The organism is Bacillus infantis NRRL B-14911 (assembly GCF_000473245.1).
Classification (GTDB): domain Bacteria; phylum Bacillota; class Bacilli; order Bacillales; family Cytobacillaceae; genus Bacillus_AB; species Bacillus_AB infantis.
Window position 1 is genome coordinate 4,833,943 of record NC_022524.1, and the last position, 50,771, is coordinate 4,884,713.

Here is a 50,771-nt window from a genome sequence, read left to right on the forward strand (position 1 = left end):
TATAAAGTATCTTTAAGTAAACGTTGACTCTTTTTGTTCCTCTATTCGTTGTTGTGTTCCTAATGAGGGCTGATGGTTTCCGCTCCAGACACTTCGCTTTCCGCGGGGCGGAGTTGAGGGGGCTGGACTCTTATATCTTGTCCAGCAATTTTCAAGTATAATGAACCATATCTGATCATGCATACAATACTTCTTAAAGAGAATTCTATCCATATGACGAAAAAACAAAAAAACGGGGTTAAATAATGAGTAAAAGTTTTGCGGATTATCATTTAAGCGAAGAAATACAAAGGGCACTGGGTGTGTTAAAATACGAATCTCCAACAGAGGTACAAAGCAAGGTCATTCCATTGGCGATGGAAAAGCAGGATCTTGTGGTGAAGGCTCAAACCGGAAGCGGGAAGACCGCCTCCTTCGGTATTCCTGTCTGCGATATGGTTGAATGGGAAGAAAAAAGCCCGCAGGCTTTGATCCTTACCCCAACAAGGGAGCTCGCCGTTCAGGTTCGTGAAGATATTACGAATATCGGCCGTTTCAAACGCATCAAAGCAGTGGCCGTCTACGGAAAAGAACCTTTTACAAAGCAAAAGGAAGAATTGAAGCAGAAAACGCATGTGGTCGTTGGGACGCCAGGACGGGTTATGGACCATATCGACCGGGAAACGCTCGTCCTGGATCGAATACAGTATCTGATCATCGATGAAGCGGATGAGATGCTTAATAGAGGGTTCATCGATGAAGTGGAAGCCATCATTAAAGAGCTTCCTTCAGACCGGGTGACCATGGTTTTTTCTGCTACCCTGCCTAAAGATGTTGAAGCTCTTTGCCACGAATATATGAAAGACCCTGTTCACGTTGAGATTGAATCAACCGGGGTAACCGCTGAGACGATCGAACATCTCCTAATGGAAGTAAAGCAGGAAGATAAGATTTCGCTCCTTAAAGACATCACAGTTACAGAAAATCCTGACAGCTGCCTCATTTTCTGCCGGACTAAAGAACATGTTGATACAGTGTACACTGAACTGGATGGTGCTGGATATTCCAGTGAGAGGCTCCATGGCGGACTGGAGCAGGAAGACCGGTTTGCGGTTATGGAAGGCTTTAAAATGGGGAACTACCGCTATCTTGTGGCCACCGATGTAGCTGCCAGAGGGATTGATATTGATAATGTGAGCCTTGTCATTAACTATGATGTCCCAATGGAAAAAGAAAGCTATGTGCACCGGACCGGAAGAACCGGCCGCGCCGGAAACAAAGGCAAAGCCATTACGTTTGCCACACCTTTTGAAGAAAAATTCCTTAAAGCGATTGAAAGATACATCGGCTTTGAGATTCCTGTCATAGAAGCACCAAGCCAGCAGGATGTTGCTGCCGGAAAAGCTGCCTTCGAAGAAAAAATCAGCGGCAGGCGGGTCGTCAGAAATAATAAAACAGCCCGAATCAACCAGGATATCATGAAGCTCCACTTTACCGGCGGTAAAAAGAAGAAAATCCGTGCCGTTGATTTTGTCGGAACCATCGCCAAAATCCCTGGAGTCACAGCAGACGATATCGGCATCATCACCATCCATGATCAGATGTCATATGTTGATATTCTGAATGGGAAAGGATCGCTGGTTCTGCAGGCTATGGAGAATGCCACGGTTAAGGGGAAGAAATTGAAGGTCAGTAAGGCGATTAAGTAAGAGCCACGGGGACAGACCCCTTGGCTCTTTTTTTCCCCTACTTATAATCATTAATCGGCCCCTGATCCATCAAAACCTCTACCATATTCGAAGCTCCCATTACTAGTCTGGGTCTATACTCAGAGTTGGGTGCACTATAAAGCTCTAATGGGCTTATAATCACTCCATCGTCGGTATTATGGAGTATTCCGGGCACACAGGTATAGATCGTGTCATTATTATTCGCATTCTTGGAGGAAATGGTAACAGAAGTTCCGCTATGGTTATCAATACTCATGGATACCTTGTATCTGTAGAATGACCCTGTTCCATTTGACTGAGCTGAATATACAACAGGCACCACTGCCAGAATATCATTGGTCAGCCTCAATTTAATGACTTCTTTCTTTGTGGATCCGCTGAATCTTCCCACATCCCCCATATGCTCTACTGCTCCATTGCCAAACCTCTTGAGTGGCGGTGTCCCCTGGGCCCCGAACATGGCTACATCTATCTGCCTGCCATTCTTTGTATAAACCAGAGCATAGATATCATAGTCCGTCCCTGTCTTCCAGGAGACTGTCGCCGTAATTTCAGGTGTTTTCTCAATTAACACCGGCTTCTGGCCTTTATCGAGATTTATTTTCCCTTTTGCTTTTTCAAGGCTTATCGGCGGCAGAGTATTTAAGCTGCTTTTCTTTTCAGGGACTGATTGTGTTTTAGCAGGTTCTTTTAAAGCTTGTTTTTCAACAGCTTGAGGTGCAGGAGGCTGTTTTTGCTCCTCAGCTTCAACCTCAACACCGTAAAGTTTACATAAACCTTCAAGGCCTGAATCGAATCCCCGCCACACTGATTTTGCCTTTGTCTGGCCGTTTCTTACATACAATTCCAGTACTACTATTCCGTTTTCATTTTTAAAAACAGATGGGACAAATTGAATCAATTCCCCGCCCGCACTGATCTCCGCCTTTAAATTCCTCACATTGGAAAAGCCGGTATGATTATCCTCGGTTAGCGTGATGGCTATTTTAGCAATCCCTGCAGGCAGTTTACTCATATCAAACTCAAGTTTATGTACCTTTGTCTGACCCACATTCACAGACGGAATAAGAGCAGCGGCTCCAGACAGACTTTTCGGCTGATTATAAAAAATGATCCCGCTGTCTCCCTGTACCTTGCCTGAATCAGTCAGCAGGAAAGCGGTTAAGGAAATATCTATCATATTGGACATTTCGTAGTTGACAGTAACAGTTCCTTTTGGAGAACTTAAAACTGCATTTGCTCCCATCTGAAGCAATGAATTCATATAAACCAACCCTTCTCATAAATGCATTGATGATGTTTTTGCAAGTCGAAATCAAGCAGCCTTGTGGACTAGTAATCTGGTAATTACAGCAATAGGTAATTATTTTTTCTTTTTCAGCTCTAGAAGTGTAGGTGCTATATTCAGCAAAATAGAAATAATCGTCAAAACCCACAACGCCTTCTCCATAGTAGGTACAACATCCATTAAAGCCGGCCAATCTTCACTGTTTACCCAATTAGATACAGCGCTGTATTGTGCACAGAGTGTCAAAGCAGTAAGTGATAATCCCATTGCCATCGCAAATTTGTAATCTTTGCCTGTCATATACATATAAAGATTTATAAAGGTTGCTGCTATGGCAGCAGCTCCTAGTATAAACCACATAATTATACCTCCATCCTATTTTTAGAAGAACATGTATTATTATTTTTCTGTTAATTTCTTCCTATGAGTTGAAAAAGCTCTTCATCTATTCTAGCAAATAATTTTTTTTATTTCAGAAAATTCCTGTCATGCTAACCAAGAAACTGCTGCAACAAAAAGGGACACCAATCCATTTGCGGATTGTGTCCCCATAAACTTTATTATTTAACGTATTCTTTCCAAGTTTCGAAACAGGCAGTCGTAAAACCTGCCTTTCCCCCATCATTCTTCAACCAGGCAGACTTTATACAATTCATCCTTCTCGGTTTTGGTGAGTGCAGCCGTTTCTACTTGTTCTTTCAAATAATCTGCGAACTTATCAAGGGTTTTGCGTATTTCCGGGCCGCAGCCTGAGCCTATTTCTTCAAGCGCCTTAAAAATCGCCTGCATGACTGAAAAATCATCTTTCGCGTAGTAGCTGATCTGCCTGAAGGAAGTATTCAAAAGATCTTCAAATGGCCGATGCGGAATGATAACCTTCATTCTTCCTTCATCATCAGAGATGGCTTTAACCTCCCCGTTTAAATGGCTGGCTGCAGACAGGCAGACACTTAAATAATTGATGCACTGGATGGCTGTATTGGGATCATTAATTCCCGGTGATACCGCCCTCAAGGCCACCTCAGCAATTTTTTGCAGGCCAAATTCCACATCACTATAAGTGGTCCGCTCTATCCCTACGATAACAGCATCCTCAAGGCCTTCCGGTATTTCTTCCTGATTGTGGACACAAAGCAGATCATGTTTTTCCGTAACAAAATGGCCGATTGGCTTGAGAACCTCAATGATGCTTCCCTGTTCAGCGGCATGCTCCATCAGCATGCCTTCATCAATATACTGAATATAGCCAAACCGTCTGGCCTTTACAGCCTTTGCTTCAATGACAACCGACGGCCGGACCTGCAGCAGGGATACACGGTCATCCTGCTCATACCTTTCTTTTTCCTTCTTAATCACATCCAATGCATCGTCAGCAAGCCTCTCAATCAGCTTGCCGACCTGAATGGATGTGGCGACATGGTAGATGAAATAGGCAAAAAATGCGAGGCATATGAACGCAATGATTATGCCAATAGAAGCCGATGCCACCGTATTACCAAAGGATTCTCTTATAAACAGCAGTGTAAATATACAATAAACAAATCCGCCAATAAAGACTCCCAGCACCCTCATCGTCACCGGATCCTGAATAAAGTTCTCCAGCGTCCTCGGCGAAAATTGGGAAGAATATGTAGTTAACACAACCATGGTGGTAGAAAAGGTAATGGTCGTCATGGTCAATAACGAACCGGCAATGGTCCCAAGAATCGTTTTACCCAAATCCAGCCCCACAAGAAAGATCTCTGGATAAAATTCGTTCAAATAATAATCAACATATACCACACCGATCGCAAGAATCAATGCGACGAGCGTATACACAGCCGGAATGAACCATGTACCTTCTTTAATTTTAAATAAGAACTGCTTAAACAATCCCCTTCCCCTTTCTTTACGCTTTTTAATTGTTTTTGCCCTAAAATTGTTTTTGTGAAACAAAGAGAGCCAAGGGGTCAGGTCCCTTGGCTCTTCTTTTCAAATAAAAGGTGCCTGACCCTTCAGTATGTTAACACTTTACCGTACTGGGGGTCAGGCACCGACTTAGGCACTATTTCATATTATCCAACTCTCGTATGAGGCTCCAACTTCATCTTCCCCTTACGTTCCTTACGCTTCTTGCCCTCACCAGGCGGCTTAATGGTCAGTGCAATCACAAGTGAGACGATACACAATGCTGCGATAACCGTAAACGTTGCCTGGAACCCACCAAGTACAGCGGCTACCAGAGAGCCCGCTAAAGCCCCGATTCCAAATCCCTGGTAGATTACGCCATAGTTCTTGCTTTGGTTCTTCAGTCCAAAGAAGTCTGCCACGATGGCTGGGAATACAGTGATGTTTCCGCCAAAGCAGAAGGCAATGGCTGCTACACAGGCGAAGAAGATCGGGAAGTTCAATGGAACAAAGCTTAAGACTGTGACTGCAATGGCAGTGACCAGCAGCGTTCCGCAAATAACTTCCATCCGGCCGACTTTATCTGACAGTGCACCCAGAACGATTCGGCCTGTTGTATTAAAGATGGCTACCAATGCGACTGCGTTTGCCGCTGTAGCTGCATCCAGCCCGGCTAAGCTGACTCCGATGTCCTTGACAATCCCGACCAGGTATAACCCGCTCATACATGCTGTGAAGAAGATCACAAACAGCAGATATGCCTGCTTCGTTTTCAGCATTTCTTTGACTGTATAATCCTTTTGCTTTGATGCCGCTTTCATAGAGCTGTCTGCTGTTTCTTTTGCTTCTTTTAGTAAAAACGAGCCGCCAACGACCATTACCAGGACGATTGCTCCCCATACGAGGAAGGCTGTTGAGACACCGAATGATGAGATAAAACTGGCGTTCACATATTTAAAAATCAGGCTGCCTGTCCCAAATGCACCAACGGAAATCCCTGAGATCAAGCCTTTTTTCTCTGGGAACCATTTGATCAAATTGCTTAGTGTTGTAATATAAGCCGTACCATCTGCGAAGCCAACGATCACTCCGGCAACGGCGTACAGCATCCATAATGAGGATACCTGTGAGCTGAGGATTAACCCAGCACCAAGCAATATCCCGGCCGCGGCCACCAAACGGCGAAGGCCCCATCTATCCTGCAGCTTCCCTGAGAACAGGGTCGCAAATGCTAAAGCAAAGCTTGTAATGGAAAAAGTAATGCTGGTTGCGCTTAATTCCCAGCCGAATTTATCGACTAGAGGCTGATTGAAAAGGCTCCACGTATAAATGGTGCCCAAACCCATCTGGACGATAATGGTGCCAATGATGATAAGAAGTCGATTTGCCTTTCGTTCGTTCATGTCGAATCTCCTCTTTCTAAGCGGTTTCATAATCTCAAGCAATTGTGTTTATACTTGAATTCTACCGCTGAAAATAGGAATTAAATCGCTTTCAGAACGAAATGCCTGATATTCGGAATGAGTGGTATTTACAAATGCATAATCTGCCGGAACGCTTTCGACTTGCTTCTGCTGACCGGTATTTCCGCCTTCACACCCTTCAGTTTCAATACATATGTATTATTGAACCATGGCACAATCTCATGGATCTTGGACAGATTCACACTATAGGAACGGTGGCATCTAAAAAAGAGATCCTGAGGCAGGCTGTCATGAAATTCGCTAATTGACACAGGCATCGTGTACTCTTCCGACTCTGTGTAAACCAGGGTGATTTTTTCACTAGCCTCAGCGTAATAAATATCATTTACCTCCGTCACGATGATATTTTCATTTTTCCTCAGATTAATCCGGCGATTGCGGTCCTGGGGAATCTCTTCCTGCGTCTGCTTTCCCTTCTGAAAGGCTGCTTCCAGCTTGGAAAGCATAGCGGCAATCCTTTTTTCCTCATAAGGCTTTAAAATATAATCAAAAGCCTCCAGTTCAAAGGCCTGTGCCGCATGCTCCTTATAAGCTGTTGTGAAAATGATATACGGCTTCTTAGCAAACTTGCTGATGCTTCCTGCCAGCAGCATCCCATCCAATGAGGGGATATTGATGTCCAGGAAGATGGCATCGACTTCTTCCTCCTGAAGGAACTTCAGCACATCCAGCCCGTCCTCAAACGAAGCCACAATCTCGATTTTGCTATGCGTCTCTATTAAATATTCCAGCTCTTCCTTCGCCGGAATTTCATCTTCTACTATGATCGCTCTCATGATGGCTCCTTACCTATGTCAAAATAAACTTCCGTGCCCGGATTCAGCCTGTGAATCACCAGATCAGTCCCGTAAATCAGCTTCACCCGCTGATGCACATTGAAAAGGCCAATCTGCTTGGAGGAAACCTCCCCTTTGTGCAGGCGATCAATCACTTCCTGGTCGATTCCTTTTCCTGTATCCCTGACACTCACTCTAATTTTATCTTGGAATTCTTTAATGGAAATCGTCACGCTGCCAGGCCCTTTTTGTTTTAATATGCCATGGACCACGGCATTTTCCACTAAAGGCTGGATCAGCAGGCTTGGCAGTTTTAAATGAAGATCGTCTATATCATAAACAACCTGAAGACGTTCACCAAACCTTGCTTTTTCTATTTTAATATAATTTCTCACCTGCTCAAGCGCCGTTTGAACTTCAATCAGTTCTTCGCCAACTTCCAAATTATAGCGCATATACCCAGATAGACTGATGATCAGTTCCCTTGCTTTTTCCGGGTCACGCCTTGTCGTTGAGGCAATCGCATTAAGGGCATTGAACAAGAAGTGAGGATTGATTTTTGACTGCAAGGCCCTTATCTCAGCTTTATTGGCTTCTTCCTTAATCTGCTCCACTCTCGAAACTTCCATCAAAGTAGAGATGATCTGCGCCAGTCCAATCGCCATCGTCTGCAGTGTATTTGTGATGGTATAGGCTCTCCGGTAATAAATTTTCAATGTCCCTGTTATAATGCCCTGCTCTGATAGAGGAATAATCAGCAGGCAGTGGATCTGCGGTGTATGATGATCGGCAATATTGTTCCTGATGGTAATCTGCCCATTGCGGATCGTTTCTTTCGTCAGATCACTGATGATTTCCTGTCCAATCTTATACTTCTCTTCCCCATATCCGACATAGGCAAGAACATCCTTTGTATCCGTAATCGCAACGGCATCTGCCTTGATATCATCTTTAATGATCCTGCAAATCGTCCGAAGCGATTCTCCGTTAATCGAGCGGAAATATGGCAGAGTCTTATTAGCGATATTAAGGGCCAGCTGGGACTGCTGGGCGGCAATCCGCTCTTTCTCCCCTTCCACACTCGCAATCATCAGGATGATCAGTCCAATGCTGACCTGTCCCAAAATCATCGGAATCCCTATCTTCGATACAATCGCGACACCCAATTCAAAGGAATCAGCCATTGCTAAAATAAGAATCATCGTCAGGGTCTCGCAGAACATCCCGGCGATAATCCCATAAATCCATCGCCTGCTTTTTTTCATATAAACATGGATATAGCCAGCAGTGAACCCTGCCAGAATACTGGTGATCAGGCACGGAACAGAGGTCACCCCGCCAATATCGATCAAATAGCGGTGCATCCCGGAAACAATCCCTGTTACTATGCCAACCCATGGGCCAAACAGGATTCCCCCGGAAACTATCGCAATCGTCCGGATATTAATGATCGAACCTTCCACTTCAATTCCCGAATAGGTCCCAAAAAGGGCAAACACACAGAAAATCCCCGTCAGCAGCGACAGCTCTACCGGGGAATGATGGTCCCTCTGCAAAATCTCTTTAAACTTCGGCACCCTCGCCATGAAAAATAAAGTAATCAGCAAAAGTGCAGCCCGCTCGATTAACCGAATGAGCATTTCTAACTCAGATGAAGCGTACATAATGGTGTGGCCTCCTTGGTGCAAAAGTACTTATAAATAAATTCATGATATAGATGAGGTATTTTGTATGCTTATCATTATTGGCTGGAAAGTTGAGGATAATGCTATTTTAGGGTAATAAAAAACACAAAGCTATAATTTGGCTTTGTGAGGTGCCTGACTCCCGGCACGTTAATACTTTACCTAGCTGGCTTCCTTTTAATTGATGGATCCTACATAAGAAAAATAAGCGGGGATTTTACGGCTAAATACAGAATGGAATTCATTTTTGGTAAATAAGAGGAGATTTTCCGGTTATGCAAAGCAAATTATTACAATTTCATATTTTTCGAGTTAATAAGCGGAATTTCTCCGTCTATTTGCGCTGATTTTTATCAATTTTATTAATTAAGCGGAATTCTTCCGTCTATTAATCAGTCAGTCTTCTTAATCTTATCCCCTACAGGATAACCTTTTCTATTTTTATCCCAGCCTCTCCTCATCAGGAGAGGCATTTTGTTAAATCTCAACTACTTATGATAAGGCTCCCCCCGATTGATCCGAAAGCTCCGATAAACCTGCTCCAGCAAAACCAGCTTCATCAGCTGATGCGGAAATGTCATCTTCGAAAATGACAGCTTCTCATCTGACCGCTGCAAAACCTCCTGGCTCAAGCCAAGTGATCCTCCAATAACAAAGGCAATTTTGCTTTTTCCGTATGTAGCCAATTTATCGATCGTATCAGCAAGCTCCTCAGATGATTTCATCTTCCCTTCAATAGCCAGGGCGATGACATGGGCATCGGGATGAATTTTGGCGAGGATTCTTTCGCCTTCTTTTTGCTTGACCTGAATCATTTCAATGTCGCTCAGTTCTTCGGGGGCTTTTTCGTCAGGGACTTCGATGATATCCATTTTGGCGTAGGCGGACAGGCGCTTGAGGTATTCGTCGATGCCCTGTTTCAGGTACTTTTCTTTTAGCTTTCCAACGGTGATGATTGAGATATTCACTATTCACAACCCTTTACAATTTAATTACAAACAGCTTACAAACAAGATATCCACAAAAGTTATCCACATATCCACATTTTATATCCACATCTTGTATGGAATCACTTGTTCGCCACCATATATACTGCCTTATTTCGACAATATTCACAGGTTGTTGATAACTGGCTGTCTTCAATTTTATTCATCACAGGGAACGTTTCATACTCGTCCACCACGGTATCAATGGCTATATCAATGTGTTCTTCGCAGCTGTAAATCATTTTGGCACTCCTATCAGTTTTTCTTTTTATTATAAGAATTGTGGATAAATTTCATTCTTCTATTTGTCGAAATACTTATCCACATCCCATCGTAACACCAAAAGAAAAAACAGGAAAGCCTCTTGGCCTTCCTGTTAGTTTCTTCTCTTTAGATAGTTTCGCCTGACAGCTTCAGGGTTGTTTCCTGTGCCTTTCCGCCGCGGTAAAATTTCACTTTCATCTGATCTCCGACCTGCTTGTTATTATACAGATGCTTCCTGAGATCGATGACATCATTGATCTGCTCGCCGTCCATTTCGACGATAACATCAAATTCCTGCAATCCTGCCTGGTCGGCCGGTGAGTTAGGAGACACACGGATGACTGCAACACCGTTTGTCACATCCTCAGGCAGCTTCAGGGCTTCCTGCTGATAGTAGGCAGGTATTTCATTAACAGAGCGCAGCTCAACACCCATATACGGCCTTTTCACTTCCCCGAACTGTTCCAGGTCGCTGATGACCGGCTGGGCCGAGTTGATCGGGATCGATAAGCCGATTCCTTCAACCGTATCCTGGGCAATCTTCATCGAGTTGATGCCGATCACCTGACCATTGATATTGATGAGGGCACCGCCGCTGTTCCCCGGATTGATGGCAGCATCAGTCTGCAGGACTTCTGCCTGCCAGTCTACTGTCCCGTCCTGGTTGATGTCAACCGGAATGGCACGCTCAAGGCCTGAAACGATTCCCTGGGTAACAGAACCTGAGAAGGTTGGTCCAAGCGGATTTCCGATGGCAATGACCGGTTCGCCGATTTTCAAAGCATCTGAATCGCCGAATTCAGCAACTTTATCGATTTTTTCCCCTTCGACCTCCAATACGGCAAGGTCGGTCCAAATATCGCTGCCGCGCAGCTTGGCCGGGATTTTCGTTCCATCTGCAAGTGTCACTTCAATCCTTGAAGCTCCCTCTACCACGTGATGGTTCGTCACGACATAGGCTTTGCCGCCTTCTTTTTTATAAATGACGCCTGAGCCGGTTCCAGCTGTCTGGCCGTCCCCTTCTTCTGCGCCTGACCACATGCTCGCATTCTGGATGTTATCGATGCCGACAACCGCATCGCCGGCTTTATCGACTGCTTTCGTTATATCTGATTCGACATTGAGCGAAACATTGCGGGTGGTGACATTATTATTGCTTCCGCCTGTATTAGCCTGTCCTGCATCCTCGTTCGCTGAGTATGGGAGCACATCATAGTCAATCAGCTTAGGGACAGCGACAATGACCAGTATGGCGCCAAGGATGATGCCGATCAGGCTGGCCAAGAAATAGCCGCCCTTATTTCCTTTTTGCTTTTTATAGCGGTTCTGATAATCCTGATCATAATAACCCAAGTTTGACCAATCCTTTCTCACAAAGCTGCTAAGAATTATTCTTCCTTCTATCCAATATTATACTCGCCGGGCCGGGATTTTCTAAGAAAAACAAACTGCCTGAAGGAATCTTACGATTTTGTTCATAATTTTATCAGATGCTGATCAAAAGTGAGGCTGTGGTGATATCCAAGACTTTAAAAAAAGCACAAAAAAAGAATGGCATCATGCTCGTACCATTCTTTTTTCCTATTTATTCCGCCGGTAAACCTTAAACCGCTGTCAGCGGAGTCGGAGCCTTCGGGTCAGTGTCATACAGGCTGAACTGTTCCCCGACAAGGATTCCGCGCGATTCCAGCGTCTGGCTGACAGACATGCGCGCCAGATCTTTTATATTGTTATCCTGGCTTAAGTGGGCCAGGTAAATGCTCTTTGTATTGTCGCCGGCCACCTCGCTCATCGCAAGCGCCGCATCTTCATTGGACACGTGCCCAAAGTCGCCGAGAATCCTTCGTTTGATATTCCATGGATAGCGCCCCATCCGGAGCATCTGGACATCATGATTGCTTTCGAATACAAACGCGTCGGCATTCTTGATGATTCCCTTCATCCGGTCGCTCACATAACCTGTGTCCGTGATGAGGGCAAGCTTCTTGCCTTCATGATGGAAAATATAGAACATCGGCTCAGCCGCATCATGGGATACACCGAAAGATTCAATATCAAGCGAGCCGAAGCTTTTCACGGTTTCCATATCAAAGGTAAATTTCTGGTCGAGCGGCACTTCCCCGATCAGGCCGTTCATCGCCTGCCACGTCTTTTCATTCGCGTAGACGGGAAGGCCGTATTTGCGGGCAACGATGCCAACGCCTTTGATATGATCGCTGTGCTCATGGGTGACCAATATTCCGGACAGATTGCCGAGGCTGCGGTCGATCTGCTTGATCAGCGCCTCCATCTGCTTGCCGCTCAGGCCTGCATCCACGATAAAGGACTGTCCGTCCGCTTCAACATAAATCGCATTTCCCGTACTCCCACTGGCGAGAACACTAAAATGCAAAGACATATTATCACTCCACTATTTCAGTTTTTTCTTCCGAATCTTCTCCCAGGTCTTTCTTCTCGCTGTCGAGACTGAGGACCTGGCCTTTAAAGGCATTGACGAACAAGTTCTCCTTGCCGTCCACGACAACTCTCCAGGCAGGGCTCAGCACCCAGGTGGAAGAGTCATCCTGGATATTGGAATAATATCCTTGTTCCACGTCAGTAATCTTGCTGCCTTCTTTTAAACTTTGATTCCTATAAAGGTTTTCAATCGCCTCTGTCGGATCAATCAGCTTCTTTTTATCGCCCTTCAGATACTGTACTTTTTCAAACAGCGTCTGTCTGTAGGTAACAATTTCCTGGTCGGCATTCAAGTAAAAGGTGAGCTCCCCATTTACATTCTTGTAGAGGAATTTTCCTTCGAACTTCTGATAATAGGTAATCTTATTGCTGTCATCGCTTTTTTCCCAGAAACCGTATTTATCGCCTTCATAGATGTTTTGCCTGACGAACTTATCAAGTTCCGCCTGATTGAAGTCCTTGCCGACCTTAAATGGCTTATTTAATGTCGAGTTCAGGGCATTTTCCTCAAGGGTGGAGATATCCTGGTCCTTCAGGATCGTTTTCTTCAGCTCTTCCAGGTTCTCTTCTGCAAAATTCTTCGAAACCGCGGTCAGGTTGCCGTCCCGCACTTCACCTTTTGGTATGTCAGCTTCAAACTTGATATTGGCACTCTTGAAGCTGTTCTCCAGCTTGTCCTGCGGAAGCGCCTGGCTGCCGTTCATGCGAAGCTGGGAGTATTCATAGACCAGGTAGATATCCAGGATGAGGAAGGTCAGGATAAAGATCGTTTTAATTCTGCTCCAATCCATAATCGTTCCCTCCCGGTTCAAATGTGCTGATCTGCTGCCACTTGCCTTCGTATTTATAAAACCAGGAAGGCTCAAGCTGGATCAGCTCCGTTTTTGATTTCTTATCAAGCTGATAGCCGAGCGTGATATCCTCAAGCTTTCCGGCTTCAAAATCCTCTTTCTTCTGCAGATAGTCGAGGATCTCCGGGCCGGATCTCAGCGTAACATCAGCAGAACTTATCAGGTTTGCCAGTTTGAAATTGTTCCGGAAATAGGCAAGGATTTCACTGCCGCCCCAGCGGAGCTGGATCTCCGACAGATTCAGATCCTCGCTGAACACCGGGTAATTATTGCGGTAGATCCGGAAAAACACCTGGTGTTTATTCTCATCCATCCGGACATAGCGGTAATTATCAGTCCAGCCGCCATGGGCATTCACATAATTGATGCTTTTCTTCAGCAGATTGTCAGGGCTGAGGCTTTCATTATCCTCAGGAGTAGGATTCTTGAATTCAACCTTATTCTGGTCGATCCTCAGCAGGCTGGATTCATTTGTGAATTCCTCCCCGGTCCCAAGATAGCTTTTCTGGACAGAATCCAGATCGTCGAATAATGCTTCCTTAAATCTTTCAGATTCATACTCTTCCGATAAAAAGCTGTATCTCGGCATCTCCACTTTGTTTTCCGGTATGAAAATCAATTTCTTCCCGGTATCAAAAGGAGCATAGCGGGCAAAAGCAGGATTGGTTGAAGCACTCGCCAGCCGGTAGAACCTGGTGTTAAAATTTTGGATATTCGAAAGCCCAACACCCGTTTTGTACACCCTTCCTCTTTCCGTGTCGACAAAGTAGACGATTCCGCTTTTTTGTCCAGTTTGCATGTCTATGACCATCTTATTGAAGTAAATATTCTCCAGCCGTCTGTCCTTAATCTGCAGGATCTCTTTATAAAGATTCATCGGCGTGATTCCCGGGTATATGATTTCAGCATGGCCTGCTTCCTGCACAAAGAGGTCTATATTCCCGACTTCGTCTGTTATATCCGAAAAATCATCAAAGTTCCATTTTTTAATTTCAGTAAGAAGCTTTTCTGTTTCCTCGGCGGAAAGGGTGCCAAGATGCTGGCTGTCTTCATAATGGAACAGGGCCATATTCGGCTCGATGAGGTCCCCGACATCTTTCTTTGCCTCCAGCTCGACTTCCTGAACGGTATTTTCCTCGCCAAGCTGTTCGGAAGTAGGCTGATAGGTCCAGAGGCTCCATGTCAGCAGAATGCTCCCTGACACAAGAACTGCCAATATTATTGATTTAATATCTTCATAGGTCATTCCCAATCATCCTCATCAGAACGAACGAAAGGAAGCGTAAAGGAAATGGTCGTGCCTTTTCCTTCTGTACTTTCTGCCCATATCTTGCCGTCATGGGCTTCCACAACCTCTTTGGCAATGGCAAGCCCGAGGCCGGTGCCGCCAAGCTTTCTCGTTCTAGCTTTATCCACTCTGTAAAACCGTTCGAATACTTTATCCAGATTGTCCTTCGGAATCCCGACGCCCTGGTCGGAAATCCTGATAAGCAGCTGCTCCTCCTGCTCGACGATGTTAAAAGAGACCTGTCCGCCTTCAGGTGAGTATTTCAGCGCATTCGAAATGATATTATCAACAACCTGTGTAAGCTTGTCCTCATCAATTTCCACAAATGCCGCATGCTCCGGCAGATTGCGCTGGAAGGTCACATTCTGCTCTTTTGAAAAATCGAACCGGTCGATGATCCGGTTAAAGAAGTCGACAAAATTGACCCATTCCTTCTTCATGCGGTAATCCTTGCTGTCCAGCTTTGAAAGCTGAAGAAGGTCATTGACCATCCGGATCATCCGCTCTGTTTCTGTCCTTGTCACATTAAGGAATTGGGGGGCAATATCTTCATCATGCATAGCCCCTTCCGCCAGCGCTTCAAGATAGCTCCTCATCGTCGTCAGCGGTGTCCGCAATTCATGGGATACATTCGCCACAAACTCCCGGCGCTCCAAATCAATTTTTTCCTGTTCCGTAATATCATGCAATACAGTAATAAGTCCATTAACAAAGCCTGTCTCTTTTTGAATAACAGAAAAATTGGCGCGGAGCACATATGGAGTTGTCTCTGTACTATAATCCAGGATGACGGACTCCCTTTCAGCAAGCAGCTCTTCAAACGTATAATCTTCCTCAAGGCCGAGCAGATTCACAATCGGGCTCGACAGCACTGTTTCACGTGGAACATTCAGCATTTTTGCAGCCGGTTCATTGATCAGGATAACCCGTCCCCGCCTGTCGGTCGCAATTACGCCGTCGGTCATATAGGAAAGGACTGAAGACAGCTTGCGGCGCTCCCCTTCTGTAGTAGCCTGGGCTTCCTGCAGCTTCTTCGTCAGACTGTTGAATGTGATGGCCAGCTGCCCGATCTCATCATAGCCATACACTTTAACTTTGCGGGAGAAATTCCCTTTTGCCATTGCCAATGCCTGCCGCCTCATATCAGACAGCGGCCGCGTGATCGTCTGTGCGAGCAGGATGCCGAGCAAGGCAGTGATTGCAAGAGCAATGATGATGCCTGATGCAAAAATGCTGTTGATCTGGTTCTTCTGTTCAAAGACATTTTCGATATCTGCCTTTACATATACCACACCGACGACTTCTTCATTGGCCGATTTTACCGGCGAAGCAAGGACCCAGACCCTGCGGTTCCCAAGGCTCTGATCTGTATACTCATCACTTTTGGGGGCCCGTGTGGCCAGGGCTGAAGTCGTGAGTGCATCTACAGCCTTCTGATTTACATACCCATCTTTATTGGAACCAAGGACTTTCTGTGTTTCACCGTCAATGACCCGGAGCTCAATAATATCCTTGGAAGTATAGTCACGCAGAATACGCTGGACCTCTTCTTCCTTTGTCGGCAGGTCCTCGCCGGCAGGCCGTTCCTTGGTAATGATTTCTTCCAAATAGACTGATAGCAGGTCGACTCTTTCCTCGATCGCTGTCTGGAAATTGCTTCGCAGCGTCTTCTCAAGCTGGCCGACAAAATACACTCCGATGATCTGCATAGCAATGATAATCAGCAGCACATAAATTAAAACAAACTTCAGATGAATCGAACGGAAAAAACCGACTTTTTTCATGATGGCTCTTTACTCCTGTTCCGGATTCCTCAAATAATAGCCTACTCCCCTTCTTGTTACAATCCAGGTCGGGTGGCTCGGGTTGTCTTCAATCTTTTCGCGCAGGCGCCTTACCGTAACGTCGACGGTACGGACATCCCCATAATAATCATAGCCCCATACGGTCTGAAGCAGATGCTCACGTGTCATGACCTGTCCAATATGCTTGGCCAGGTAGTGCAGCAGTTCAAACTCCCGATGTGTCAGCTCGATTGTCTCACCGCGTTTGGAAACCACATAGGCATCCGGGTGGATGACAAGGGAACCGATCGCAATCTCATTCGTTTCTTCCTCTTCCCCGGCTTTTGCAGCAATCTGCTGGTGCCTTCTCAAGTTCGCCTTCACACGGGCGATAAGCTCCCGGTTCGAAAACGGCTTTGTCACATAATCGTCAGCGCCAAGCTCAAGGCCGAGCACCTTATCAATTTCTGAATCCTTGGCCGTCAGCATGATAATCGGCATTTCATACTTCTTCCGCACCTCGCGGCATACCTCCATGCCATCGCGCTGCGGCAGCATGATATCAAGCAGGATCAGATCAGGCTTGACCTCCTCCACCTTCTCGAGCGCCTCATTGCCGTCATAAGCGCAATGCACCTCATAGCCTTCCTTTTTCAAATTGAACTGCAGTATATCCGCAATCGGCTTTTCATCGTCTACAACCAATATCTTCTTATCCATACCCATTCTCCTTTAAGAAGCAGATTATCTATCATATATCTATTATTTTTCATTGCTCATCAAAACATAAGTTCTCTATTTTACTTTACCATGTTATGCGCCGGAATTCATCTAATAGCGATGAACGGGTTGTTCCTAGGTTATGCAATTTTTGGAAGATGCCGATCCGTTCCCTTTCAAGTGCCTGCCCCTGCTGCCTCCCTGCCTATAGAAAAAGTCTCTAGCATCCACACTAGAGACTTCCTCCTATCGGTTCACATACTTCAATGGATCCTGCAAGCTTCCGTTCTTATACACTTCAAAATGAAGGTGCACGCCGGTAGAATCGCCAGTTGAGCCCATCATGCCGATCTTTGTTCCTTTAGGGACATTCTGCCCAATCTTCACATCGATTGAATCGAGGTGGGCATATAGCGTCCTGTATCCATTCTGGTGGTCGATGATGACTTTTTTTCCATAGCCGTCACCAGTCATTCCGGCTGACACGACTTTACCGTTGTCTGCTGCGCTGATTGTCCGGCTGCTCGGCCGTGCGATATCGATTCCTTTATGCATTTTGCCCCATCGGTAGCCAAGCTTGCTGGAAATATACCCGCCGTCCGCTGGCCAGGCAAAGCTGCCGTCGCCGCGGGATGGAATGACCTTCGTACCCTTGATGACAATCTCTTTCACAGGCTCTTCAAGCACTTTTTCAGAAATAGTCGCGTTTCGGACAGGCACGCCATTTTGTTCAGTGATCTTGTAGGTCACCCCTTTAACGCCGTCCTTGCCTTCCTGCTTCACCTTCGTATCGCCCTTGAACATCGAGCTGTCTTCAATGACCTCTTTTTCAAATGCGATTTTTTCCTTCTTATATATCTCTTTCTCAATAACCGCGTGGATCATCGGCTCCAGGACTGTCACGTTGACTTCCTGGCCCACCTTAACGATGCTGTCTTCCTTCATCCCGGGATTGAGAGCAAGAAGCTTATTAAGATCCAAATCATGCTTAGCGGCAATCTTGCCGAGCACATCGCCTTCCTGGACTGTATATTTCTTTTCTTCCAATGTTCCTTTATTTAAAAGCTTTAATGCCTCTTCCTCTGACAGGATCAGCTTTGGATCAGCCTTCATTTCCTCTGCCTTCACTTCTTCAGACATGGCGGCCCTTGTCAGCCGCTCTTCATTTTTCTCAAGCGGCGGAAGGGTTTCTTTGCTCTCTTCAGCTTGTTTATACGCTTCTAATCCATCCAGCTCTTTCTCGCTGGCATATTGAAGTTTGAATTTCTCAAGAACAGCTTCTGCTTCTTCCATCGTTTCCAGATAAACGGCTGTCTCTCCATCAATTACAATTCCTGCTGCCTCTGTGCTGACGCCGACTTCCGCCACTTCCTCCAGCACCTGGCTTTCTTCTGTCTTGATATTTGTATTGAACACCTGCTCAGGGATGTAACTGATATCAGCCCCTGCAGACAATTCATAGTCATAAGATTCCTGGGCTTTCTCCACCTGCTGAGCGACTTTGGATTGAATACTCTCCTTATCAAGGACCGTACCGGCGTAGTTCCCGTCAATATATACATAATAGACCGTTGTCAGCTGCTCACTGTCTGCAGCGGCAGGATGTGTGCCTCCTGCGGCCAAAACCGCTGCTGCTGTCAATGCAATTGCCGACTTCCTGCCTTTGTTCACTTTGGCTTTCATAGCACCTGATAATGCTGTTAACCTATTTCCCCAGTTCTTCATTGTAAAATGGATCCCCCTAGACTTCGGAAACAAACAAATCTATATTCATAGTTCTATGTATCTACCATTGTTCGTTTTGTACTATTTTGACGCCACTATAATGTACCATAAAACAAGCTGGGGCCTGAACTTGTCTCAGCATTGTAATAAAATTGTATAAAATCTTACATTTTATTACAAAAACATCTTTTTTTCGCAGATAGGCATAAATCCCTATACTTCCAAGCTTTCTGCCCGCTATTTGTCTTATCTCTGCCATAAAAGGGTGTGGGGTATATTACAAAACCGTAACAAAAAAGAAGAGAGAGCATACAAGGTATACTCTCTCTTCACGGGATGGCTCAGGACGGAATCGAACCGCCGACACAAGGATTTTCAGTCCTTTGCTCTACCGACTGAGCTACTGAGCCATAATAATATTTAATTCTAAAATATGTATTGCTTAAGTCCTTTGCTCGGAAGGTTCTCGCGAACTTCCTCGCAGATTGCCGCAGAAGCTTTTCAGGGAAGGTAGCAATCTGCTCTACCGACTGAGCTACTGAGCCATATTAAGTTATTCTTCCAAACCACTTTAAAAAGAATCTATATAAATGGCGGTCCCGACGGGAATCGAACCCGCGATCTCCTGCGTGACAGGCAGGCATGTTAACCGCTACACCACGGGACCACTCTTAAAAAGAAATTATCTATGCTCGTTGTTTGCGTTGTCCTGTCTCTTCCTCTAAAAGCTTAACCAGGGAAGCTGATGCGTCGAGACAACTCGCTGATTTTTCACAGAAGCTTCGCTCGTCGCTACACCACGGGACCACTCTTAAAAAGGAAACTACTCTCTCAAATGAAACCACTAGATTATGTATATGGCAGTCAGCAAGGAAGCCGTCCTTGCCAGCTACTTGCCGACCAGCCAAATGCCGATGACCCCTACGGGATTCGAACCCGTGTTACCGCCGTGAAAGGGCGGTGTCTTAACCGCTTGACCAAGGGGCCATTGGAGTAAAATGGTGAGCCATGAAGGACTCGAACCTTCGACCCTCTGATTAAAAGTCAGATGCTCTACCGACTGAGCTAATGGCTCTCAATATGTTGTCTCTTGTGACGACGCTTTTTATAATATCATAGATTCTAAAACTATTGCAACTTATTTTTTAAAAAATATTTTGCAAGCTAGAATGCCGCCTCTATCTGTATACCATTCTCAGCTGAAAGCAAACATATGCCTCTCCTTTTTGCACTGGAGAGGCATATATTTTTAGATATTTTCCTGCTTCAGGCCATCAATAATGTTCTGCTTTTTCACCTTTTGAATCGAGTAAAGCATGGCGGCGCTCACGATGATGAAAATCGCAGCGATGGCGATCAGAACACTTATCCATGGTACGGCGAATGAGTATTGGAATGTATTCTGCAATGACCAATACATGAGCAGCATAACACCGAGTGAGATCGGAAGCCCGTACAGCAGGGCCTTGAGTCCATAAAAGATGCTTTCATAGTTGATCATTTTATTAAAGCCCTTCGGTGTCATCCCGATTGATCTCAGCATGGCAAACTCCCTGCCCCTGAGCGCAATGCTCGTTGAAATGGTGTTAAAGATATTCGCAATTGAAATGGCGGAAATCAGCGTGATGAAGCCGTAGGTGAAAACTGACATGAACGTTACCATCTGTTCATCCCGTTCACGGTTTTGATAGACATTCTGGATCATAAGATTTTCTGACTCGATCTGATCAAGCTGATCCTGCATTTCTTCAGGCTTTGAGCTGTCCAGGAACAAGGAATAAGAAGTCTCTGCACTATTCTGCTTCAGCTGTTCGAACTGCTTCTGAGGCATCAGGAGATGAACTTCATAATTGCCTAGCGGCAGGATGCCCATCGGCGCCTCTACAGCAGCAAAGCCGATTTCAAGGGATTGAAATGGACTGTTCTCCTCTGGGAGATACAGATCCAGCTTATCTCCAGGCTTTCCGTTGATTCCGCCAGTTTCAATCTTTTTCCCCGTCTGTACGTCTTCGTACACAAATTTATTAAGGATGATTACTTTATCCTGGAGCTCATTCACATCGGCTCCGATCTTATTAGCATATGTTTTAAAGCTCTTCTCATCTATTCCATGCAGCACGAGAGAATAAGGATATTTCCCACCCTGGAGCATATCTTCATAATATTCCTGCGCCTTCACTTCATCCGGCAGCTCTGACTCATTGATCCATGTTGAAAAATAGGCCTCCTCCATTAAGGAAGCATCACTCACATAATTTAGATTCATATAAGGTTCAAGGGCTGCCTGATCTTCAGAACTGTATATCTGTACATCATAGTTATAGTTCACCTGTGTCATCGTAATCGACTGCTTCAGGTTTGCAGTAAAATAGGAAACTGCCAGGAAAAGAACAATCGTGATAACCAGCGAGAACACTGTCACTTGATATCTTCTTTTATTCCGTTTCAGATTCTTCAAACCAATTTCTGCTTCAAGGCCGAAGATTTTCCTGACCAATCTGGACGTTTTTACCGCTTTGCCGGTCAGCTTCACATCCTGGCTCTGCCTGATGGCGTCGATGGCAGAGACCTTTGAAGCCTTCCTCGCCGGCATATAGGTGGAGATGAAAATCGTCAGAATCGAGATCAGGCAAGAAAGCAGGATGGACATGGGTGTCACGGTTAAGGTCAGTCCATCGTCTATCCCCAGGGTATCGCCAAAGGTCCGATTCATTACCAGAAAGGTTGCAAAGATGCCGCCGATTCCTGCCAGCAGTCCAAGCGGGATGGATATCACCCCGATTACCGCCCCTTCAAAGAAGACAGAATTCCGTTTTTGTGTTTTGGTCGCACCGACACTGGATAACATTCCGAGATGGCGGGCCCTCTCGGAGACGCTGATGGCAAATGAATTATAGATCAGGGATACCGAACCGATGATAATAATTAATATGATAATGGCTGCAAGAGAATAAAGCGTGATAGCCAGATTATCACTATCGGTCACCCCATAATAACGAAGCAGTTCGCTATTGAAGCTGACTTTAGTAATTCCATTTTTTTCGGCCTGCTCTTTGGCATGCTCGTAGAGCGACCGGTTCACCTTTTTCACCGTTACACCGATATCAGCTGCTCCGCCCTTAAAGGGATCCTGCTCCATATAGCTAACGATTGTGTAGCCGGGTGCGGAGTATGGCTCCCATTCCGGACGCTCCATCGTACCGACAATTGTAAAGATGCCTTCCTCTTTTTTGCTTAATGTTTCAATTACTTCTGTTTCATCGTACTGCAGATAATCCCCCTGGCCAAAAGAGCGGTCATCATTTGGGATATGCCGGTCCCCAATTTCAAGAGTGATTTCATCGCCTATTTGGTAATTCTGCTTTTCCACGATTTCTTTTGGAAAAAGGACTTCGTTCTCCTTTTTTGGAAGGCGCCCTTCACTCAATTCAACAGGGAAGTGCTCCATTCCCTCTGAATCGAATTCCTTGATAAAAAGATAAGGCCTATTTTTATTGGAGGGATTTTCAAGCGATGAATATCCCCTGTCCCTTGTGAAAAACAGCTTTTCCGTCTGCTCGTCCTTTCGTATCGCTTCCATCTGGCTTTCTGACACATCACGGTAGATGACATGCCAATCCCCGGAATTCTGGATAGCTTCCTGCTTCATCATCCCGAGGAAGGAGACAAACAGGGTGGAAACCGCCGAAACCATGGCGACTGAGATGATGACGCCGATAATCGTGACAAGTGTCCTTCTCCTGTTCTTTTTCAAATGCCGCAATGTCAGCTTGTTTATGATATTCATGGCCGGATGACCTCATTTTTCGCAACCTTACCGTCTTCAATGGAAATGACCCGGTCAGCCTGCATCGCGATCCGCTCATCATGGGTGATAACAATCAGTGTCTGCTTATAAGTTTTATTGAACATTTTTAAAAGCTCCATGATTTCACCGCTGTTTCGGCTGTCCAGGTTCCCGGTCGGCTCGTCAGCAAGCATGATGGCCGGACGGCTGATAAGGGCACGGCCGATGGACACGCGCTGCTGCTGCCCGCCGGACAGCTGGTTTGGAAGATGGGACAGGCGATTCTGCAGTCCAAGGATCCCGACAATTTCTTCAAGCTGCCCCCGGTCGACCTTCTGGCCGTCAAGCAGCATTGGGAGCGTGATATTTTCCTCAACACTCAAGATCGGGATCAGATTGTAAAATTGGTAAATCAGTCCGATCTGCCTTCTCCTGAAGATGGCGAGCTGTGTTTCATTCAGTTTGTAAATATCAGTGTTATCGACCAGCACACGGCCTCCTGTAGGGCGGTCCACCCCGCCGAGCATATGAAGGAGGGTCGATTTCCCGGATCCCGATGGGCCGATGATCGCGACAAATTCTCCTTTATTGACACTAAAAGATACGTCATCCAATGCCTTTACAGCAGTATCTCCGCTTCCGTACACTTTAGACAGATTCTCAATTTTCAAGATTTCCATGCTAGAGCCTCCAATGATTTGATAGGTTCAGTATATCTGGCGAAAATGACTCTAGCGTGACTCTAAAGTGACAGTTTAGTCATCTGCTAAATGACCTGGTGGTAAAACTTCAGCGTAAATCTTGTTCCGACACCCTTTTTACTGGCCACTTCAATATCTCCGCCCTGCCTTTTCATGATCCCGTATGCCATGGCCAGCCCAATGCCAACGCTGTCTTCCGAGGCATTCTTGCCCCGGTAAAAGCGCTTGAAAATGTAGGGAAGATCTTCTTTTAGGATGCCCTTGCCATTATCCTCGATAATAATTTCGGTGAGGAGCGGATTTTGGCTGCAGCTGATGCTGATACGCCCTTTTTCACTGGAATGTTCGATGCTGTTTTTAATGATATTGATCAATGCTTCCTTCGTCCAATTATGATCGCCGGTGAAGAAGACGCCCTCTGCCCCTCTGACCTGAAGCTCCTGTTCTTTGAGCTCGATGGGAATCAGAAGCGGCTCAACAGCCTCCTTGATCAGCTGCGGGACATTCACTCTTTCTGTTTTAAAAAGGGCAGTGCCAGCGTCAATTTTTGAAAGCTTCAAAAGGGAGGAAACCAGCCATTCGATTCTTTCCAGCTGCACCTGAATGCGGCGGGTAAACTCTTTTCGCTTATCATCCGCAAGCGACATATCACTCAGCAGGTCTGACATGACCATCATCGAGGTAAGCGGGGTCTTCAATTGATGTGATATATCTGAAATCGCATCTGTCAGCTTCGTTTTATCTTCCTGCAGGAGGGCGCCCTGCTCTGAGAGCCTGATGGTCACCTTATAGATCTCCGATTTCAGAATGCTGAGTTCGCCCTCATGATTATCCCGGACATCGAGCATATAATCTCCGCTGCTGATCCTCCTTAGATAGCGTGAAAGCTTTTCAATCTCACGGTAGCGCCAGGAAGTGAAAATTAAAAAGGCAGCTAAAAGGAGGATAGAGGCCGTCCCTGCTGCCAGGGCTGCCTGCCAGGATAAAAGGGAGGATAGCAGCACACATAGAACTGCAAGGCCGATGCTTGTGAACAAAAAGGTCCTGAATTCTTTGTTCCGCAGCATCTCAGTCGCCTGCCTTATAGCCGAGACCGCGGACGGTCTTGATGATGGAAGGCTTTTGCGGATCGTCCTCGAGCTTTTCCCTTAGCCGCTTTATGTAGACGGTCAGTGTATTATCGTTCACAAAATCGCCGGCAACGTCCCAGATTTTATCGAGCAGCTGGCTCCTCGTCAGCACCTGCCCTTTATGGTTCGCAAAGATCAGGAGGAGGCGGTACTCCAGGGCCGTCAGCTGGATCTCTTCTCCATGCTTATAGACCTTCCCTTCGCCGGTATGAACCGTGATTGCCTGGAAGGTGACAGTCTGCCTGTCCTGCTTATCATAGCGGCGCAGCACCGACCTGATGCGCGACAGCAGCTCGCGGACCCGGAATGGCTTCGTGATATAATCATCAGCCCCCATATCCAGTCCCATCACGACATTCACTTCTTCATCCATTGCCGTGAGAAAAATGACAGGCAGATCGCTCTGCTTTTTCACAAGTGAGCACAAATCATACCCGCTTCCATCCGGCAGCCCCAGATCAAACAGGCAAAGATCAATCTCATCCAGCTTCGTCCTGATCAATTCCCGCGCCCCCGCGGCATCATGGCATACGAATGTACCATATTTCTCATTCTGCAAAGAATACTCCAGCCCCGCCGCTATCGTCCGATCATCCTCAACAACCAGAATGTTCATACTATCCCCCCTGACAAAATCTTCTTATGTATGCTAATCATAGGGGAAAATAGATTGGTTCGTCAAAATGTGGGTAGAGTGATAGCGTCCATATGTGGTCTGTTCGTTTCCGTTCCAGGCACTTCGCTTTCCGCGGGGCGACGCTGAGCCTCCTCACCGCTCCGCGTCTGCGGGTTCTCAGCATTGCCGCTGCAATCCCGCAGGATGTTGAATCCTCTTCCCCGAAATCACATCGCACGAAGAAAATGCGCATGCATTTTATGAGGAGTCTACGTGCCTTCCACTCCAATAAACAGAGGCTCCTGAAATTTTTAATTACTCTTAACAAAAAAGATCTGAATGTCCCCATCCTAAACCTTTCCATGAAAAAAAGCCCCCATAAAGAGGGCTTCAACTATTAATTCTGGCGCCAAGGGCTCATGACAACATTTGTCTGTGAGCGGTCCGGACCGACAGAGAAGATGGACAATGGAATGCCTGTCAGCTGGGCAACTCTTTCGAGGTAGTGGCGGGCATTGGCCGGAAGCTCATCCAGCGACTTGCAGCCAGTGATGTCCTCAGTCCAGCCTGGGAGCTCTTCATACACAGGCTCACATTCAGCAAGCACCTTCAGGCTCGCCGGGAATTCTTCGATCACTTCGCCTTTATAGCGGTAAGCAACACAGATTTTCAGCGTTTCGATGCCTGTCAGAACATCAATAGAGTTCAGGGACAGATCAGTGATGCCGCTGACCCTGCGGGCGTGGCGGACAACAACACTGTCAAACCAGCCGACACGCCGTGCACGGCCCGTAGTTGTACCATACTCGCGGCCAACCTCGCGGATCCTATTGCCGATCTCATTATCAAGCTCAGTCGGGAACGGTCCGTCACCGACACGTGTTGTGTAGGCTTTGGATACGCCGACAACATGCTTGATTTTCGTGGGGCCGACTCCTGAACCGATCGTTACGCCGCCCGCAACCGGGTTGGAAGAAGTAACAAACGGGTATGTCCCCTGGTCGATATCGAGCATAACGCCCTGTGCTCCTTCAAACAGAACACGGCGGCCTTCATCAAGGGCATCGTTCAGCACAACAGACGTGTCGCACACATACTGCTTGATCTGCTGGCCATACTCATAATACTCTTCAAGAATATCCTCAAGCTTGAAGCCTTCTGTTTCATAGAAGCGCTCCAGCAGGCGGTTCTTTTCTTCAAGATTGCGCTGCAGCTTCTCTTCAAACACTTCACGGTCAAGAAGGTCGGCGATGCGGATGCCGTTCCGGGCAGCTTTATCCATGTACGCAGGCCCGATGCCCTTCTTTGTGGTGCCGATCTTGTTGGCGCCTTTTCTTTCCTCTTCCACTTCATCCAGCTTCAGGTGGTAAGGGAGAATCACATGCGCGCGGTTTGAGATGCGCAGATTGTCGGTTGTGATATTTCTTTCATGCAGATACGCAAGCTCCTTGAGCAGGGCTTTCGGATCTACAACCATGCCGTTTCCAATGACACAGTTTTTCTCTTTATAAAAAATTCCGGATGGAATCAAATGAAGCTTGTATGTCTCCCCGCCAAACTTGATGGTATGGCCGGCATTATTTCCTCCCTGGTAGCGGGCAATCACTTCAGCATTTTCTGAAAGGAAGTCTGTAATCTTTCCTTTTCCTTCATCTCCCCATTGAGTTCCAACTACAACGACTGATGACATTTATAAAGCACCTCCAAAGAGTGTAAATATGTATCCGTTCTTCAAACAACTCTAATTTTACCAAGGGAAAGCGATAAAAGTCAATGAAACACGAACATTTTTAAAGAAATCATAAAAATACGTTCGTAAATTTTTTTGTAGGCTATCCTTTAGTTTTTGCATATGAGGAAGGTCCTATTCTTTTTTCCACAGAAAAAAGCCGCAGTACAGAACTGCGGCTTTACGCACCAGGCGGCATGCCTGAGTCATCGAACCTCTTCTCGAGATTGACGAATTTATTATATTCCTTCACGAACGCCAGCTGGACAGTACCGACCGGGCCGTTACGCTGCTTGGCAATAATGATTTCAATGATGTTCTTGTCTTCTGATTCTTTATCATAATAATCGTCACGGTACAGGAATGCCACAATATCGGCATCCTGCTCGATGCTTCCCGATTCACGGATGTCGGACATCATCGGGCGCTTATCCTGGCGCTGCTCCACTCCACGGGAGAGCTGGGACAGGGCGATGACAGGAACCTGGAGCTCACGGGCGAGCGCCTTCAGGGAACGGGAAATTTCCGATACTTCCTGCTGTCGGTTCTCGCCGGAGCGGCCGCTTCCTAAGATCAGCTGCAGATAGTCGATCAGGATCATGCCAAGGCCGTGCTCCTGCTTCAGGCGGCGGCACTTGGAACGGATTTCGGTGATCCTTACACCCGGCGTGTCATCGATGAAGATTCCTGCGTTTGAGAGGCTTCCCATCGCCATCGTCAGCTTGCCCCAGTCATCATCTGTCAGTGAGCCGGTCCTGAGCCTTTGGGCGTCAATATTGCCTTCAGCGCAGAGCATACGCATAACAAGCTGCTCTGCACCCATCTCAAGACTGAAAATCGCGATGTTTTCATTAGTTTTGGTGGCAACATTCTGCGCGATATTCAGGGCAAAGGCTGTTTTACCAACCGATGGACGGGCGCCCACAATGATCAGGTCATTCCGCTGGAAACCGGCAGTCATTTTATCCAATTCGGCGAATCCCGTCGGAATCCCCGTGATATCCCCTTTGCGGTTGTGCATGACTTCAATATTATCGTAGGTGCGCACAAGCACATCTTTAATATTATGAAAGGCGCCGGCATTTTTGCGCTGGGCCACCTCAAGAATGTTCTTTTCCGCCTCGCCGAGCAGAACTTCAACCTCGTCCTCACGGGAGTAGCCGTCCTGGGCGATGCCTGTCGCCGTCCGGATCAATCTTCTGAGAAGCGATTTCTCCTCGACGATCCGCGCATAATATTCAATATTGGCCGCTGTCGGCACAGAGCCTGCCAATTCACTCAGGTAGCTGACGCCTCCTGTATCCTCCAGCAGCTTGGCAGCTGCCAGCTCCTCGGTTACAGTGACAAGGTCAACAGCCTTTCCTTCGTCATTCAGCTTAAGCATCATGTTGTAAATTTTCTGGTGGGCTGCCCGGTAGAAATCTTCCGGGATCAGCATCTCAGATGCCAGCGTCAAAGATGCCGGCTCCAGGAAAATGGCACCGAGCACAGCCTGCTCCGCTTCTATATTCTGCGGGGGCAGCCTGTCTGCAAACAGATCACTCATCTATTCCAACTCCCTCTTAATGCCTATCTATCTTTATATCTATTAAAAATCTATGCAAAAATCCATTGAATTCACAAAAAAGGCCGATTAAGCAGGAAAAATGTGATCAGCTTGGCACCGACCACATTTCTCTCAACTCTTATATTTTAACATGTTTATCTGTAAATGGAACTTCCAAAATTAGTTTACTTCTTTTACATGGACATTCAATGTAGCAGTTACTTCAGTATGAAGCTTTACAGGAACCTTTGTATAGCCGAGCGTGCGGATCGCATCGCTGAGCTCGATTTTGCGCTTGTCAATCTTGATGCCGTTCTTTTTATTAAGCTCTTCAGCAATCTGCTTGCTTGTGATGGAGCCGAACAATCTTCCGCCTTCACCTGATTTTGCTGAAAATTCTACTGTAATCTTTTCAAGTTTTTCTTTAAGCTCTTTCGCTTCTTCCAGTTCATTGGCAGCAACTTTTTCTTCTTTCTTTTTCTGTGCGCTCAGTGTGCTGATATTCGCCTGATTCGCTTCAATGGCAAGCCCCTGCTTCAGCAGGAAGTTGTGGGCATAGCCGTCAGCCACGTTTTTGACTTCACCTTTTTTTCCTTTTCCTTTAACATCTTTTAAGAAAATGACTTTCATTCTTTCCGTCTCCCTTCAAAGTAATCATCTATAGCCTGATGAAGGCGCTCTTCCGCCTCATCGACTGTTATGTCTGTCAGCTGTGTTGCTGCATTCGTGAGATGCCCTCCGCCCTCAAGGCTTTCCATGATGATCTGGACATTCACATCGCCGAGCGAGCGGGCGCTGATGCCAACCAGATTATCTGCCCGTTTGGAGATAACAAAAGAAGCATCGATCCCATCCATTGTCAGGAGGGTGTCGGCAGTCTGGGCAATCAGCACCTGATCGAATGTCTGGTCAGGGTTCCCCTTTGCAATCGCCAGCCCTTCCCGGTATAGGGATACTGTCTCAATCAGCTTGGCCCGCTTCACATAGGTGTCGACATCCTCCTTGAGGAACTTCTGGACAAGGACGGTATCCGCTCCCTGGCCGCGCAGATAGGAGGCGGCATCAAAGGTTCGGGCACCGGTCCTGAGCGTAAAGCTTTTCGTATCGACAATGATCCCGGCAAGAAGGGCGGTGGCTTCGAGCATTTCGATCCGGCCTTTCTTTGGCTGGTATTCAAGCAGCTCGGTGACAAGTTCCGCTGTCGAGGATGCATACGGCTCCATATAGACAAGCAGCGGGTTCTTGATGAATTCCTCACCGCGCCTGTGGTGGTCAATGACCACCACATGATCAATCTTGCTGAGCAGCCGCTCCTCGATGACAAGGGACGGCTTATGGGTATCCACCACAACAAGCAAGGTATCATCCGTCGCAATCTCAAGCGCCTCCTCAGGGCTGATAAAGCGCGAGAAGAGGGACTCATTCTTGCGGATTTCCTTCATCATCCGCTGGACGCCTGTATCGATATCCTGAAAGTTCATGACCACATACCCTTCACACTGGTTCATCTCAGCTACCTTCAGGATGCCGATCGAAGCGCCTACAGCGTCCATATCCGGGCTTTTATGGCCCATGATGATCACTTTATCGCTTTCAGTGATCAATTCCTTCAATGCGTGGGAAATCACCCTTGCACGGACCCTCGTCCTTTTTTCAACAGGATTGGTCTTGCCGCCGAAGAATTTGACTTTCCCATTCGGCTGCTTGATGGCCACCTGGTCGCCCCCCCTGCCGAGGGCAAGGTCAAGGCTTGACTGTGCCAGCGAACCGAGCTCTGGCAGTGAAGAGACACCGGAGCCGACGCCAATGCTTAAGGTGAGCGGGACATTTTGGGTCGAGCTTGTTTCCCGGACGTCGTCGAGGATCGTGAACTTTCCTCTTTCAAGCAGCTGGAGGATGTTTTCATTGAACACCGCGATGAAGCGCTCAGACGAAATCCTTTTCAGGAAGACGCCATTGTCCGTCGCCCACTTATTCAGGAGGGAGGTGACAAGATTGTTGAGGCTGCTTCTCGTCTGGTCGTCCATCCCCTGTGTCAGCTCATCATAGTTATCTAAGAAGATGATGGCCAGTACGGTCCTTTCATCTTCATACAGCTTTTCAATTTCCGTCTGCTCGGTCACGTCAAAGAAATACAGGAGCCGTTCATCCGGCTTATGTATGACCCTGAATTTCCGTTCGTGGAGGGTGATGATCTCAGACTCCACCTCTTGTTTGATCAAAGGGACGAGTGTTTCTGCTGCATCATAAAGCGATCTTCCGACCAGTGTATCTTCATCAAAGCAGGAAGCAAGGAATGGATTGGTCCATTCGATATACAGCTCTTCATTGAAGAGCATGATCCCGATCGGCATTTCCATCAGGGCTTCTTCGCCTACTTTTTTGACACGGTATGAGAGTGTTGATATATACTCTTCTGTTTCCCGGCGCTGGCGGTAGTCTATCATAAAAATGAAATAGAATGGCAGCACAATCAGCAGCACACCTGCCAGGCCAAGGATCCAGTTGTAATATGCCAATATCCCAAGGACCACCACTGTTATTCCCATCAGCCAATAAAGCGGATAGCGGATGGATCGCTTTTCTAAATACGATGGCATGTTTTCAGCTCCTACAGTAGTGTCAGACTTTTTCTTTTAACCATTTTTTCAAATTGAATCCTAAGTCAATTATACCTAATATCCTGATAATATAAAGGAGAAAAGGCAGGATGAAGCTCAGGACGGCGGCTATGACCGGCACGGCCCTTGGATAGCCTTTTATGTGGCAGAAATAAAAGACGAGCGAGAGCCCCTGCACAATCATAAGCAGCTGCAGGATAAAACTCAGATTTATAAACGCATCAAAAAGGACTGTCCCTTCCTCCGGCTTCAGAAGGAGGGCCGCAATGATGGTGATCAGATAATACCAGAGTACACTCTTCGGGAGGGACAGATTCCGGAACTGGCCCCATTTTTCCATATTCACGCCAAACCGGTTCACGATTGGAAGGGATACTGCCTGGAGGATCAGGACATTGATAAATGATGCCATAATCAGCAGGCTCGGAATGAGTGTCTCGGTCAATCCAATGCCGCTGTAAAGCTGATCCTTCATCTTTTCATCGAGCGGCTGGCCGAGATTTTCCATCAAAGACACAATCTTATCGACAGACTGCTTTAAGATATCAAACGATTCTTTTATCACATTCAGCTCAAAAAACTGGACCGCGATCCCGTATTGGGCAACCAGCAGGATCAGGAAGGCAAGTGAGCTTGCCATATACGTGCTGAACCGCGACTTTTTCTCCCGGATAAAATCCCCAATTACAGTTCCCGTTATACCATAGAGCAGCGCAAGCGGAATCGCCAGTATCGTCCCGACAATCAGCGAAATGAGGATGCCCCCTGTCAAAAAGACCAGCGAGCTTTTGCGATCATTCGTTGCAGCAAATAAGATAAACGGCGCTGCTAAAAACAGATTTGTGACAACCCCCAGGACAGGGACGTAAAGGGTCAGCAGCATCAGGACAGCAAACACTGCCAGCATGACTGCACCCGAAGTCAACTTATGGACATTCTTCACTGCTTCACCTCTCAAATTCTCTTTATACTAAGCTGCATCCAGCAGCAGGTCAAAGACATATTCCTATTACTATTTTATCGGGTATGAAGGCTTGGTTCAACCTTTCGAAATGCGGAGGGTGCTTGCTCAGCCCCGACAAGCATAAGACGTTTCAGAATAGAAGGTGTTCTTTGGCTTCAATTCTGAAGTGGCTTATGACTCGAGGGGCTAGCCCCCGCAGCTGGACAAATCGAAATGCGGCAGCGGCTTGCCCAGAGCCGACAAGCATAACACGCGGCAGAATAAAAGGCGTTCTTTGCCTTTAATTCTGGTGTGGCTTATGACTCGAGGGGCTAGGCTTTGAAGCTGGACAATCGAAATGCGGAGGATCCTTTATAAAGGAACGCAGACTAAAAACGCCACATCCTGCGGCAGCGTCTGCATGACCCGAATCCTGTGGGCCTCAAAGATCCAAAACAATCATCTATGTATGAAAAAAGAAGGACACCCATAAGGCGCCCTTCTTTTATTATATATTATTCACCTGAAACGTAAGGCAGTAATGCCATGATACGCGCACGCTTGATAGCAACAGTCAATTTACGTTGGTATTTAGCGTTTGTACCAGTTACACGGCGAGGTAAAATTTTACCGCGCTCAGAGATGAATTTTTTCAGAAGATCTACATCTTTGTAGTCGATGTGAGTGATTCCGTTTGCTGTGAAGTAGCAAACTTTACGGCGCTTTGCACGTCCGCCTCTGCGTCCTCCTCCAAATGCCATGTCATTTCCCTCCTTTTGGTTTTAGTATCGTGTGTACCCGTCCAATCAAGGAGATCAGAATGGCAGATCGTCATCAGAGATGTCGATTTGTCCATCATTTGCGAATGGATCTTCATCCACGCGCGTATATCCTTGATTGCGGTTATTGTTTTGTCGCTGATTCTGATCATTATTTCCATATGGGAAATCCTGTTCTCTTGAAGGACCGCCATAGTTTCCGTCATTACGGCCGCCGCTAGGGGCACCGCCTGAAGCATTTCTCGGCTCCAGGAACTGAACGCTGTCTGCCATTACTTCTGTAACGTAGACGCGCTTGCCGTCCTGTCCCTCATAGCTGCGGGTCTGAAGGCGTCCATCAACGCCGGCAAGGCTTCCTTTTTTGAGGAAGTTTGCTACGTTTTCAGCTGGACGGCGCCAGATCACACAGTTGATGAAGTCAGCTTCCCTTTCTCCCTGCTGATTCGTAAAAGTACGGTTAACAGCAAGTGTGAAGGAAGCAACGGGCACTCCATTTGGCGTGTACCTTAACTCAGGATCTTTCGTTAAACGTCCGACAAGAACAACTCGGTTCATCATCAGAATCAACTCCTTCCTTATTTAAAACTGTTCTATTTCAAGTCTTACTTTTCGTCTTTAACAACCATGTGGCGGATGATATCTTCGCTGATTTTAGCAAGGCGAGTGAACTCGTCCACTGCAGCAGCTTCCGCATTCAGGTGGATCAACTGGTAGTAGCCATCACGGAAATCGTTGATTTCGTAAGCCAGGCGGCGTTTGCCCCAGTCTTTTGATTCAGTCAGTTCCGCACCATTATCAGTCAGGATAGAGTTAAAACGCTCAACTAGAGCCTTTTTAGCCTCATCTTCAATGTTTGGACGGATGACGTACATGATTTCGTACTTTCTCATCTCATTACACCTCCTTTTGGTCTAAGCGGCCCATTCGGGCAAGGAGTAACTATTCATTACTCACAAGTTGAAATTATAGCATATATCCGGAAGGAAAGCAATTATCCCTTCCAAAAAGAAAAAACCTCATTCCGAGGTATATTCATCATATCATATTCAATTGGACAATATCCATTCTTTTATCCCAAATTCCGGAAGCGGTATTCGCCCTCAAATGCAATCTCTTTATATTCTGCCAGCAGCTGGTCCATGATTTTATCCCATGACTGCCGTTCGGCATAGCTCCTCGCTTCCCGGGACATGCTGGCGAGCTTTACGGGATCTCCAAGCAGCTCTTGTATCGCACTCGCAAATTCCCCGCTGCTGCCTGCCGGGCAAATCCGGCCGGTCCTGCCTTCCGAGATGATTTCCGCAGGACCGCCTTTGTCTGCCACAATGGCAGGGGTACCGGAAGAGAGAGCTTCAAGGACCACATTTCCGAATGTTTCTGTAGGAGAGGGGAAGACGAGCAAATCGGCTGCTGCATATAGGCCGGCCAGCTCTTCGCCTGTGACATATCCGGTCATTGTCACATTGCCCCTGCCGGCAGATTCCTTTGCGAATGGCTGGAACTCAGGTCCGTCGCCGACGATCAGCCAGTGCACCCGCTCCCGGATTTCTTCCGGGAGGCTTCCCATTGTCTTCAGCAGGGTGCCAAGATCCTTTTCGAGTGCAAGCCGGCCTGCATATAAGAGGATATGAGGCTCCCTGATTCCAAATTTCTTCCTGGCTGCGTCCTTATCTCGATCAGGATGAAACAGCCGGCTGTCAACGCCGCGTGTCCAAAGCGATACAGACTGCAGCCCCTGGGCTTCAAGGATTGTTTTCGTATCTTTTGACGGCACGAATATGCGCTGGAAGGAACGGTGGAACCATTTCATATATTTCCAGAATAGGGGGGAGAGCCATTGGCATTTATAAAGCTTTAAGTATTGATCAAAATGGGTGTGATAGGAGCCGGTGATCGGGATGCCCAGCTTTTTTGCCGCATGGATTCCATAAAGCCCCATTGTCAGCGGAGTGGCTATATGAACGATATCGGGAGAAAACTTCTGCAGCCTTTCCGTTATTTTGCGGGGATTGGCCACAGCCGTTCTGCATTCAGGGTAGAAAAAGAAAGGAATGCTCAGAAACTCAGCTGCGTTCGGATAGGACATTCCCTCAGCGGGTCCCGGTATAAAAAGCATATACTCTATATCCCGCTTCTCAAGATGGTCTGTGAGCCGCTTCAGCGTGTTAGCCACCCCATTGATCTGGGGATAAAAGGTATCAGAAAAAATCGCCACCTTCACTCTCATTCCTCCTCAATATTAAAATGACTGGGCAATGGCTGCGAATAAGATGCCTGCACTTGCGCCAAGCAGAGATCCTGCTGCAATATCGGTAGGATAATGGACGCCAAGCACAACCCTTGAAAGGGCGACAAGACCGGCAGCTGCCAATAAAGCGGGAGCGAATGGAGGGAAAAGAATGCTGTAGGGAACTGCCAGGGAAAAGACGGCTGTTGAATGCCCTGACGGAAAAGAATGATCTTTGAAACGAAATCCATGCACACGGACGCCGGGAAGCACCTGAAAGGGGCGGATCCTCTTAACGGCCCGCTTGATCAGGACTGCGGCAAGATGGCTTGCTGCAAGGGAAAGTGACGCAGCTGCTGCCGGCCTGAAAAGGGAAGGGGGGCCCGCCAGCATAAGAACCAGCTGCAGGACAACCGTAAACCGCGCACCGCCCAAATGGGTCAACATTTGAAAAAAACGGATGAAAGCTGCCTCCGATCTGCTGTTGCAATATTGAAACCACAGCTCATCCTGCCTTCGGATCCAGGCTCTTGCACGGCTCATCACACATCCTCCTTTAGCGCTTTCTTCTACTTCATTGTAAAAAGAATGTGTAACAGCCATTTGAATCCCATGTAAATTTATTGTTAATCAGCCTTGAAAGGCGGAGGGCGCTTGCTCAGTCCCGACACTCGAGGGGCTAGCGCCCGGAGCTGTACCATCGAAAGGCGGAAGGGTGTTCAGCCACGGCATACTATGAGGCACTCTATTTCATATTGTTTGCGCCAGAGTATCTCAAGATGTTCTCATGGGGCATTCTGATGCTCCTTCACCCCATGCAGAGTGTCTCTAAACTCTTACATGAGGCACTCTGACACTCCTCAGCCCCTCACAGAATGCCTCAAAACTCCTACATGAGGCACACTGCCATTCCTCAGCCCCTCACAGAGTGCCTCAAAATTCAACGCCCCCTGCATCTTCCCCAGTCAAACAAAAAAAAGCCCCCAAAAGCGGGAGCCTCTCATCATACTTATTACACATTAAAGCGGAAATGAATGATATCTCCGTCTTTAACAATATACTCTTTTCCTTCAAGACGGACCTTTCCTGCTTCTTTCGCAGCGGCCATGGTCTTAGCTTCCAGCAGGTCATCATAGTGGACAGTTTCTGCCCTGATGAAGCCTCTTTCAAAGTCTGTATGGATGATGCCGGCACACTGAGGCGCCTTCATGCCCTTGCGGAACGTCCATGCACGGACTTCCTGCACCCCTGCCGTGAAATAAGTGGCAAGGTCCAGCAGGTGGTAAGCAGAACGGATCAGCTGGTCAAGACCGGATTCCTCGATGCCAAGCTCTTCAAGGAACATTTGCTTTTCTTCGCCTTCAAGCTCGGCGATTTCAGATTCGATTTTCGCACAGACAACAATCACTTCCGCATTGTCTTTCTCTGCAAAATCCCTGACGCTCTGGACGTATTCGTTTGAAGAAGGATCTGCTACATCATCTTCCCCCACATTTGCTACATACAGGACAGGCTTGATTGTCAGGAGGTGAAGGTTCTTGGCAATTTTATGCTGCTCTTCTGTGAACTCCACAGTGCGGGCAGGCTTGTCAGACTCGAACGCATCCTTGAGCAATTCGAGGACTTCAAGTTCTGCCACAGCTTCCTTATCCTTCTGTTTTGCCATTTTGCCGACGCGGGCAATGCGCTTCTCAACAGATTCCAGGTCAGCAAGGATCAGCTCCAGGTTGATGGTTTCAATATCGGAAATCGGATCGACCTTTCCGGATACGTGTGTGATATTATCATCAGCAAAGCAGCGGACAACCTGGCAGATTGCATCCACTTCACGGATATGCGAAAGGAATTTATTCCCTAGGCCTTCCCCTTTGCTGGCGCCCTTTACGATTCCGGCGATGTCTGTGAATTCGAATGTTGTCGGTACAGTTTTCTTCGGCTGAACAAGCTCTGTCAGCTTGTTCAGGCGGTGGTCAGGAACCTCAACAATTCCCACATTCGGGTCAATCGTACAAAACGGATAGTTGGCAGACTCCGCACCTGCCTGTGTTATTGCATTAAATAATGTAGATTTACCAACGTTCGGCAAGCCTACAATCCCAGCTGTTAATGCCATGCCAGTCACTCCTCAACTTTTATTTCAGCATCTATTTCAAAAACGGTGAAATCTATTTTTATAAGGCTGTTTCTCGTTTTCATAAAATTGGACAAGCCTCCCACAATTATAGAGATTTGCCGGGCAAAAGACAAGTCCATCCCCTTCCAGAAAAAAGAAGCATGACTATTCTTCATGCTTCACGAGGATTTTCTTCATTTTCCGGCTGAATTCTTTTCGTGGGATCATGACGCTGTGCGAGCAGCCCTCGCATTTAATGCGGATATCCATGCCGAGGCGGATGATTTTCCAGCGGTTGGCCCCGCACGGATGGGCTTTTTTCATCTCTACTACATCATTCAGGCCATATTCTTTAGGTTCCATGCTATTTTCCTCCTATGCTTTTCCCGTGCTTTTTTCAGGCTTTTCTTCCTGGCGCGAATACATGACCAGGCGCGGGAAAGGAATTTCGATGCCATGTGCATCGAGGGCCATCTTGATTTCCTTCCTCAACTGACGGGCGATAAAGAAATGCTTCATCGGCATTGTCTCTGCCGTCACCCGGATAACCACATCTGATGCCGCCAGGTTCTGGATGCCCAATATTTCGGGCGTCTTGACCATATCTTCATATTTTTCAGGCAGGGTTTCCAGGAGGTCCTTAAGCACCTGCTCAGCCTTCTGGATATCCCCCTCATACGCAATGCTCACATCCACAAACGCGACGCTGTTATGAAGGGAGAAATTGGTCACCTGGACGATGCTCCCGTTCGGCAGGATGTGAAGCTCACCTGTCCAGCTCTTAATTTTTGTTGTCCGGAGGCCGATTTCCTCTACGGTTCCTTCGAATTGGTCGACCCTGATATAGTCTCCGACCGAAAATTGGTCTTCAAATATGATGAAAAAGCCGGTGATGATATCCTTCACAAGGTTCTGAGCGCCGAAGCCGACCGCAAGCCCCACAATCCCGGCACCTGCAAGGAGGGCACCCACATCAATCGTCAAGGTCGAGAGAATCATCATAATCATGATGAAAGACACCACATACGTCAGGATATTTTCAAGCAGTTTGACCAGTGTAGCCTCCCGGCGGTGGCTGATCCGCAGCGGCGAATGGCTCCGCACGGCAAAGACCTTTCGGATGGCCGCCCGGCCGATTCTGATGATCAGGCTTGATACAATCAAAATGGCAATGATCTTCAAAAATCCAAGGCCAATGGCACTCCACATATTTTCATCGGACAGCTGATCCTTAATTCCCTGAAGCATTTTTTCTGTAGAAGTCATGGTTTCACCCGCTTACTTTTAGTGAATTATATAAGAAAATCGCCAGCGCCTTAATGAAGGACTCGAAATAAGTATGCCGCGGCGTGCAAAAACGTCTGCAAGATTCCGCCTCAAGCTTGTACCTCAAGGCCATAGGCGCAGCTGCCAGCGAGCAGCCGAAATTCAAAATAATACTTTCTTATCTTATAAAATTAAATCCATTTTAACAATTTGCAAGATTTTTTTACAGTCTGACATGTGAGTGCCTTCCCAGAAATTCTTTTCCTATAAACCTTCCCCGCCTGCACAAGTGCCTTTAACCCATTAAAGGATCGTACGGACAGTCAGTAAGCATACCAACATATGATTCTCTGTTTATCTTTTTACTGATGCAGGTATGTATAGATTACAAAATTTTTCCGTATACTGTTACTACCATAATGAGGGAGTGGAACCAATGAACTTAAGAACGAACTTATTTGAAAAAAAGGCCAGCAGTGCCCGCGTTGCCCATGATGAACAGGATGCTGCAAACAAGCTGGCCGCTGAACTCTTAAATTTCATGCCCCCAGGCATCGGTGTACGCCCTGTCGTTTTTGTCTGCATCGGCACTGACCGCTCTACCGGAGATTCATTGGGTCCGCTTGTCGGCACACTTCTGGAAGAAAAGGCTGTGGCTCCCTTTCATGTATACGGAACGCTGGATGATCCGATCCATGCCGTTAATCTGGAGGAAAAACTGAAGGAAATCAAAGAATCGCATGTACGTCCCTATATTATCGGAATTGACGCATGCCTTGGCCGACTGAAAAGCGTAGGCGTTATCCAGGTCGGATCCGGCCCGGTCAAGCCTGGAGCCGGCGTGAATAAAGAGCTGCCTGAGGTAGGCGATATGCATATCACCGGAATTGTGAATGTGAGCGGATTTATGGAATTCTTCGTTCTGCAGAATACGAGGCTGAATCTTGTGCTGAGGATGGCGAAGACGATTGCTGCCGGAATCCACGAAGCGAGCCTGAATGCAAGATTTAAGCATGCATGGCCGCGCATCAGCTGGGATCTGGGAACAGCTGAACAGGCAAAGCTGAATCAGTAGAGAAGGGGATGGACAGACAAATGCCGTCCACCCTCTGTCAAACAAGCTGCTGGTAAAAATAGATTGATGTGACGATAACAGCCGTCACAAGGATGCCGGGCAGGAGATTGGCCACCCTGATCTTCGTCAATCCTGTCAGGTTAAGCCCGATCGCAAAGATCATCACCCCGCCTGCCGCTGTCATTTCTAGAATGAACTGGTCCATCAATGCCTGAGGAACAAACCGGTCGATCTGGGTTGCAAAGAGGGCAATCAGCCCTTCATAAAGGACGACTGGGATAGCTGAAAAGATGACGCCGATTCCAAGAGTAGTGGTCAAAATCAGCGCCGTAAAGCCGTCGATGATCGATTTGGTATACAGAACATCATGGTCGCCTCGGATGCCGCTGTCCAATGCCCCGATGATGGCCATCGCTCCGATTACAAAAATGAGGGTTGCTGTCACAAAGCCTTGCGAAATGCTGCCCTGTCCATTTGACCCAATCTTTCTCTCCAGCCAATTGCCGACTGCATTGAGTTTATCCTCAAGCCCAAGCCACTCGCCGAGCACAGCCCCAAGCACAAGACTCAGGATAACAATCAGGAAATTTTCACTTTTGAAGCCCATCTGCAGTCCAAGGACGATGACTGCCAGTCCAATCGCATACATGACGGTGCCTTTCATGCTTTCCGGGATGCGGTGGAGCAGCTTGCCGAGAAGCGTGCCGATGACAATCAGCAGCCCATTCACTAAAGTGCCTAATAAAAACATTGCATTTCACCTTTATCTGTATAGTAGTTTATGAAAAAAGAAGAAAAAGCCATCCATGATGGCTTACGAACGTTCTTGGTCCAATATTTGTAAAATCCGGTCCAAATCGTCTTTTGAAAAAAATTCGATCTCAATTTTGCCTTTGTTCTGGTTCTTATTCTGCTTGATGCTGACCGGGGTTCCGAACCGCTCCCGCAAGGAGGTTTCCTGAGCTTTTATAAAAACATCCTTCGGCTGCTTCACTTTTTTTGTTTCACGTGGAACAAGCTCATTCAGATGATGGATCAGCTGTTCAAGCTGGCGGACATTGAGCCCTTCCTTTATCGCGCGGTCAGCTGTTGCCTGAACCTTTTCCTTCTGCCTGAGGCCCAGAAGTGCACGGCCATGGCCCATTGTGATCTTGCCGCTTGAAATCAGTTCCTGTATTTTCGGAGGGAGGGACAAGAGCCTAATATGATTGGCAATATGCGGCCTGCTTTTCCCCAATCTTTTCGCAAGCTCTTCCTGTGTCATCTTCAGCTTCTCGATCAGCTGCTGATAGGCAGCCGCTTCTTCCATCGGAGTGAGATCCTCGCGCTGCAGGTTCTCAAGGATGGCCAGCTCCATCATCTGCTTTTCGGTCAATTCCCTGATGACCGATGGCACTTTTTCCAGGCCGGCTTCCCTGGCAGCCCGGCAGCGGCGTTCACCTGCAACGATTTCAAAGCCTTTGATGCTTTTTCTCAGGATGACCGGCTGAAGGATGCCATGCTCCCGGATCGACTGCTTCAGCTCTTCAATTGCTGCTTCGTCAAATATTTTTCTGGGCTGATAAGGATTCGGACGGATTTCCGAGAGCCTGATCTCCTGGATCGTTTCCTCTGAATCTGCCTCGGCGTTCGAGAAGAAAGCATTCAGCCCTTTTCCCAGACCTTTAGCCATTCGAAATCACTTCCTTTGCCAAATCTAGATACACTTCAGCTCCCCGGGATTTCGCATCATAGATGATGATCGGTTCCCCGTGGCTCGGCGCTTCACTTAATCGGACATTGCGCGGAATGATCGTTTTATAGACTTTATCCTGGAAGTATTTCTTTACCTCTTCAATCACCTGTATACCCAGATTGGTCCTGGCATCAAGCATTGTCAGAAGCACACCCTCGATTTTCAGGTCATGGTTCAGATGCTTCTGGACAAGGCGGACCGTATTTAAAAGCTGGCTGAGCCCTTCGAGTGCATAATACTCACATTGGACCGGTATCAGGACGGCATCGGAAGCCGTCAGGGAGTTGATGGTCAGAAGACCGAGGGAAGGCGGGCAGTCGATGATGATATAATCGAAATCCTTTTTCACTTCTTCAAGGGCCCTTTTGAGTCTCACTTCCCGGGAAATAGTCGGAACCAGTTCAATTTCCGCCCCTGCGAGCTGAATGGTCGCAGGAATAGCATATAAATTCTCGACAGCCGTCGGCTTGATCACTTTCAGCGCTTCAACATCATCGACGAGAACATCGTAAATGCACTGGTCCACATCAGCTTTTTCTATACCGATCCCGCTTGTCGCATTGCCCTGCGGATCAATATCGACCAGCAGCACTTTCTTGCCTATGTATGCCAAGCAGGCTCCCAAATTCACAGAGGTCGTCGTCTTTCCGACTCCTCCTTTTTGATTCGCAATCGCAATAATTTTCCCCACGGTGCCACCTACCTTATTCCTCTAAACAATGATATCTATTCTATTCATAATCTATTCAATCAGAAAAAAGCTTACTAGAGTCACGACTTCTATTTTATCATGAATGGAATATGATGTTAGGTTTTTTCTTAAAATTCCCACAGATTGAAGAGAAATGAATATTTTGCCTGCTGCAGGCTCAGACTTTCAGCCTGCCCCGGAAGCCTCTCACAGCATAGTACGAATCAGCGCCATTGTGATAGACGAACACCTGATTATAACGGCGGTCACAGAAAAGGGCGCCGCCAAGCTCCCTGACTTCAGCAGGAGTCTGCACCCAGGAGGATGTTTTCAGGTCGAAGCTTCCGAGCTTCTGAAGCTCCCGGTACTGATCTTCCGTCAAAAGCTCGATGCCTATCTCGGCAGCTAGGTCCATTGCACTGTTTTCAGGCTTATGTTTCTTCCTGGACTCAAGCGCTTCACGGTCGTAACAGACGCTGCGGCGGCCTTTCGGGCTTTCCGCTGAACAATCACAGAATATGTATTCACCACTTTTTTCATCATAAGCAACAACATCCGGCTCCCCGCCGGTCACTTCCATTTCATTGAGCGTCCAGAGCTTATCAGTATGTTCAGCCAGTTTCGCCTCCACTTGAGTCCAATCAAGATTCTGATGGCGCTCCATATTTTTCTCAAAACGGTCCTTCAATGTGCCCAGCAATTCTTCCCTTTGTTCTGAAGACAGGTCCTTGTTCATGCTTTTTTCCTCCTCAACATTGTGTTGTGATAATAATGAAAAACGCACTGCGGATTCCGGTGTGAAATACAGTGCGTTTTGTCTACATATTTAGTGTGTCTCACAATCTATCATTTCTTTTTAGGAATCTTGATCGTGAACTGGTAGAATTCCTCAAATTCTTCTTCTTCGGAATCAAGATTGATGCCGCTGTCTGAAACCATATTGAGGGACTGGCGGATGGTATTGACCGCTATCCGCATGTCCTTGCTGAAAGCCTTCCGTTTCGGCTTCGGCTTGTTTTCGCTCTGCTCGAGCAGCTTGACGACGCGTTCTTCCGTCTGTTTGACATTGAGGCTTTTCTCAATGATTTCTTCCAGAAGCTTGACCTGCTTTTCCGGATTCTTCAGCGGAATGAGGGAGCGGGCATGGCGCTCTGTGATCTGCTTGGCCAATAACGCTTCCTGGACCTGTTCCGGAAGCTTGAGGAGCCTGAGCTTGTTCGCTACAGTGGACTGTCCTTTGCCAAGCCGCTGCGCCAGGGCCTCCTGGGTCAGATTATGGAGCTCAAGCAGCTTTCCATAAGCAACCGCTTCCTCTATCGGTGAAAGCTCCTCACGCTGGAGATTTTCAATCAGGGCGACAGAAGCAGTCTCAGTGTCGCTGAGATTCTTGACAATCGCAGGCACCTCATCCCAGCCCAGTTTATTCATTGCCCGCCATCTGCGTTCGCCGGCAATGATCTCGAATTTGCCGTCATCGAATTCCCTGACAACAATCGGCTGGATGATCCCGTGCGTATGGATCGTACGGGACAATTCCTCGATTTTCTCGTCATCAAATACCGTTCTCGGCTGAAAACGGTTCGGCACAATCTGTCCGATCGGAATTTTCCTGACTTCTTCCCTGTTAGTCGGTTCTTCTTCTATATTTAACTGTTCATCAGCTTTTTCGATTTCTTGTTCTTCCTTTTCGCCTAGGCCAAAAAAGCGTGAGAAAGAATGCTTCATCACCCTGCACCACCTTTACGAAACTCCCTATTACATATTCTCCTAAAAAACGGGAACTCCTGCACCTCAGATAAACAATCTTCCGACAGGAGACGCGTTTTTATCGATGAGAATATGGATATATAACAACAGCTGCTATTAAAAATTATGCCATAAATCCGGGACAAAAGTAACTAATTATTCAATTGGGCTCTTATTAGGGGTGCCCGGTTTTCTTGGGAATTTCTTTGGTGCCGGCTTCTCTTTCCGGATCACAAAGATATTCCGCTCGCTTTCTTCTTCCGGTAAAAGGAAGGAGTGGGAATCCTCCAATTTGCCGCCAAGCATCGTAATCGCTTTCTTGCCTGCAGCCAGTTCATCCTGGGCGCTGGCCCCTTTCATGGCCACAAAATGGCCGCCAACCTTGGCAAGGGGAAGGCAAAGCTCAGTCAGCACCGACATTCTGGCAACAGCCCTGGCTGTCACAACATCAAATGCTTCCCTGTATTCCTTGTTCTGTCCGAAGGTTTCCGCCCGGTCATGGACGAAACGGACGTTTTCAAGGCCAAGCTTTCCTGCAAGATGCTCCAGGAAATTGATCCGTTTATTCAATGAATCAACGATCGTCACGCTGATTTCCGGGAATGCAATTTTGATCGGAAGGCTCGGGAAACCCGCTCCTGCACCTACATCGCAAATATGTAAGGGCTTGGAGAAATCAAAATAAAAGGCAGCGGAAACAGAGTCATAGAAGTGCTTCAGATAGACTTCAGGCTTGTCTGTTATAGCTGTCAGGTTCATTTTTTCATTCCACTCAACCAATGTTTCATAATAAATATTGTATTGATCAATCTGCCTTGGAGAAAGGGAAATCCCTTTCTCCTCCAGCATCTTGATGAATTGTTCAGTATTCATTGCCCATTCCTTTCCTGCAGCTGTAATTAGTTGTTGGAAACCCTGGCGACCCTTCCTTGCTCAAGATATACAAGCAGGATGGAGATATCGGCAGGATTGACGCCGGATATCCGGGAAGCCTGCGCAATGGACAGCGGACGTACTTCCTTCAGCTTTTGGCGGGCCTCTGAAGCAAGTCCGTTGATCGCATCATAATCGATATTTTCCGGCACCTTTTTGTTTTCCATCTTCTTCAGGCGCTCGACCTGCTGCAGGGATTTTTCGATATAACCTTCATACTTCAGCTGGATTTCGACCTGTTCTGTCACATCAAAGTCCAAATCTGCGTCGGCAGGCGCCGCAAGCTTGATATGCTCATACGACATTTCCGGGCGCTTAAGCAGGTCTGAAGCACGGATTCCGTCCTTCAGCTCGCTTCCGCCCTGGTTTTTGATCATTTCCTGTACTTCGGCAGAAGGCTTGATGATGATGGAACGCAGCCTTTCTTTTTCCGCTTCGATCGCCTGTTTTTTCTCTGTGAAGCGTCCGTATCTTTCATCGCTGATCAGGCCGATCTTATGGCCTGCATCCGTCAGGCGCAGATCGGCATTATCGTGGCGGAGAAGCAGCCTGTATTCCGCACGGGAAGTCAGGAGGCGGTAAGGCTCATTCGTCCCTTTTGTGACAAGATCATCGATCAGCACACCGATATAGGCATCAGAGCGGCTGAGGATAAGCTCTTCCTTGCCAAGCGCGTTCAGGCCGGCATTGATTCCTGCCATAAGCCCCTGTCCCGCTGCTTCCTCATATCCGGAGGTTCCATTAATCTGCCCGGCGGTATAAAGATTCTTGACCTTCTTCGTTTCCAATGTCGGCCAAAGCTGGGTCGGAACAATGCTGTCATACTCAATCGCATAGCCGGCACGCATCATCTGGACATTTTCAAGGCCTGGAATTGTGCGGAGGATCTTCTGCTGCACATCCTCCGGCAGGCTTGTGGAAAGCCCCTGCACATAAACTTCCTGCGTATTCCGGCCTTCAGGCTCTAGGAAGATCTGATGGCGCGGCTTGTCATTGAAGCGGACCACCTTATCTTCGATGGAAGGGCAATAGCGCGGCCCGGTTCCTTTGATCATGCCTGAATACATCGGCGAACGGTGCAGATTATCGTCGATCAGACTATGCGTTGTTTCATTTGTATAGGTAAGCCAGCATGGCAGCTGGTCTGTGATATATTTAGTCGTTTCATATGAGAACGCCCGCGGCACATCATCGCCGGGCTGGATCTCTGTCTTGCTGTAATCAATCGTATGGCTGTTCACGCGCGGAGGCGTCCCGGTCTTGAACCGGACCATATCGAAGCCAAGCTCCTGCAGATGCTCCGAAAGCTTAATGGACGGCTGCTGATTATTCGGGCCGCTGGAATATTTCAATTCGCCGAGAATGATTTCCCCGCGCAGGAAGGTCCCGGTGGTAATGACGACCGTCTTCGCGCTGTATGCCGCGCCGGTCATCGTTACAACACCTTTGCAGACGCCGTCTTCCACGATCAGTTTTTCAACCATGCCCTGCAACAGTGTGATATTCGGTTCGTTTTCGATCGTTTTCTTCATTTCATGCTGATAAGTGAATTTATCGGCCTGCGCCCTGAGCGCACGTACAGCCGGCCCTTTTCCTGTATTCAGCATCCTCATCTGGATATGGGTTTTATCGATATTTTTGCCCATTTCACCGCCGAGGGCATCTATTTCCCTGACGACGATCCCTTTTGCCGGACCTCCGACTGAAGGGTTGCACGGCATAAAAGCAACCATATCAAGATTGATGGTCACCATAAGTGTCTTGGCGCCGAGCCGCCCCGCAGCCAGGCCGGCCTCGACTCCTGCATGTCCTGCACCGATAACAATGACATCATAATTGCCTGCATCATACTGCATGTTTCCTGCTGCCTCCTTCTTTCCAGGCTGTTTTCCCGCCTGCCGGATTATTTCCCAAGGCAAAATTGGGAGAAAAGCTGATCGATCAAGCTGTCATGGACACTTTCTCCGATAATCTCGCCCAAAAGCTCCCAAGTTCTAGTCAAATCTATCTGAATAATATCAATTGGCGTTCCAAAATCTACTCCGTTCAGTGCTTCCTCAATGCTGTTCAGGGCCTGGTTGAGCAAAGCGATATGGCGGGTATTGGACACATAAGTCATATCGCCCGCTTCAATGCTGCCGGCGAAGAACAGCGAAGAAATGCTTTCCTCCAGTTCATCGACGCCCTGGTCCTCAAGGAGGGAGGTCGTCACAAGCCTATGCCCGGCCGCAAGCTCGCGCACACGCTCCATATCGATTTGCTGCGGAAGATCGGTTTTATTGACGATGACGATAACATCCATGTCCTCTACCACTTTGAAGAGATTTTCATCTTCCTGCGTCAGCTCATCTGAATAGTTGACGACCAGCAGAATCAGATCGGCCTCCTTCAGCACCTGTCGCGATCTTTCCACACCGATCCGCTCGACAATATCCTCTGTCTCCCGGATGCCGGCAGTATCAAGGAGCCTCAAAGGGACTCCCCTGACGTTTACATACTCTTCTATTACATCACGGGTTGTACCCGGTATATCCGTTACAATCGCCTTGTTTTCATGCACAAGGCTGTTGAGCAGGGATGATTTCCCGACATTCGGCCTCCCGACAATCACTGTCGACAGTCCTTCACGGAGAATTTTCCCCTGCTCTGAAGTCTTCAAGAGCTTCTCAATCTCTCCTTTAACGAAGCCGGCCTTCTCGAGCAGAAGCTGATGGGTCATTTCTTCGACATCATCATACTCCGGATAGTCGATATTGACCTCGATATGGGCCAATGTTTCAAGGATCTCCTGCCGCAGCCTTTTTACCAGCTTGGAAAGTCGCCCTTCCATCTGGCCAAGCGCCACATTCATCGCCCTGTCTGTTTTGGCCCGGATCAAATCCATCACCGCTTCTGCCTGGGAAAGGTCGATCCGTCCGTTCAGGAACGCCCTCTTTGTGAATTCACCAGGCTCGGCGAGGCGGGCACCATGATTCAGCACGAGCTGCAGCACCCGGTTGACTGACACAATCCCGCCATGGCAGTTAATCTCAACCACATCTTCCTTTGTGAAGGTTTTTGGCCCCTTCATCACCGATACCATGACTTCCTCTGCCACCTGGCCGGTTTTCGGATCGATGATATGGCCGTAATGGATCGTATGGGAAGCGGCATCACTTATGCGTTTTCCTCCAACTCCCCTGTATAGCTTGTCTGCAATGGAGAATGCCTCATCACCGCTCAGCCGGACAATGGCGATTGCGCCTTCCCCCATCGGAGTGGATATCGCTGCAATTGTATCTAGCTCCACCCTGCTGCCACCTCATTTCCTGTTTTCTATCTATATAATTAAAACGAATATTTTAAGCCCCAAATAACTAGAATAGCACAAGAGCCTTTGATTAAAAAGATTATTTGCTCAAGCCTGTCCCGCTTATCCACAAGCTTCCCGATTCTCTATACATTATTATGCTCTATTTTAACTTATCCACATGTGAATAACAATAAAACCAGACGCAAATATCGCCGTACATGTTATCCACAGCATAAATGGCTGAAGAGGCTGCCAATCATTGCCTGATATTCAGGAATGGGTTATGACTCGGTGTTCCGGCCGCTGGACAGAAAAGCTGAAGCAGCCGTTCCTCTACTAAAGAACCTCTGACCCCGCACAAGAAATATATGCATTCTACTTACGGAATCATTGACCGCATTCCTTTGCCCATCATTTTTTTTCCATAAAAAAAGCCCTATCCAGTCGGATAAGGCTCCATCGGCTATTTCACCGGTGATATGACAATATGGCGGTTGGGATCGGCTCCGCTTGAGTACGTTTTAACTTTCCGCGTACCGGCCAGTGCCGCATGAATGATTTTTCTTTCGTAGGAAGGCATCGGTTCAAGCGCCACATCCTTGCCGGTTTTGACTGCCTTTTGGGCAAGCCGCTGGGCAAGCTGGATGAGCGTATCATTCCGGCGCTTCCGGTAGTCCTCGGCATCAAGGACCACATTCAGATAAGAATCGGAAGACTTATTGACGACAAGCTGGGTCAGATACTGGAGCGAGTTCAGGGTCTGGCCCCTTTTTCCGATGAAAAGGGCAATTTTTTCGCCGGACAGGATAAGCTCTGCCTCTTTCCCTTCCCTGCGCACTTCCACTTCAACGGGTGCCCCCATTTTCTCGCCGATATTTTTTAAAAATTGGACGGCTTCTTCAATCGGATCCGGCTTAAGAACTGCCCTTACAACGGCAGGCCTGGAACCGAAAATCCCGAAAAAACCTTTTTTTCCTTCTTCAACAATGCTGATTTCCGTGCGGTCTCTTGTTGTCTGCAATTGAGCTAAAGCGGATTCTACTGCTGCTTCGACGGATTGTCCTGTAGCAGTCACTTCTTTCACTTCTTTGCTCCTCCCGCATTTCCGGCAGCTGCTTTTTTCAGATCCGGACCTTTGATGAAATATGTCTGGACAATCATAAAGATGTTACCGACAACCCAGTATAATGACAGGGCTGCAGGGAAATTGATCGCAAATACGATGATCATGACCGGCATGATCCAGAGCATCATGGCCATCTGCGGATTCTGGTTGGCAGTCCCCGCCATCATGATCTTCTGCTGGATGAAAGTCGTTGCGCCGGCAATCAGCGGCAGCAGGTAAATCGGATCCGGAGAACCGAGATCAAACCAAAGGAAGTCATGATTCGCAATTTCGCGTGTGCGTGAAATGGCATGATAGAAACCGATCAGGATCGGCATCTGAACGATGAGCGGGAAACAGCCTGCCAGCGGGTTGACGCCATGCTGCTGGAAAAGAGCCATGGTTTCCTGCTGCAGCTTTTGCTGTGTCTTCTGGTCTTTACTGCTGTATTTCTCTCTCAGCTTCTGCATTTCAGGCTGGAGGGCCTGCATGGCCTTCGAGCTTTTTGTCTGCTTGATCATCAGCGGCAGAATCAAAAGGCGGATGATCAGGGTCACCACGATGATGGCAAGCCCATAGCTGCCCCCGAGCGTTTCAGCTACTTTTACGATGAACATAGAAAGCGGGTAAACAATATACTCATTCCAAAAGCCTTCACTTTCAGAGGTAATCGGCTTATTGACTTCAGTACATCCCGTCAAAAGAGCCATTAGGAAAATCAATCCGAATACAAGAAATATTCGCTTCTTCAACGTTTATCCTCCCTTGCTGCTTTTCATATTTATTATAGGAAAAACCAGGTGCAACTCCCGGCCTTGGGCGGCAGATCCAAACCCTGGCTGCCTGTATGCTTCTTTTCTATAGGCCTGTCCGTCCCGGCTGCAGGACAATATAGGCGCTACGGTGATATTCTACCATTTTTCAGGCGCAAGCGCTTTAAAATTCATGAACTTTATTCAGGCTTTTGCCGGTCCCGATGGTGCCCGGGCCCCCGAAGGACCTTGCCGACTTTCAGGACGTGGGAGAGACTGTTTTTGATCTCATGGAATCCCATATCGGCCACAGGCTTCCTGGCGATGATGACATAGTCATACTCATTATGTATGGAAGCATCCAGCTCATGAAATGCCTGGCGGACATATCTTTTGATTTGGTTCCGGACCACTGCATTGCCGATCTTTTTGCTGACGGAAAGGCCGATGCGGAAGTGCTCCTGCCCCGTTTTCTTCAATGCATATATAACAAATTGACGGTTAGCAAATGACTTTCCTTTTTTAAAGGCTTCCTGAAATTCTTTATTCTTTTTGACTCTGAACTCTTTTTTCATGCCATTTACTCCTCAATCTTAGAAAGCTCTGTCATTCATCCTTTAAGGAAAAGAGCGGGCAGGCAGCCGATCGGCAGCCTGCCGCAATCCAAAAAGGATCCCTTTACCTTTATAACCACAACCGGCTCCTTCTATAAGAAGCCGGATCCATTATCTTTTCAAAAAGGAAAAAAGACCACTGACGTTTCAGTGGCCTAAGCAGATAATACTTTTCTTCCCTTTTGACGGCGGCGCGCTAAAACCTTGCGTCCGTTTGCACTGCTCATACGAGAGCGGAAACCATGAACTTTGCTTCTTTTTCTTTTGTTCGGTTGGAACGTTCTTTTCATTATATTACACCTCCCTGAGGATAACAGTAAAAGACAGTCTTATTGATTATACAAAGATACCCGAATAATTGTCAACTCTTCATTCCGTTTTCCATGATCGAAAAAGCCTTCCGGCATCATTTATATCATTAAGTCTGCATATCGTCTGTTTGATTGTCCGTCCAGAAGATCCGGAC

At 47.3% G+C, this 50,771-nt stretch carries 46 protein-coding genes and 4 tRNA genes; 2 read left to right on the plus strand and 48 right to left on the minus strand.

From position 1 onward, the window contains the following. Positions 1 to 245 precede the first annotated feature (245 nt). Positions 246 to 1,688, plus strand: a complete 1,443-nt coding sequence (locus N288_RS23940) for a DEAD/DEAH box helicase (RefSeq protein WP_009794687.1) — start codon at positions 246 to 248, stop codon at positions 1,686 to 1,688. A 37-nt stretch (positions 1,689 to 1,725) separates the two neighbouring features. On the opposite strand, the gene N288_RS23945 is transcribed toward N288_RS23940, so the two are convergent. The 36 genes from N288_RS23945 to N288_RS24120 form a co-directional block, all read right to left on the minus strand. Next, entirely contained in the window at positions 1,726 to 2,973 is a 1,248-nt protein-coding gene (locus N288_RS23945; RefSeq protein ID WP_009794688.1) for a TerD family protein, read from the minus strand. A gap of 99 nt (positions 2,974 to 3,072) precedes the next feature. Then, complete coding sequence (locus N288_RS23950; RefSeq protein WP_009794689.1) at positions 3,073 to 3,357, minus strand: hypothetical protein; 285 nt, start codon at positions 3,355 to 3,357, stop codon at positions 3,073 to 3,075. Positions 3,358 to 3,618: 261 nt separating this feature from the next. After that, positions 3,619 to 4,869 carry a DUF2254 domain-containing protein gene (locus tag N288_RS23955; protein ID WP_022544622.1) on the minus strand — a complete coding sequence of 417 codons (1,251 nt, stop codon included), beginning with the start codon at positions 4,867 to 4,869 and terminating at the stop codon, positions 3,619 to 3,621. A 182-nt stretch (positions 4,870 to 5,051) separates the two neighbouring features. Beyond that, on the minus strand, positions 5,052 to 6,287 hold the full coding sequence (locus tag N288_RS23960) for an L-lactate MFS transporter (protein WP_009794691.1): 1,236 nt from the start codon (positions 6,285 to 6,287) through the stop codon (positions 5,052 to 5,054). Positions 6,288 to 6,415: 128 nt separating this feature from the next. Further along, positions 6,416 to 7,144 carry a LytR/AlgR family response regulator transcription factor gene (locus N288_RS23965; RefSeq protein WP_009794692.1) on the minus strand — a complete coding sequence of 243 codons (729 nt, stop codon included), beginning with the start codon at positions 7,142 to 7,144 and terminating at the stop codon, positions 6,416 to 6,418. Next, positions 7,141 to 8,808, minus strand: a complete 1,668-nt coding sequence (locus tag N288_RS23970; protein ID WP_009794693.1) for a sensor histidine kinase — start codon at positions 8,806 to 8,808, stop codon at positions 7,141 to 7,143. Before N288_RS23970 ends, N288_RS23965 begins: the two co-directional genes overlap by 4 nt. A 509-nt stretch (positions 8,809 to 9,317) precedes the next feature. Further along, positions 9,318 to 9,797, minus strand: coding sequence for a 23S rRNA (pseudouridine(1915)-N(3))-methyltransferase RlmH (gene rlmH / locus N288_RS23975; RefSeq protein ID WP_009794695.1), 480 nt, complete (start codon positions 9,795 to 9,797; stop codon positions 9,318 to 9,320). Between the two features lie 101 nt (positions 9,798 to 9,898). Then, a complete protein-coding gene (locus N288_RS24965; protein ID WP_009794696.1) occupies positions 9,899 to 10,057 on the minus strand; it encodes a CxxH/CxxC protein in 159 nt (52 codons plus the stop codon). Positions 10,058 to 10,205: 148 nt separating this feature from the next. Continuing rightward, positions 10,206 to 11,432: a S1C family serine protease gene (locus tag N288_RS23980; RefSeq protein WP_009794697.1), complete on the minus strand. Its 1,227-nt coding sequence runs from the start codon at positions 11,430 to 11,432 to the stop codon at positions 10,206 to 10,208. Between the two features lie 250 nt (positions 11,433 to 11,682). Beyond that, positions 11,683 to 12,477 (minus strand): MBL fold metallo-hydrolase, encoded by a 795-nt coding sequence (locus N288_RS23985; RefSeq protein ID WP_009794699.1) that lies wholly within the window; start codon positions 12,475 to 12,477, stop codon positions 11,683 to 11,685. Between the two features lie 4 nt (positions 12,478 to 12,481). Continuing rightward, on the minus strand, positions 12,482 to 13,327 hold the full coding sequence (locus tag N288_RS23990; RefSeq protein WP_009794700.1) for a two-component system regulatory protein YycI: 846 nt from the start codon (positions 13,325 to 13,327) through the stop codon (positions 12,482 to 12,484). Beyond that, positions 13,308 to 14,633 carry a YycH family regulatory protein gene (locus N288_RS23995; protein ID WP_022544623.1) on the minus strand — a complete coding sequence of 442 codons (1,326 nt, stop codon included), beginning with the start codon at positions 14,631 to 14,633 and terminating at the stop codon, positions 13,308 to 13,310. The genes N288_RS23990 and N288_RS23995 overlap by 20 nt, the downstream gene beginning before the upstream one ends. After that, positions 14,630 to 16,459 (minus strand): cell wall metabolism sensor histidine kinase WalK, encoded by a 1,830-nt coding sequence (walK, locus tag N288_RS24000; RefSeq protein ID WP_009794702.1) that lies wholly within the window; start codon positions 16,457 to 16,459, stop codon positions 14,630 to 14,632. The genes N288_RS23995 and walK overlap by 4 nt, the downstream gene beginning before the upstream one ends. A 9-nt stretch (positions 16,460 to 16,468) precedes the next feature. After that, entirely contained in the window at positions 16,469 to 17,179 is a 711-nt protein-coding gene (gene yycF, locus N288_RS24005) for a response regulator YycF (protein WP_009794703.1), read from the minus strand. A 246-nt stretch (positions 17,180 to 17,425) separates the two neighbouring features. After that, complete coding sequence (locus N288_RS24010; RefSeq protein ID WP_009794704.1) at positions 17,426 to 18,904, minus strand: peptidoglycan DD-metalloendopeptidase family protein; 1,479 nt, start codon at positions 18,902 to 18,904, stop codon at positions 17,426 to 17,428. 337 nt (positions 18,905 to 19,241) lie between these two features. After that, positions 19,242 to 19,314: transfer RNA gene (locus N288_RS24015), tRNA-Phe, on the minus strand. 181 nt (positions 19,315 to 19,495) lie between these two features. After that, positions 19,496 to 19,571: transfer RNA gene (locus tag N288_RS24020), tRNA-Asp, on the minus strand. A gap of 248 nt (positions 19,572 to 19,819) precedes the next feature. Next, positions 19,820 to 19,891: transfer RNA gene (locus tag N288_RS24025), tRNA-Glu, on the minus strand. 12 nt (positions 19,892 to 19,903) lie between these two features. Further along, a tRNA-Lys gene (locus N288_RS24030) sits at positions 19,904 to 19,979 on the minus strand. A gap of 174 nt (positions 19,980 to 20,153) precedes the next feature. Further along, a complete protein-coding gene (locus tag N288_RS24035) occupies positions 20,154 to 22,691 on the minus strand; it encodes an ABC transporter permease (protein WP_009794706.1) in 2,538 nt (845 codons plus the stop codon). Continuing rightward, complete coding sequence (locus N288_RS24040) at positions 22,688 to 23,371, minus strand: ABC transporter ATP-binding protein (RefSeq protein WP_009794707.1); 684 nt, start codon at positions 23,369 to 23,371, stop codon at positions 22,688 to 22,690. Before N288_RS24040 ends, N288_RS24035 begins: the two co-directional genes overlap by 4 nt. A gap of 86 nt (positions 23,372 to 23,457) precedes the next feature. Next, positions 23,458 to 24,459, minus strand: coding sequence for a sensor histidine kinase (locus N288_RS24045; protein WP_009794708.1), 1,002 nt, complete (start codon positions 24,457 to 24,459; stop codon positions 23,458 to 23,460). Position 24,460: 1 nt separating this feature from the next. Further along, positions 24,461 to 25,138, minus strand: coding sequence for a response regulator transcription factor (locus N288_RS24050; protein ID WP_022544624.1), 678 nt, complete (start codon positions 25,136 to 25,138; stop codon positions 24,461 to 24,463). A 397-nt stretch (positions 25,139 to 25,535) separates the two neighbouring features. Continuing rightward, entirely contained in the window at positions 25,536 to 26,828 is a 1,293-nt protein-coding gene (locus N288_RS24060; RefSeq protein ID WP_009791711.1) for an adenylosuccinate synthase, read from the minus strand. A 220-nt stretch (positions 26,829 to 27,048) separates the two neighbouring features. Next, positions 27,049 to 28,413: a replicative DNA helicase gene (gene dnaB, locus N288_RS24065; RefSeq protein ID WP_009791712.1), complete on the minus strand. Its 1,365-nt coding sequence runs from the start codon at positions 28,411 to 28,413 to the stop codon at positions 27,049 to 27,051. 180 nt (positions 28,414 to 28,593) lie between these two features. Further along, complete coding sequence (gene rplI, locus N288_RS24070; protein ID WP_009791713.1) at positions 28,594 to 29,043, minus strand: 50S ribosomal protein L9; 450 nt, start codon at positions 29,041 to 29,043, stop codon at positions 28,594 to 28,596. Next, on the minus strand, positions 29,040 to 31,013 hold the full coding sequence (locus N288_RS24075) for a DHH family phosphoesterase (RefSeq protein ID WP_009791714.1): 1,974 nt from the start codon (positions 31,011 to 31,013) through the stop codon (positions 29,040 to 29,042). Before N288_RS24075 ends, rplI begins: the two co-directional genes overlap by 4 nt. 22 nt (positions 31,014 to 31,035) lie before the next feature. Then, positions 31,036 to 31,977, minus strand: coding sequence for a YybS family protein (locus N288_RS24080; RefSeq protein WP_022544626.1), 942 nt, complete (start codon positions 31,975 to 31,977; stop codon positions 31,036 to 31,038). A gap of 515 nt (positions 31,978 to 32,492) precedes the next feature. After that, positions 32,493 to 32,738, minus strand: a complete 246-nt coding sequence (rpsR, locus tag N288_RS24085; protein ID WP_009796290.1) for a 30S ribosomal protein S18 — start codon at positions 32,736 to 32,738, stop codon at positions 32,493 to 32,495. Positions 32,739 to 32,792: 54 nt separating this feature from the next. After that, positions 32,793 to 33,314 (minus strand): single-stranded DNA-binding protein, encoded by a 522-nt coding sequence (gene ssb / locus N288_RS24090; RefSeq protein WP_022544627.1) that lies wholly within the window; start codon positions 33,312 to 33,314, stop codon positions 32,793 to 32,795. Positions 33,315 to 33,358: 44 nt separating this feature from the next. After that, positions 33,359 to 33,646 carry a 30S ribosomal protein S6 gene (rpsF, locus tag N288_RS24095; protein WP_009796293.1) on the minus strand — a complete coding sequence of 96 codons (288 nt, stop codon included), beginning with the start codon at positions 33,644 to 33,646 and terminating at the stop codon, positions 33,359 to 33,361. A 179-nt stretch (positions 33,647 to 33,825) separates the two neighbouring features. Then, positions 33,826 to 34,983, minus strand: a complete 1,158-nt coding sequence (locus N288_RS24100) for a glycosyltransferase family 4 protein (protein ID WP_009796294.1) — start codon at positions 34,981 to 34,983, stop codon at positions 33,826 to 33,828. Between the two features lie 12 nt (positions 34,984 to 34,995). Continuing rightward, the gene (locus N288_RS24105) at positions 34,996 to 35,526 is read right to left on the minus strand and encodes a phosphatase PAP2 family protein (protein ID WP_022544629.1); all 531 of its coding nucleotides are present in this window, start codon (positions 35,524 to 35,526) and stop codon (positions 34,996 to 34,998) included. Positions 35,527 to 35,995: 469 nt separating this feature from the next. After that, a complete protein-coding gene (gene ychF, locus N288_RS24110; RefSeq protein WP_009796296.1) occupies positions 35,996 to 37,096 on the minus strand; it encodes a redox-regulated ATPase YchF in 1,101 nt (366 codons plus the stop codon). A 165-nt stretch (positions 37,097 to 37,261) separates the two neighbouring features. Continuing rightward, entirely contained in the window at positions 37,262 to 37,459 is a 198-nt protein-coding gene (locus N288_RS24115; protein WP_022544631.1) for a DUF951 domain-containing protein, read from the minus strand. A gap of 12 nt (positions 37,460 to 37,471) precedes the next feature. Next, complete coding sequence (locus N288_RS24120; protein ID WP_009796299.1) at positions 37,472 to 38,362, minus strand: mechanosensitive ion channel family protein; 891 nt, start codon at positions 38,360 to 38,362, stop codon at positions 37,472 to 37,474. A gap of 436 nt (positions 38,363 to 38,798) precedes the next feature. On the opposite strand from N288_RS24120, the gene yyaC reads away from it, so the two are divergent. After that, positions 38,799 to 39,437 (plus strand): spore protease YyaC, encoded by a 639-nt coding sequence (gene yyaC, locus N288_RS24125; protein ID WP_009796300.1) that lies wholly within the window; start codon positions 38,799 to 38,801, stop codon positions 39,435 to 39,437. 37 nt (positions 39,438 to 39,474) lie between these two features. Here yyaC and N288_RS24130 read toward each other — a convergent pair whose 3' ends face one another. The 12 genes from N288_RS24130 to rpmH form a co-directional block, all read right to left on the minus strand. After that, positions 39,475 to 40,188, minus strand: a complete 714-nt coding sequence (locus N288_RS24130) for a DUF554 domain-containing protein (RefSeq protein WP_009796301.1) — start codon at positions 40,186 to 40,188, stop codon at positions 39,475 to 39,477. 63 nt (positions 40,189 to 40,251) lie between these two features. Beyond that, the gene (locus N288_RS24135) at positions 40,252 to 41,109 is read right to left on the minus strand and encodes a ParB/RepB/Spo0J family partition protein (protein ID WP_009796302.1); all 858 of its coding nucleotides are present in this window, start codon (positions 41,107 to 41,109) and stop codon (positions 40,252 to 40,254) included. Next, positions 41,102 to 41,863, minus strand: a complete 762-nt coding sequence (locus N288_RS24140; RefSeq protein ID WP_009796303.1) for a ParA family protein — start codon at positions 41,861 to 41,863, stop codon at positions 41,102 to 41,104. The genes N288_RS24135 and N288_RS24140 overlap by 8 nt, the downstream gene beginning before the upstream one ends. 178 nt (positions 41,864 to 42,041) lie before the next feature. Next, positions 42,042 to 42,599: a DUF4256 domain-containing protein gene (locus N288_RS24145; RefSeq protein ID WP_022544632.1), complete on the minus strand. Its 558-nt coding sequence runs from the start codon at positions 42,597 to 42,599 to the stop codon at positions 42,042 to 42,044. Between the two features lie 110 nt (positions 42,600 to 42,709). Beyond that, the gene (noc, locus tag N288_RS24150; RefSeq protein WP_009796305.1) at positions 42,710 to 43,588 is read right to left on the minus strand and encodes a nucleoid occlusion protein; all 879 of its coding nucleotides are present in this window, start codon (positions 43,586 to 43,588) and stop codon (positions 42,710 to 42,712) included. A gap of 177 nt (positions 43,589 to 43,765) precedes the next feature. Continuing rightward, the gene (rsmG, locus tag N288_RS24155) at positions 43,766 to 44,482 is read right to left on the minus strand and encodes a 16S rRNA (guanine(527)-N(7))-methyltransferase RsmG (RefSeq protein ID WP_009796306.1); all 717 of its coding nucleotides are present in this window, start codon (positions 44,480 to 44,482) and stop codon (positions 43,766 to 43,768) included. Between the two features lie 26 nt (positions 44,483 to 44,508). Beyond that, positions 44,509 to 46,398, minus strand: coding sequence for a tRNA uridine-5-carboxymethylaminomethyl(34) synthesis enzyme MnmG (gene mnmG, locus N288_RS24160; protein WP_009796307.1), 1,890 nt, complete (start codon positions 46,396 to 46,398; stop codon positions 44,509 to 44,511). A 47-nt stretch (positions 46,399 to 46,445) separates the two neighbouring features. Then, complete coding sequence (gene mnmE, locus N288_RS24165) at positions 46,446 to 47,831, minus strand: tRNA uridine-5-carboxymethylaminomethyl(34) synthesis GTPase MnmE (protein ID WP_009796308.1); 1,386 nt, start codon at positions 47,829 to 47,831, stop codon at positions 46,446 to 46,448. Between the two features lie 466 nt (positions 47,832 to 48,297). After that, a complete protein-coding gene (gene jag, locus N288_RS24170; RefSeq protein WP_009796309.1) occupies positions 48,298 to 48,918 on the minus strand; it encodes an RNA-binding cell elongation regulator Jag/EloR in 621 nt (206 codons plus the stop codon). Then, on the minus strand, positions 48,915 to 49,691 hold the full coding sequence (gene spoIIIJ / locus N288_RS24175; RefSeq protein WP_022544633.1) for a YidC family membrane integrase SpoIIIJ: 777 nt from the start codon (positions 49,689 to 49,691) through the stop codon (positions 48,915 to 48,917). Before spoIIIJ ends, jag begins: the two co-directional genes overlap by 4 nt. 200 nt (positions 49,692 to 49,891) lie before the next feature. Further along, positions 49,892 to 50,266: a ribonuclease P protein component gene (gene rnpA / locus N288_RS24180; RefSeq protein WP_009796312.1), complete on the minus strand. Its 375-nt coding sequence runs from the start codon at positions 50,264 to 50,266 to the stop codon at positions 49,892 to 49,894. A gap of 194 nt (positions 50,267 to 50,460) precedes the next feature. Continuing rightward, positions 50,461 to 50,595 (minus strand): 50S ribosomal protein L34, encoded by a 135-nt coding sequence (gene rpmH / locus N288_RS24970; protein WP_009796313.1) that lies wholly within the window; start codon positions 50,593 to 50,595, stop codon positions 50,461 to 50,463. Between the last annotated feature and the right edge of the window lie 176 nt (positions 50,596 to 50,771).

Bases quoted from the DNA above. Each gene is read 5' to 3' on its own strand.
- rnpA (WP_009796312.1), bottom strand. From the start codon at position 50,266: ATGAAAAAAGAGTTCAGAGTCAAAAAGAATAAAGAATTTCAGGAAGCC.
- N288_RS24115 (WP_022544631.1), bottom strand. From the start codon at position 37,459: ATGGAACCTAAAGAATATGGCCTGAATGATGTAGTAGAGATGAAAAAA.
- N288_RS24075 (WP_009791714.1), bottom strand. From the start codon at position 31,013: ATGCCATCGTATTTAGAAAAGCGATCCATCCGCTATCCGCTTTATTGG.
- N288_RS23990 (WP_009794700.1), bottom strand. From the start codon at position 13,327: ATGGATTGGAGCAGAATTAAAACGATCTTTATCCTGACCTTCCTCATC.
- N288_RS24100 (WP_009796294.1), bottom strand. From the start codon at position 34,983: ATGAGAGTGAAGGTGGCGATTTTTTCTGATACCTTTTATCCCCAGATC.
- N288_RS23985 (WP_009794699.1), bottom strand. From the start codon at position 12,477: ATGTCTTTGCATTTTAGTGTTCTCGCCAGTGGGAGTACGGGAAATGCG.
- yyaC (WP_009796300.1), top strand. From the start codon at position 38,799: ATGAACTTAAGAACGAACTTATTTGAAAAAAAGGCCAGCAGTGCCCGC.
- noc (WP_009796305.1), bottom strand. From the start codon at position 43,588: ATGAAGCATTCTTTCTCACGCTTTTTTGGCCTAGGCGAAAAGGAAGAA.
- ychF (WP_009796296.1), bottom strand. From the start codon at position 37,096: ATGGCATTAACAGCTGGGATTGTAGGCTTGCCGAACGTTGGTAAATCT.
- N288_RS24120 (WP_009796299.1), bottom strand. From the start codon at position 38,362: ATGACTTCTACAGAAAAAATGCTTCAGGGAATTAAGGATCAGCTGTCC.
- N288_RS24035 (WP_009794706.1), bottom strand. From the start codon at position 22,691: ATGAATATCATAAACAAGCTGACATTGCGGCATTTGAAAAAGAACAGG.
- rpsR (WP_009796290.1), bottom strand. From the start codon at position 32,738: ATGGCATTTGGAGGAGGACGCAGAGGCGGACGTGCAAAGCGCCGTAAA.
- N288_RS23950 (WP_009794689.1), bottom strand. From the start codon at position 3,357: ATGTGGTTTATACTAGGAGCTGCTGCCATAGCAGCAACCTTTATAAAT.
- ssb (WP_022544627.1), bottom strand. From the start codon at position 33,314: ATGATGAACCGAGTTGTTCTTGTCGGACGTTTAACGAAAGATCCTGAG.
- rpmH (WP_009796313.1), bottom strand. From the start codon at position 50,595: ATGAAAAGAACGTTCCAACCGAACAAAAGAAAAAGAAGCAAAGTTCAT.
- N288_RS24965 (WP_009794696.1), bottom strand. From the start codon at position 10,057: ATGATTTACAGCTGCGAAGAACACATTGATATAGCCATTGATACCGTG.
- rplI (WP_009791713.1), bottom strand. From the start codon at position 29,043: ATGAAAGTCATTTTCTTAAAAGATGTTAAAGGAAAAGGAAAAAAAGGT.
- N288_RS23960 (WP_009794691.1), bottom strand. From the start codon at position 6,287: ATGAACGAACGAAAGGCAAATCGACTTCTTATCATCATTGGCACCATT.
- walK (WP_009794702.1), bottom strand. From the start codon at position 16,459: ATGAAAAAAGTCGGTTTTTTCCGTTCGATTCATCTGAAGTTTGTTTTA.
- N288_RS24060 (WP_009791711.1), bottom strand. From the start codon at position 26,828: ATGTCATCAGTCGTTGTAGTTGGAACTCAATGGGGAGATGAAGGAAAA.
- N288_RS24130 (WP_009796301.1), bottom strand. From the start codon at position 40,188: ATGTTTTTATTAGGCACTTTAGTGAATGGGCTGCTGATTGTCATCGGC.
- N288_RS24145 (WP_022544632.1), bottom strand. From the start codon at position 42,599: ATGAACAAGGACCTGTCTTCAGAACAAAGGGAAGAATTGCTGGGCACA.
- N288_RS23970 (WP_009794693.1), bottom strand. From the start codon at position 8,808: ATGTACGCTTCATCTGAGTTAGAAATGCTCATTCGGTTAATCGAGCGG.
- N288_RS23945 (WP_009794688.1), bottom strand. From the start codon at position 2,973: ATGAATTCATTGCTTCAGATGGGAGCAAATGCAGTTTTAAGTTCTCCA.
- rpsF (WP_009796293.1), bottom strand. From the start codon at position 33,646: ATGAGAAAGTACGAAATCATGTACGTCATCCGTCCAAACATTGAAGAT.
- N288_RS24105 (WP_022544629.1), bottom strand. From the start codon at position 35,526: ATGAGCCGTGCAAGAGCCTGGATCCGAAGGCAGGATGAGCTGTGGTTT.
- N288_RS23940 (WP_009794687.1), top strand. From the start codon at position 246: ATGAGTAAAAGTTTTGCGGATTATCATTTAAGCGAAGAAATACAAAGG.
- N288_RS24045 (WP_009794708.1), bottom strand. From the start codon at position 24,459: ATGCTGCGGAACAAAGAATTCAGGACCTTTTTGTTCACAAGCATCGGC.
- rsmG (WP_009796306.1), bottom strand. From the start codon at position 44,482: ATGAATACTGAACAATTCATCAAGATGCTGGAGGAGAAAGGGATTTCC.
- N288_RS24040 (WP_009794707.1), bottom strand. From the start codon at position 23,371: ATGGAAATCTTGAAAATTGAGAATCTGTCTAAAGTGTACGGAAGCGGA.
- N288_RS24010 (WP_009794704.1), bottom strand. From the start codon at position 18,904: ATGAAGAACTGGGGAAATAGGTTAACAGCATTATCAGGTGCTATGAAA.
- N288_RS23965 (WP_009794692.1), bottom strand. From the start codon at position 7,144: ATGAGAGCGATCATAGTAGAAGATGAAATTCCGGCGAAGGAAGAGCTG.
- yycF (WP_009794703.1), bottom strand. From the start codon at position 17,179: ATGGATAAGAAGATATTGGTTGTAGACGATGAAAAGCCGATTGCGGAT.
- dnaB (WP_009791712.1), bottom strand. From the start codon at position 28,413: ATGAGTGATCTGTTTGCAGACAGGCTGCCCCCGCAGAATATAGAAGCG.
- N288_RS24050 (WP_022544624.1), bottom strand. From the start codon at position 25,138: ATGAACATTCTGGTTGTTGAGGATGATCGGACGATAGCGGCGGGGCTG.
- mnmG (WP_009796307.1), bottom strand. From the start codon at position 46,398: ATGCAGTATGATGCAGGCAATTATGATGTCATTGTTATCGGTGCAGGA.
- N288_RS24135 (WP_009796302.1), bottom strand. From the start codon at position 41,109: ATGGCTAAAGGTCTGGGAAAAGGGCTGAATGCTTTCTTCTCGAACGCC.
- N288_RS23995 (WP_022544623.1), bottom strand. From the start codon at position 14,633: ATGACCTATGAAGATATTAAATCAATAATATTGGCAGTTCTTGTGTCA.